The organism is Streptomyces sp. NPDC015131, assembly GCF_043079975.1.
In the GTDB taxonomy this organism is placed as follows: domain Bacteria; phylum Actinomycetota; class Actinomycetes; order Streptomycetales; family Streptomycetaceae; genus Streptomyces.
The window spans coordinates 430,666-488,336 of the sequence record NZ_JBIBVB010000001.1; the positions used below are offsets into that span (position 1 = coordinate 430,666).

The 57,671-nt window shown below is 70.5% G+C and carries 35 protein-coding genes and 2 pseudogenes (2 of these 37 only partly in view); 23 read left to right on the plus strand and 14 right to left on the minus strand.

What is annotated here, in order from left to right:
• Nucleotides 1-2,959, plus strand: the 3' portion of a protein-coding gene (locus ACF08D_RS01625) for an Eco57I restriction-modification methylase domain-containing protein (RefSeq protein WP_392220450.1). The gene continues 1,205 nt to the left of window position 1, outside the view; the window shows 2,959 of its 4,164 coding nt (coding positions 1,206-4,164); the start codon falls outside the window, past its left edge; its stop codon occupies nt 2,957-2,959.
• Nucleotides 2,960-2,983: 24 nt separating this feature from the next.
• Here ACF08D_RS01625 and ACF08D_RS01630 read toward each other — a convergent pair whose 3' ends face one another.
• Both ACF08D_RS01630 and ACF08D_RS01635 read right to left on the minus strand, forming a co-directional pair.
• The gene (locus ACF08D_RS01630) at nt 2,984-3,184 is read right to left on the minus strand and encodes a DUF397 domain-containing protein (RefSeq protein WP_392220452.1); all 201 of its coding nucleotides are present in this window, start codon (nt 3,182-3,184) and stop codon (nt 2,984-2,986) included.
• A pseudogene (locus tag ACF08D_RS01635) lies at nt 3,181-4,064 on the minus strand (Scr1 family TA system antitoxin-like transcriptional regulator). Before ACF08D_RS01635 ends, ACF08D_RS01630 begins: the two are co-directional and overlap by 4 nt.
• Nucleotides 4,065-4,325: 261 nt before the next feature.
• Here ACF08D_RS01635 and ACF08D_RS01640 point away from each other — a divergent pair.
• The 5 genes and pseudogenes from ACF08D_RS01640 to ACF08D_RS01660 all read left to right on the plus strand — a co-directional run.
• A pseudogene (locus tag ACF08D_RS01640) lies at nt 4,326-4,718 on the plus strand (ATP-binding protein); the annotation flags it as partial.
• 102 nt (nt 4,719-4,820) lie between these two features.
• On the plus strand, nt 4,821-5,891 hold the full coding sequence (locus ACF08D_RS01645) for a ParA family protein (RefSeq protein ID WP_392220454.1): 1,071 nt from the start codon (nt 4,821-4,823) through the stop codon (nt 5,889-5,891).
• Entirely contained in the window at nt 5,888-6,436 is a 549-nt protein-coding gene (locus ACF08D_RS01650) for a hypothetical protein (protein ID WP_392220456.1), read from the plus strand. The genes ACF08D_RS01645 and ACF08D_RS01650 overlap by 4 nt, the downstream gene beginning before the upstream one ends.
• A 488-nt stretch (nt 6,437-6,924) precedes the next feature.
• Nucleotides 6,925-7,887 carry a DNA-processing protein DprA gene (locus ACF08D_RS01655; RefSeq protein WP_392220457.1) on the plus strand — a complete coding sequence of 321 codons (963 nt, stop codon included), beginning with the start codon at nt 6,925-6,927 and terminating at the stop codon, nt 7,885-7,887.
• A 233-nt stretch (nt 7,888-8,120) separates the two neighbouring features.
• Nucleotides 8,121-8,645: a ComF family protein gene (locus ACF08D_RS01660; RefSeq protein ID WP_392220459.1), complete on the plus strand. Its 525-nt coding sequence runs from the start codon at nt 8,121-8,123 to the stop codon at nt 8,643-8,645.
• Nucleotides 8,646-8,674: 29 nt separating this feature from the next.
• Here ACF08D_RS01660 and ACF08D_RS01665 read toward each other — a convergent pair whose 3' ends face one another.
• Together ACF08D_RS01665 and ACF08D_RS01670 are read right to left on the minus strand one after the other, a co-directional pair.
• Nucleotides 8,675-11,290 (minus strand): DUF262 domain-containing protein, encoded by a 2,616-nt coding sequence (locus ACF08D_RS01665; RefSeq protein ID WP_392220461.1) that lies wholly within the window; start codon nt 11,288-11,290, stop codon nt 8,675-8,677.
• Between the two features lie 77 nt (nt 11,291-11,367).
• Nucleotides 11,368-12,066, minus strand: coding sequence for a hypothetical protein (locus tag ACF08D_RS01670; RefSeq protein WP_392220463.1), 699 nt, complete (start codon nt 12,064-12,066; stop codon nt 11,368-11,370).
• A gap of 129 nt (nt 12,067-12,195) precedes the next feature.
• Here ACF08D_RS01670 and ACF08D_RS01675 point away from each other — a divergent pair, with 129 nt between their 5' ends.
• Nucleotides 12,196-14,352 (plus strand): UvrD-helicase domain-containing protein, encoded by a 2,157-nt coding sequence (locus ACF08D_RS01675; RefSeq protein WP_392220464.1) that lies wholly within the window; start codon nt 12,196-12,198, stop codon nt 14,350-14,352.
• A 26-nt stretch (nt 14,353-14,378) separates the two neighbouring features.
• Here the strand turns inward: ACF08D_RS01675 and ACF08D_RS01680 are convergent, their stop codons facing one another.
• The gene (locus tag ACF08D_RS01680) at nt 14,379-16,118 is read right to left on the minus strand and encodes an RNA polymerase sigma factor RpoD/SigA (protein ID WP_392220465.1); all 1,740 of its coding nucleotides are present in this window, start codon (nt 16,116-16,118) and stop codon (nt 14,379-14,381) included.
• Between the two features lie 204 nt (nt 16,119-16,322).
• On the opposite strand from ACF08D_RS01680, the gene ACF08D_RS01685 reads away from it, so the two are divergent.
• From ACF08D_RS01685 to ACF08D_RS01695, 3 genes are all read left to right on the plus strand, one after another.
• Nucleotides 16,323-19,319, plus strand: a complete 2,997-nt coding sequence (locus ACF08D_RS01685; protein ID WP_392220467.1) for a hypothetical protein — start codon at nt 16,323-16,325, stop codon at nt 19,317-19,319.
• Nucleotides 19,320-19,400: 81 nt separating this feature from the next.
• A complete protein-coding gene (locus ACF08D_RS01690; RefSeq protein ID WP_392220469.1) occupies nt 19,401-24,095 on the plus strand; it encodes a DEAD/DEAH box helicase in 4,695 nt (1,564 codons plus the stop codon).
• Nucleotides 24,096-24,266: 171 nt separating this feature from the next.
• A complete protein-coding gene (locus tag ACF08D_RS01695) occupies nt 24,267-25,049 on the plus strand; it encodes a transposase (RefSeq protein WP_392221179.1) in 783 nt (260 codons plus the stop codon).
• A 133-nt stretch (nt 25,050-25,182) separates the two neighbouring features.
• Here ACF08D_RS01695 and ACF08D_RS01700 read toward each other — a convergent pair whose 3' ends face one another.
• The gene (locus ACF08D_RS01700) at nt 25,183-26,712 is read right to left on the minus strand and encodes a helix-turn-helix domain-containing protein (protein WP_392220471.1); all 1,530 of its coding nucleotides are present in this window, start codon (nt 26,710-26,712) and stop codon (nt 25,183-25,185) included.
• A 50-nt stretch (nt 26,713-26,762) separates the two neighbouring features.
• The gene (locus ACF08D_RS01705) at nt 26,763-27,119 is read right to left on the minus strand and encodes a VOC family protein (RefSeq protein ID WP_392220472.1); all 357 of its coding nucleotides are present in this window, start codon (nt 27,117-27,119) and stop codon (nt 26,763-26,765) included.
• A gap of 214 nt (nt 27,120-27,333) precedes the next feature.
• Between ACF08D_RS01705 and ACF08D_RS01710 the strand changes: the two genes are divergently transcribed.
• Nucleotides 27,334-27,783 (plus strand): protein phosphatase, encoded by a 450-nt coding sequence (locus ACF08D_RS01710; protein WP_392220474.1) that lies wholly within the window; start codon nt 27,334-27,336, stop codon nt 27,781-27,783.
• Here the strand turns inward: ACF08D_RS01710 and ACF08D_RS01715 are convergent.
• On the minus strand, nt 27,741-29,042 hold the full coding sequence (locus ACF08D_RS01715; RefSeq protein WP_392220475.1) for an erythromycin esterase family protein: 1,302 nt from the start codon (nt 29,040-29,042) through the stop codon (nt 27,741-27,743). The two genes, ACF08D_RS01710 and ACF08D_RS01715, sit on opposite strands and share 43 nt — an antisense overlap.
• A 327-nt stretch (nt 29,043-29,369) precedes the next feature.
• Between ACF08D_RS01715 and acnA the strand changes: the two genes are divergently transcribed.
• Nucleotides 29,370-32,084, plus strand: coding sequence for an aconitate hydratase AcnA (gene acnA / locus ACF08D_RS01720; protein ID WP_392220476.1), 2,715 nt, complete (start codon nt 29,370-29,372; stop codon nt 32,082-32,084).
• Between the two features lie 66 nt (nt 32,085-32,150).
• Here the strand turns inward: acnA and ACF08D_RS01725 are convergent, their stop codons facing one another.
• Nucleotides 32,151-35,993: a GH92 family glycosyl hydrolase gene (locus ACF08D_RS01725; RefSeq protein ID WP_392220477.1), complete on the minus strand. Its 3,843-nt coding sequence runs from the start codon at nt 35,991-35,993 to the stop codon at nt 32,151-32,153.
• A 483-nt stretch (nt 35,994-36,476) separates the two neighbouring features.
• Between ACF08D_RS01725 and ngcE the strand changes: the two genes are divergently transcribed.
• The 10 genes from ngcE to recQ all read left to right on the plus strand — a co-directional run bounded on the left by ngcE (nt 36,477) and on the right by recQ (nt 50,871).
• A complete protein-coding gene (gene ngcE / locus ACF08D_RS01730) occupies nt 36,477-37,958 on the plus strand; it encodes an N-acetylglucosamine/diacetylchitobiose ABC transporter substrate-binding protein (protein ID WP_392220478.1) in 1,482 nt (493 codons plus the stop codon).
• An 85-nt stretch (nt 37,959-38,043) separates the two neighbouring features.
• Complete coding sequence (locus ACF08D_RS01735) at nt 38,044-38,967, plus strand: carbohydrate ABC transporter permease (protein ID WP_392220480.1); 924 nt, start codon at nt 38,044-38,046, stop codon at nt 38,965-38,967.
• Nucleotides 38,968-38,978: 11 nt separating this feature from the next.
• Complete coding sequence (locus tag ACF08D_RS01740) at nt 38,979-39,908, plus strand: carbohydrate ABC transporter permease (protein WP_392220482.1); 930 nt, start codon at nt 38,979-38,981, stop codon at nt 39,906-39,908.
• Nucleotides 39,909-40,123: 215 nt separating this feature from the next.
• Nucleotides 40,124-41,323 (plus strand): ROK family protein, encoded by a 1,200-nt coding sequence (locus tag ACF08D_RS01745; RefSeq protein ID WP_392220484.1) that lies wholly within the window; start codon nt 40,124-40,126, stop codon nt 41,321-41,323.
• 121 nt (nt 41,324-41,444) lie between these two features.
• The gene (locus ACF08D_RS01750) at nt 41,445-42,545 is read left to right on the plus strand and encodes a substrate-binding domain-containing protein (RefSeq protein ID WP_392220487.1); all 1,101 of its coding nucleotides are present in this window, start codon (nt 41,445-41,447) and stop codon (nt 42,543-42,545) included.
• Between the two features lie 317 nt (nt 42,546-42,862).
• Nucleotides 42,863-43,657 carry an ATP-binding cassette domain-containing protein gene (locus ACF08D_RS01755; protein WP_392220489.1) on the plus strand — a complete coding sequence of 265 codons (795 nt, stop codon included), beginning with the start codon at nt 42,863-42,865 and terminating at the stop codon, nt 43,655-43,657.
• Entirely contained in the window at nt 43,654-45,171 is a 1,518-nt protein-coding gene (locus ACF08D_RS01760; RefSeq protein WP_392220491.1) for a sugar ABC transporter permease, read from the plus strand. The genes ACF08D_RS01755 and ACF08D_RS01760 overlap by 4 nt, the downstream gene beginning before the upstream one ends.
• 191 nt (nt 45,172-45,362) lie before the next feature.
• Nucleotides 45,363-47,279 carry a 1-deoxy-D-xylulose-5-phosphate synthase gene (dxs, locus tag ACF08D_RS01765; RefSeq protein ID WP_392220493.1) on the plus strand — a complete coding sequence of 639 codons (1,917 nt, stop codon included), beginning with the start codon at nt 45,363-45,365 and terminating at the stop codon, nt 47,277-47,279.
• Nucleotides 47,280-47,463: 184 nt separating this feature from the next.
• The gene (locus ACF08D_RS01770; protein ID WP_392221180.1) at nt 47,464-48,948 is read left to right on the plus strand and encodes an amino acid permease; all 1,485 of its coding nucleotides are present in this window, start codon (nt 47,464-47,466) and stop codon (nt 48,946-48,948) included.
• Between the two features lie 69 nt (nt 48,949-49,017).
• Nucleotides 49,018-50,871 (plus strand): DNA helicase RecQ, encoded by a 1,854-nt coding sequence (recQ, locus tag ACF08D_RS01775; RefSeq protein ID WP_392220494.1) that lies wholly within the window; start codon nt 49,018-49,020, stop codon nt 50,869-50,871.
• Nucleotides 50,872-50,949: 78 nt separating this feature from the next.
• Here the strand turns inward: recQ and ACF08D_RS01780 are convergent, their stop codons facing one another.
• The 5 genes from ACF08D_RS01780 to ACF08D_RS01800 all read right to left on the minus strand — a co-directional run bounded on the left by ACF08D_RS01780 (nt 50,950) and on the right by ACF08D_RS01800 (nt 57,480).
• A complete protein-coding gene (locus tag ACF08D_RS01780; protein WP_392220496.1) occupies nt 50,950-53,079 on the minus strand; it encodes a 3-hydroxyacyl-CoA dehydrogenase NAD-binding domain-containing protein in 2,130 nt (709 codons plus the stop codon).
• Nucleotides 53,076-54,296: a thiolase family protein gene (locus ACF08D_RS01785; RefSeq protein WP_392220498.1), complete on the minus strand. Its 1,221-nt coding sequence runs from the start codon at nt 54,294-54,296 to the stop codon at nt 53,076-53,078. Before ACF08D_RS01785 ends, ACF08D_RS01780 begins: the two co-directional genes overlap by 4 nt.
• A gap of 190 nt (nt 54,297-54,486) precedes the next feature.
• A complete protein-coding gene (locus ACF08D_RS01790) occupies nt 54,487-55,782 on the minus strand; it encodes an HRDC domain-containing protein (protein ID WP_392220499.1) in 1,296 nt (431 codons plus the stop codon).
• A gap of 78 nt (nt 55,783-55,860) precedes the next feature.
• A complete protein-coding gene (locus ACF08D_RS01795; protein WP_064068756.1) occupies nt 55,861-56,526 on the minus strand; it encodes a response regulator transcription factor in 666 nt (221 codons plus the stop codon).
• Between the two features lie 279 nt (nt 56,527-56,805).
• The gene (locus ACF08D_RS01800) at nt 56,806-57,480 is read right to left on the minus strand and encodes a DUF3000 domain-containing protein (protein WP_392220501.1); all 675 of its coding nucleotides are present in this window, start codon (nt 57,478-57,480) and stop codon (nt 56,806-56,808) included.
• Nucleotides 57,481-57,571: 91 nt separating this feature from the next.
• Here ACF08D_RS01800 and hemE point away from each other — a divergent pair, with 91 nt between their 5' ends.
• On the plus strand, nt 57,572-57,671 hold the beginning of the coding sequence (gene hemE, locus ACF08D_RS01805) for a uroporphyrinogen decarboxylase (protein ID WP_392220503.1). It continues 965 nt past the right edge of the window; only the first 100 of its 1,065 coding nucleotides appear in the window; it begins with the start codon at nt 57,572-57,574; the stop codon falls past the right edge of the window.

Consider the following 57,671-nt stretch of genomic DNA (forward strand, 5'->3'; position numbering starts at 1 on the left):
GTACGAGGCCGTACGCGCCCTGTCCGAGGTGTACGACGTCAAACTGGGCCGACCCCGAAAGGTTGACTACCGGCACCTCGGCGCCGACGAGCTGGGCTCGGTTTACGAGTCACTACTCGAACTGGAGCCGCGTCTCGGCGAGGGCAACGAGTACGTCCTGGCCAAGCTGGACGGCAACGACCGCAAGACCTCCGGCTCCTACTACACCCCGTCCCCGCTGATCGACTGCCTCCTCGACTCTACGCTCGACCCGGTCATCGACCAGGCCGTCAAGTCCGGTACGACGAAGAAGGAGCGCGAGGAGGCATTGCTCGCCCTGACGGTGTGCGATCCCGCCTGCGGCTCCGGCCACTTCCTGGTCGCCGCCGCCCGCCGTATCGCCCGCCGCCTCGCCGAGATCCGCACCGACGACCCCGAGCCGAGCGCCGAGGACGTACGGCACGCGCTCCGCGACGTCATCGCTCGGTGTGTGTACGGCGTCGACCTCAACAAGATGGCCGTGGAGCTGGCCAAGGTGTCCCTGTGGATCGAGGCGATGGAACCGGGCCGGCCGCTCACCTTCCTCGACGCCCACATCAAGCACGGCAACGGCTTGCTGGGCACGACGCCGAAGCTGCTGGCCGGGGGCCTGCCCGACGACGCGTTCAAGCCGCTGGAGGGCGACGAGCCGAAGCATGTCACCGACCTGAGGAAGCGCAACGCCGCGGAGCGGACGGCGTGGAAGGTCGCGCTGCGCCACGGGGCGAAGCAGGACGCGCTGTTCGCGGAGGAGGAGGTGCTGGCCGAGTCCAACGCGGAGTTCGGTGAGAAGGTCTCGGCGATCACGGGGACGGACTCGCAGGAACTGGAGGACGTCCAGAACCAGGCCAAGGCGTACCGGGAGCTGACCACCTCCCCGGACTACATTCGGGCACTGGAGCTGGCCGACGCATGGTGCGCGGCGTTCGTCTGGAAGAAGACGAAGACGGCGACGCCGCCCGCGCTGACCACGCAGTCGCTGCTGACCCTCCACTCAGAGGACGGCGGCGCGAGCTTGCCCGACGGTACGTTGAAGCACATCGAGGATCTGCGGGAGGAGTACCGGTTCTTCCACTGGCACCTGGAGTTCCCGGAGGTGTTCCGGGTACCGGCGGATGCGAAGGCGCCGGGGGTGGACGAGCGGACCGGGTGGAAGGGCGGGTTCAGCTGTGTGCTGGGGAATCCGCCGTGGGAGCGGGTCAAGCTCCAGGAGCAGGAGTTCTTCGCCACTCGTGACGAGAAGATCGCGAACGCCGCGAACAAGGCGGCCCGCGAGCGCATGATCGACGCGCTAGCCGAGAGCGAGGAGGAGACGGACCGCACGCTGCACAGCGAGTTCATCGACGCGCGCCGCCTCTCCGAGGGCGTCAGTCATCTGCTCCGCGACTCGGGCCGCTTCCCGCTGGCCGGACGCGGCGACGTCAACACGTACGCCGTCTTTGCCGAGGCCGCCTCGCTGGGCATCGCGCCGACCGGGCGGCTGGGCCTGGTCCTGCCGACCGGCATTGCCACCGACGCCACGACGGCGCCGTTCTTCTCGGACCTGGTGCGCAAGGCTCGACTCGCGTCGTTCCTGGACTTCGAGAACGAGGCGTTCATCCTCAGCAGGGACGTGCACCACTCGGTGCGTTTCTCCCTGTTCACCGTCACCGGCGTCGGCGCGCGCGTCGACGAGGCGTCTTTCGCCTTCAGCACCCGATACATGGAGGACCTGGACGGCCGGCGGTTCGCCATGCCCCCGGAGGAGATCCTGCTGGTCAACCCCAACACGGGCACGCTTCCGGTGTTCCGCACCCGGCGCGATGCGGAGATCACCCTCGGGATCTACCGCCGGGTCCCGGTGCTGATGAAGGAGCCGGACGAGAACGGCTGGGGCGGGACCAACCCGTGGGGCCTGACGTTCATGCGTATGCTCGACATGGCCAACGACTCCCACCTGTTCAAGGACAAACAGGAACTCGCGGACGAGGGCTGGCAGTTGATTGGCAACGTCTTCACGCGCGTCGATGAAGAGGGGAAGACGCGCCACTATCTCCCGCTGTACGAGGCGAAGATGCTCCACCACTTCGACCACCGCCTCGGCACGTACGAGGGCCAGACCCAGGCCCAGGCCAACGTCGGCACCCTCCCGCGCGTGACGCCGGAACAACACGACGATCCGGACTTCGCTCCGATGCCCCGGTACTGGGTGCCGGAGCAGGACGTGGACTCCGGCAAGCGGGACAAGAAGGGGAACCGGATCATGTGGGCGGGGGTGGAGACGCGGTTGGCGGACAAGGAGTGGTACGAGGACTGGCTGTTGGGGTGGCGTGATATCTGCCGAATCTCGGATCGCCGAACCATGATCAACACTGCTCTGCGTCGCACTGCCGTTCCTGACGGCACGTTGCTGATGTTGCCCTCCTTCGGCAATCCTGCACTGCTCCAGGCGGCGCTGTCCTCTTACGTGCTCGACTTCGTGGCGCGTCAGAAGTTCAGCGGTACACACCTGAAGTTCTTCACGGCCTACCAGCTTCCAGTGCCCAGCCCTGAGACGGGTGACCAGCCGTGTCCATGGAGCAGCGGCGAAACGGTGGCGGAGTGGGTTGCTGCAAGAGTGGCTGAACTTGCCTATACCGCTTGTGACATGGCGGCCTTCGCCAGGGCGATCGGCGTGACAGGACGTCCGTTCCGGTGGGATGAGGAGCGGCGCGGATTGCTGCGTGCAGAGCTGGACGCGGCCTTCTTCCACCTCTATGGACTGGCTCGCGATGACGCGGAGTACGTCATGGACGCGTTCTCCCGCCTCAAGAGCGACGAGGAGGCCACCTACGGCAGTTACCGCACCAAGGGCCTCATCCTCGACATCTACGACCGCATGGAGGAGGCCCGCGCAGCCGGCGACGAGTACCGAACCGTACTCGACCCGCCGCCGGGGAAGGGCCCGCGTCACGTGGCCTGAGTGCCGCAGCCTCGGGCGGGTGGGTCAGAACCCGTCCCGCCCGAGGTCCGCGACGAACCCGGTCCACGCGCCCCGCGTGAACGCGAGTTGCGGACCGCCCCGCTCCTTGGAGTCCCTTATGTGGACGGCCATAGCGTCGGCGGCGACCTCGACGCACTCGCCGCCTTCGCCGCTGCTGTATGTCCTCTTGAACCAGCTGAGTGGTGCGGGCTGTTCGGTACTCATCGGTCTCCCAGCAACTTTTCGATCAGGGCCAGGGACTCTCGTGGAGTGAGGGCCTGGGCGCGGATGCTGCCGTAGCGCGCGGCAAGCATACGTACCTCTTCGGGGTCGGTCACCAGCCTGCTGACGTTCTGTACTTCCAAATAGCCGACTTGAGGCTTCCCCTTCGGAGTGAGCAGTGTGAAGGGGCCGCCCAGACTCCGATGGTCCGACCGATCGGTGGGCATTACCTGAAGCTCCACATTGCGCAGTGGGGCCACCTCCAGCAGTCGCTTCAACTGCTCCCGATGCACGTCCCGCTCGCCGATGGGCCGTTGGAGCACAGACTCCTCGATCGTGAACGTCACGAGCGGCGGTGGCCAGCGAGTCAGGATCTCCTGGCGGGCCAGCCGGGCAGCCAGGCGCTGCTCGATGGTCTCCTCGTCGAGCAACGGCCTGCGGGCGGCGAAGACAGCGTGCGCGTGCCCCTCGGTCTGAAGCAGCCCCGGCAACGACAGTGCGCCGTAGTAATGGAGCTCAACCGCCTCCAGCTCCAACCGCGCATAATCCCGAAACCACTCCGGATGCCGCACCCTCCTCCGCGCCCGCGCCCGCGCCCGCTCCACATCCTCAGCCGCAGACGCCAGCAGCCCCCCCCGCACTCCAGCAGCTCATCCACCGCGACCAGCAGTTCAGGTTGGGGCGTCCGCCGCCTCCGCTCTACGGACGAGATCGTCTCCTCCCCGTACCCGAGCCGGTCGCCCAGCTCCTTCTGGCTCATCCCGGCCCGGGCCCGCGCAACCTTGATCTGCCGCCCGAGCGCCCGGAACAGGTCGGCCACCTCGTCCGTACCGTCTGCCTCACCGCCGGTGGGAACCCCCGACCCGCCCGCCTGTGCCGCCATCCCGTACCACTCCCACTTCCGTCGCACCAAGGGCGAACCGCCGATCGTCCGGCCAGGTCACGGCCGTACGCCCGGACATCCAGTCCTCCGCCCCGGGACCGTCACCCTCCGTACCGCCCCGCACCCTCTACACAGTAGAAGCACTCCGTCACTCTCGGTGAGGTGATCCAGTAAACCGTCACCGTCACCGGTGAACCGACCGCCACCACCCACCACTTCCGCTTCACGTTCCCCACCAGCAGACACGGCGCCCACGCCGCCCGCCACGCCGCCGAACGCTGGCTCGTCGACCAGCGAGACTGCCCGGAGGCCCCGGCCGACGACGAGGACGTGGCCACGGCTTCACTCCTCATCGCGGAACTCACCGCCAACGCCGCCCTGCACGGCCGCGTACGGGGCCGCCGCGCCTGCCTCGCCCTGACCCTCACGGCCGGCACCCTGCGCATCGAGGTCACGGACGCCCGGGGTGACCACCTGCCCGAACCGGCACCAGGCGGAGATGGCGACGGAGATGGGGACGGCGAGTCGGGGCGCGGCCTGCTCCTCGTCGCCTCGCTTGCCGATGCCTGGGGATGCGAGCCCCACCATCCCATCGGCAAGACAGTCTGGGCCGAGTGCGGCCGGCGTGAACCCGCGCTCAAGGGGGGCGCGTGAACTCAACTATGCATCTAATCGGCGTAGTTGCGGATTGACGGTGATCGTGAACAACCTTCACGCTTAACAGGTAATCGTGAAGGCCGTTCACGGGGAGATGTCATGGAAGGCATACCCGAGGTGGATGACCAACTCGTCGGACTGTTCGAAGTGGCGGAGATGGCGGGGGTGGGTCGGACGGTCGTAGCGAATTGGCGCGCCCGTGACAAACACTTCCCCGCTCCCGTCGCGGACCTGCGGAGCGGGCCGGTTTTCCGGGCGAGTCAGATTCAGCGCTACCTCAAACGGAGGAAGAAGCACATGGCCCCCAAAGCCCATGTCATCTCGACCATCAACCTGAAGGGCGGCGTCGGGAAGACCACCACCACGGCCGGACTCGCGGAGTTCCTGTCCGCGGAGTTCCGCAAGCGGGTCCTGGTGGTCGATCTCGACCCGCAGACCAATCTGACCACGGTCCTGATCGGGGAGGAGAAGTGGGAGGAGCTCAACGACGAGGGATACACCCTGGCGACCCTGTTCAAGGATGCCCTCCGGCCCGAGGACGAGCCTCTGGAGTTCGACCTGGAGAAGACGCTCCAGCGCAATGTCTCTTCGGTGGACGCGGTGACGAAGGTGGACCTCCTGCCTTCTTCGCTGGACCTCATCGATGTGCAGGATCGCCTGGCGTCCATGCCCAGGGGGCGCTTCCACGCCAACAACCCCACCGATCTCCTGCGCAAGGCGATCCGGAAGATCATCGATGACTATGACTACGTGCTCGTCGACTGCCCTCCCAACCTCGGCATCGTCACTTTGAACGGTCTGCGTATCTCCGAGGGATACATCATCCCGACCATTCCCGACGTCCTGTCCACCTACGGAATCCCTCAGATCCAGCGGCGGGTGCGGGCCTTCGCGGAAGACCTGGGGGAGACCATCAAAGAGATCGGCATCGTCATCACGAAATACAAGGCAAATTCGACGGTCCACTGGAACACCGTCAGGCGACTTCAGGGAGACAAGAAGCTCCCCGCCGTGCTGCCGACCTTCATCCCCGAGAAGAACGACATCGCCGGTTCGGCGGAGTTCGTCGGTCGCGGTACCCTGCGGCAGAAGTACGGCTACCAGGGCGGGTTCGACGCTTTCCGCGGCATGACGCAGGAGTTCATCGAACTGGTCGAGGAGAAGGCGTGACCGAGCAGAGTGACAGTTGGCCCGACGACAATGGTCTCCTGAACGCCCAGGTGCGGGAGGCCGAAGAAGCCTTGAACAGGCTCGGCGCGTCCGACCCGGAGCTCGCGGCGACGCTCGCGCGTGTCCTCGGTGTGGTGGCGTCCGAAGCAGCACGCACGACACGCTTCGCCCGAGCGCTGGCCAAGGCGCTGACGCTCCCCAATGGGCAGACCGCACCTCGGCTGGCGGAACGCCCGAGGCGTAGCCGGCGAGCTCCGGGAGTGATCGACCCGTTCGCGGTGTTCGCCGAGACCGGCGAGACGGGACTCCGTTCGAGCCTGAGCGAGCTCGGCCTCGAACAATTGCGGGACATCGTCTCCGAACACGGGATGGATCACGACCGGCTGGCACTGAAGTGGAAGGACCCTCAACGGGTCATCGACCGCATCGTGGAACGCGTCGAATCGCGGACAGCTAAGGGAGCCGCCTTCCGGGGGCGGCCGGAGCAGCCCGCTCTGCAGCACGATGAGGCCGCCGGCCCGGCGGCCGAGGACTCGTCGACGTGAGGTGAGCCGGGCGCGACGAGCGGCTTCGCCCACAACGGAGCCGAGGGGGCGGGTGATGCGGTCAGAACCGGAAGCCGAACAGCCCGCCCGCCTCATACCGCGAGCGCCGCCCTGCACGGCCGGGTCGGGGACCGCGACGCCCGACTCGCTCTGACCCTCACGGCCGGCACCCTGCGGATCGAGGTCACGGAAGCCCGGGGTGGCCGCCTGCCCGAGCCGGGGTCCCGGCGCGGTCTGCTCCTTGTCGCCTTGCTCGCCGGTGCCTGGGGATGCGAGCCCCATCACCCTGGTGGCAAGACGGCTGGGTCGGAGTGCGTCTGGCGGCCGACCGTGACCCGGCAGTAACATGCCTGAGAAGAAATAGAACGCGCGAGCTATTTCCTGTTCGGGCCCCGAGGGTCGCGCTGCCGGGTCATACTGAGGCAACGCGCCACGAGGCCGGAACCAGACCCCCTGCGTCCTTCGAACATGTACGACGGAGTAGAAGGATGAAGACGATGATCACGGACGAGCAGCACCGCCTGCTGCTGCTCTGCGCTCTCAGGCACGAGGGCGCGACACTCGACTGGAAGCTGCTGGCCAGAGTCGCGCAGCGGCCGGGCGGGCTTAACGAGCTGTACCGGGGACGGGTGCCCGAGAAGTCCAAGGCGGCCGCGAAGGCCGAGGAACTACTTGGCGCGACGCTCGGCTCACTCCAGGACGAGGAGGCGAGGGTGGCCGTCGAGGCAGAGGCCGCCGAGCGGGCCGGTGCCCGCCTGGTCACCGTCCTGGACGACGACTATCCGGCGAACCTCCGCCTGATCCCGGACCTGCCGCCCTTCCTGTGGGTCTGCGGGAAGCTGGAGGACCGGGACGCCCGGTCCGTGGCCGTCGTCGGGACCCGGGACGTGAGCGAGGACGGAAGCAGGCGGGCGGCACGGATGGCCCGCGCGCTGGCCGAGCACTCAGTCGTGGTGACCTCTGGTCTGGCCCGCGGCGTCGACACCGCAGCCCACACGGCGACCCTCGACGCGGGCGGTCGCACGGTCGCCGTGATCGGCACAGGGATCGCCGCGCCCATGTACCCGACGGAGAACCGGGGCCTCGCCAAACGGATCGTCGCCGAGGGCGGCGCCGTCGTCTCCCAGTTCTGGCCGACGTCCGGTCCGGCCCGCTGGACCTTCCCCCGCCGCAACGTCACCATGAGCGGCTTCACCCAGGGCACGGTCGTCATCGAGGCCTCCCGCACCTCGGGCGCGAAGATGCAGGCGCGCATCGCCTCGGAGCACGGCAAGCGGGCGTTCCTGCTGCGCTCCCTGGTCGCCGCCCAGCCATGGGCGGCGAAGATGCTGGAGGAGGGGCGCGCGACCGTGGTCGACGAGCTGGCCGACGTACTGGACGGGCTGGCCGGAGCGGAACAGATGCGCAAGGCGAGTGAGCAGCGCCAGCAGCTCGCGCTGGCCATCCTGTGAGACACGTCGAGGGACTCGAACCCCTTGGCTTCCCGCACTGCGCCCGCTGCCCGTACTACCTGGGAGGCAGCGCCTCCATATGTGCCACGTGCGTGGCTCGCTCCTTGGAGCCTCTTCCCGACGCCCACTGTCCGGTGTGCAGCCAGGCGCTCGGAGTGGCACGCCGGTGCCCCAACGCGTTATGCGGACTGCTTCCGGACGAACGTGGGTTCAGCCGGGTCGACGCCGTCGCGATGTTCTCGGGTGACCTGGAGAACGCGGTGCGGCGCCTGAAGTACGACGGGGCCTGGGGTTGGGCCACCATCTTCGGGCGCCTGGTCGTCGGATGGATGGAGCGCAACCCGGACCGGATGGACGGTATCGATTTAATCGTCGGCAACCCCACCTGGACGGGCCGCACTCCGATCCGGCACATCGAGGAAATCCTGAAGGCCGCTGCCGTCGAGGACGCAGCCGGCCGCTGGCCTTTTCCGGCCTCCCCAATCCTGGTCAAGCTCGTGGACACCGACCGCTCGGCTGGGAAGAACCGTGAGGCCAAACGCCTCGCGGCCGCCGCCCACGCCAAGGCCATCCGCATCGAGCGGCGCGTACAGGACCGCACCCTCCTGCTCTTCGACGACCTGTTCACCACCGGCCAGCAAATGCAGGCCGTCGCCCGCCTGCTGCGCGAGGCGGGCGCGGCTGAGGTGAGAGGCCTCGTCCTCGCTCGCGCCCCGTGGCGAGGGGCGGACCGCCAGGGGGCACTCTTCGACTCGTGACCATCGACCGGAGCTCCCTGAGCCCTGTCTCAGCCCGCGTCCCGGCTCTCCCAACGGTCCCGAAGCCACATCAAAGCCTCGACGAGCAGCTCTCGGTTGCGGTCGTTCCCCAGCACGGACAGCAGGAAGCTGGGGTCCGGCCCCGGCTTTCTCTCCTGGAGGTCGACACCTTCAAGTTCGTTCAGGAGCCTGAGGAATTCGGCACGCAGGGCGTGGTCGGTGAAAGGCTCATGTACGGCCAGCGTCTGGAAGGGGACGTACCCAGTGCCGCCCCCGGGACTCGGGAGCAGGCCCATTGGTGAGATCCCACTGCCCGGGGTGCCCGCCTCGCCCAGCGTGAGGTTCGCGCCGATGACGTGGTCGTTTCCCAGGTGGAGGATTGAGCCGCCGATTTCTTCCCAGCGGTCGAAGAGGGCGCGCACCGCCTCCACCGTCCCGAAGGAATTTTTTCTCGCGAGCTGACGGAAGAACCGCCTCTCGGGGGAGTTCTCCGCCACGAGCTGAAGGTAGAACGGGTCGGTGTGCGTCTGCTCAACCTGGCTTTCCCGGGTGGGCTGCGCTGCGTTCTCCTTGCCATCGGCCTGGTCGTCTTCAGCTCCGCCGACCAGCAGAGCGAGGTCGTCTGCGGAGAGGCGCTGCGCAGGATCGGCGGCCCCGCCGGCCGTGAAGCGCACGCCGTCGGCGCTCAGCCGGGCCCGGACGTCTCCTCCCGCGTCCTGAGGCGTCCAGCGGAAGCCGTCGGAGACCTTGCCCTCGGCAGTGAGCACCCGGTAGGCGTTGGCCACCCCCGGCGTATTGGCCAGATGGTTGCCCACGGCCTGGGCGCCGGAGCCGATGAACGCCGCGAGATCGCCGTACGACGTCCAGGTGCCGTGGGGGAGCGCGGCGAGCACCTGGTGGGCCAGGTTCCAGTCCCGGCTCCGCTCTGCTCGGCCGACTCCGCGCAGCGGGGCCGGCCACAGCGCGATCGCGCGGTCAGCGAGTTCGTCGGCACGGGCGCGGATCTCGTCCGCGCCCCACCGCTCTGTGGCCGCGATGCGGCGGTTCATCTCCAGGTGGCTGCCCCGGAGCAGGCCCTGCTTGCGCTCGAAGGGATGATTGGACAACTCCGCGTTGACCGCGGTGAGCGTCAGGTTCCCGAGCACGTGCTGGAGTCGGGCGTGCAGGTCCTCCGCGCTCTCGCCGTCGACCACGTCCTCGCTCAGCATCCGGAGCCACTCGTCGCCCGGCGACTGCGGCATGACGTGCTCGATGGTGAGCTGCGCGGTGGCGAAGTCGACTGGTTCGGGATGCTCGTAGCTCTCCTCCAGGCGCTGGAGCACCATCTTCCGCTGGTGTCCGCGTCCGAATTTGTAGAAGGGCGCCGTCCGGACCTTCTCGCGCAGTTCGTCGTCGTCGGGCCAGAAGCGGTTCTCGGCGGAGAGGAGCTGGTGCAGTCCGTCGGCGACGGCCACGTCCAGCGGGAGCTGTCCGGGCACCGCCTGGAAGATCCTGTTGAGGTTGTTCGTCGGCACCCGGCACATCATCCGGCGCACCAGGAAGCTCTCGATGTACGACATCGCGCGCGCCGTGTCCGCGGAATCCAGCTCCCCTCGCTGGCGCCGGTCGAGCAGGAGCATCAGCGCGGGATAGGTGACCTGGGCTTGCCAGGTGTCAAGCCGGTGCAGATGGGCGCGGACCGCTTTGTTCGCCTCCTCCTCGGGGTGGAGCAGTCGACGGAAGAGGGCGCCGCGCCGGTACAACTCCTTGATGTACGCCTCGATCTCCGCCTCGCTGACCTCACCCCGCTCGAAGCGCTGTTGCTGAGCCGCGTACAGGTCCTGGCGGCGGACCCGGTCGTCCCCGTCGAGCACCAACTGAAGCCACATGAGCTGTTCCAGCTCGTCGTTGCTCAGACTGTCCTGCAGCGGAAGCCAGTAGGTCTCGTAGATGTGCTCACCGCGGGTGGGCAGCCGCATGAACAGGTAGTTGCGCAGCAGGTCGGCCTGGCTCAGCTTGAGTCCGGTGTTGTTGAGGGACTCGAAGATCCGGTGCACGTTGTCCGCGCGCTCGGCTGTCACCGCCACCAGCGTGAGCCGGGAGGTGATGGCCTCCTCGATGCGGAGCACGTCCTGCGGGGCGGCCGGATCGGCGGCCTCGACGAGCTTGCGGCGGAAGAAGCCGTAGGCGGCGGCGACGGCTCCGCCGGCGGCCTGCTCCGAGAGCGGCCCGCGAACGTATGCCGCGAACTGCGCCCGGTCAGCCTGGGTCGGCAGCAGCCGGAGGCGATCGCTGCCGTTCTTGCGCTTGTTGATGAGGTATTCCTCGTCGATGCGCTCGGCCTCGTCCGGCTCGCCGTCCGCTATGTGGTCGCGGATTGCGGCCAGGGCGAGCGACAGCGTGGTCAGCCGCTGCTGACCGTCGACGACGAGCCAGCGGGGGAACGTCGCTTCATTCTGCGGCGACGGCGCGAGCACCACAGACCCCAGGAAGTGTGTGCTCGCCTTCTCCCCGGACTCCAGCAGCTCGGCCTGCTCCAGGATGTCGGTCCACAGCTGTCCGAGCTGCTTCTCCGTCCAGGAGTATGTCCGCTGGTAGAGCGGCACCTGGAACTGCTGGGCCCTGCCCTGGACGAGATCGGCGAACAGTGTCTCCTTCGCCTGCACGGCGTCCCCCTCGGTGATAGGTCCAGTCGTAGCGCGTGGGAAGAACCTAGGGCTTCCCGCTGACAGACAGGGGCGCTTCAGTCCTCGTCCAGGCACGCACACCACAGCGCGTGTGCCCGGTCCATCTCGTCCAGTGACGCCCGGGTGAACCCGGCGTCCATGAAAGCTCGGTCGACGATCCGTTCCGCGAGTGCGACCAGGTGCGCCGCGACGTGCTCTACCCGCTCCCTGCGCACGCTGTCCTGAACCCGCGCCAGGCGTTCCTGACGCTCCCACAGGTCGGCGAGGCTCGCGCCCGGCTCTTCCTCGTCGTCGTACACGGACGGCACGCGGGGCAGCAGGTGGGCGGTGAGAGCGGGGACGGAGTCCAGGGCGGCCGGCTCGCCCGGTTCACCGTTGCCGAGGATGCGGTTGGCGATCGTACGGACGGCCTCAGAGCGTTCGACGCGTGCCGCCTGGGCCCGCAGGGCGCCGAGCAGTGCCGGGACCTCGGCCCGGGCACGGCGCCGCAGGGTCTCCGCGAGTGCGGTCGTCAAGTCCTCGCCCAGGTCCGAGGCGTCGTCCAGTACGTCGTTCGCCGCGCCGACCTCCTCGAAGGCTCGCTGCGCGGTGCGGGCCGCCTCGGCGAGCAGGGCGATGTCCTCGGCGGTCGGCTTCACGCCCGCCTTCAGCCGGGCCACGGCCGCGTCCAGAGGGTCACCGGCCAGATCGAAGAGGTCCGCGCAGTCGTCCTCCAGGGTGAGTTGGCCGTCCGTATCCGGTTCCAGCAGTGTCATCTCTCCAGTAACCCCCGCGCTCGCGATGCCCATGTGTGGTGCGGCAACCCCTGCGACGCATCATGGAGGTTTTCGTGAACTGAGTCAACAGATACTCTGTCGGTCGGTGTTGTCGAAGGGGTGGGGAACATGCCGCAGATCGCGATCACCAATACGTTCTGGGAGGGCGTCGACCGGCTCGACAAGCCGGCCCGCGCCCGCGTCCACAAGGCGATGGCCAAGTTCCAGCAGCTGACGGTCCCGCAACTCCACGCGGACAAGGGGCTGCACCTCGAATCGGTGGTCAGCTCACGCGACCCGCGGATGCGGACCATCCGCGTCGACGACGGCCTGCGCATAGTGCTGCTCGCGCCCGACGACGGCAGCGACCTCTTCGTCTTCGTCCACGTCGTCCCCCACGACAAGGCCTACTCCTGGGCCCGCCGACGGCTCTACACGGTCAACTCCGTGACCCGCTGCCTCGAAGTACGCGACCTGACCGCCATGGAGCAGATCACCCCGCTCTTCGCTCAGGAAGCCGCCGCGGCCCCCCAACTCCTGTTCGCCCCATGGTCGGACACCGTCCTGCGGCACCTCGGCGTCGACGACGTCACCCTGCGGGCGGCCCGCACCGTCACCGGCAAGGCGCAGCTTGAGGCCTTCGGGTCGCTGATGCCGGAGGACCAGTACGAGGCGCTGTGGCTGCTCGCCGAGGGCCTCGACCCCGACGACATCTATCGGGACCTCGTCGCCGTACGCCAGAAGACGACCGTCGCCGAGAGCGCGGCGGGGGAGGACACCGCCGGGGACGACCTGGCCGCCGCCGTCACCCGCACCCGCAGCCGCGTCGTGCTCGTCACCGGCCCCGACGAACTCGCCGACATCCTGACCAAGCCCTTCGCCGCGTGGCGGATCTTCCTCCACCCTACCCAGCGGCGCATCGCCTACCGGCCCGGCTATGCCGGACCCGCCCAGATCACCGGCGGCCCCGGCACCGGAAAGACGGTCGTCGCCCTGCACCGGGTCAAGCACCTCCTGGACCGGGCACCCGACACGCGCGTCCTCCTCACCACCTACACCGGAGCCCTGGCCCGCTCCCTGCAGAGCAGCCTCACCCTGCTGCTCGACCACGACCCGGCGCTGCTCGCCCGTGTCGACGTCACCACCGTCGACGCCGTCGCCCACCGCGTCGTACGGCAGATGCGCGGCAACCCGGGGACCGCGCTCGGCGACCGGGACGAGCGCACCCGCTGGCAGCGCGTGACCCGCCGCCTCGAACTGCCCTGGAACGAGGCGTTCCTGTCCCAGGAGTACAGGCACGTGGTCCTCGCCCAGGACCTGCGGAGCGAGGAGGAGTACCTGGCCTGCGAACGGCGTGGACGCGGCAGCGCGCTCGGGCAGACCCAGCGGCGGCGCGTCTGGCAGGCCGTGACCCTGTTCGCGGACGGCCTGGCCCGTGACCGGGCGCACACCTGGCTCCAGGTCTGCGCCGAGGCCACCCGGCTGCTGCGCGACAAGCCGGGTGCGGGACCGTCGTACGACCATGTCGTCGTGGACGAGGCGCAGGACCTGCACCCGGCGCAGTGGCGCCTGCTGCGGGTCCTGGCCCCCGACGGACCCGACGACCTGTTCGTCACCGGCGACCCGCACCAGCGAATCTACGACGCCCGGGTCTCGCTGCGCTCCCTCGGCATCTCCGTCGCGGGACGCAGCGCACGACTGCGCGTCAACTACCGCTCCACTGAGGAGATCCTGCGCTGGGCCCGTGGCCTGCTCGACAGCGAGCCCGTCGCCGACCTGACCGGCGACGCCCACGACACCCTCACCGGATACCGCTCGCTGCTGCACGGCGCACAGCCCGTGTGCGAGGGGCACGGGAGTGAGAACGAGGAGGCCGACGCCGTCATGCGCCGAGTGCGCGACTGGATGGACGCCGGAGTCGCGCCCTCGGACATCGCCGTCTGCGCCCGCTTCAACACCCTGGCGGGCAAGCTCGGCGACCGCCTCGCCGCGGCCGGCATCTCCGTGGTGCGGGTGCGTGACGCGGAACCGGAGAGCGCGGTCGGGGTACGGGTGTCAACGCTGCACAGCATGAAGGGCCTGGAATACCGGTGCGTCGCCGTCGCCGGGGTCACCCGGTCCGCCTTCCCGTTCGCGCCGGCCGTGACCCCGGCCGAGGTGGACCGCATCCAGCACGCCACCGACCTGGCCGCCGAGCGATGCCTGCTGTTCGTCGCCTGCACCCGGGCGCGGGAGGCGCTGTATGTGTCGTACAGCGGGCGGGCCAGTGAGTTCCTCGCGGCGTGATGCCGAAAGTGGGCTCCGGCACCGCCTCAGTCCGGAGCCCCATGGATCTTGTCGACTCCCGTGCGTTGGCGGCGGACAGTCGTGATCTCGCGCCCGTCGTACACCACTCGGAACCACTCGTCCGCCACCAGGACGGTGACGGTTCTCGCGTGCCACTGCATGCCCATGTGGATCCTCTGATGGCCGACCACGATGAATCCTCCGGGCCCGTAGACCCTTCGATGCACACAGGGGGCGTCGGAGGCGAACTCGGTGGGAGACCCGGGCGCGTCGCACGGTACGGCGCGCGACGGCTCGCGGACCGTTCGGGCGGCGCGGATCCGGTACACGTCGATCTGCTCCCGCAGCTTCGTCAGGGCCTTGGACTCGATCTGGCGGATCCGTTCCCGGGTGAGGTTCAGCTCCGCTCCGATCGCTTCGAGGGTGAGCTCGGGACCGTCGTCGAGCCCGAGCCGAAGCGTCATCACCTGGCGCTCTCGAGCGGAGAGGCAGTTGAACAGATCACGGACTTCTTCCGGGGACAGGTCACCGTAGTAGAAGTCCGATTCAGTCCAGTGCGGTCCCTGAATGCTCCGGTCCGCTTCCTCGTGCAAAGCATCGTCACCGACGGACTCGGTCAGGTCTTCCAGGGGGAGTGTTCGGCGGACCCGGGCCAGTAGGACGTGCACCTCGTCAACGGTGACACCCGCGCGGGCGGCCACCGTGGGGAGAGCGTCGGTGGGTGACTCGTGCCCCAGCTCCCGTGCCGCCTTCCGTAGCGCGGCCAGGGTTCCGTACGCGTGGACGGGAATCCGAATCGTGCGGCCTTTGTCCGCCAGGGCCCTTGTGATCGCCTGTCGGATCCACGGAACGGCATACGTCGAGAACTTGTGCCCCTTGAGGTGGTCGAACTTCTCGATCGCGTGCAGCAGACCGAGGTTGCCCTCCTGGATCAGATCCATGAGGTCCAGCCCGCGGCCTGTGTACCAGGTGGCCATGCTGACCACCAGCCGGAGGTTCGCCTGGGCGAAGTCCGTGAACGCCAGTTCCCCGAGCCGGACCAGCTGTTCTAGCTCACGCCGCAGCTCAGGAGCGATCTTCCGGCCAGCCTCGTCCAACTTCTCGCGAGCCAGCAGCCCCGCCTCGATGGCTTGGGCCAGTCCCGTCTCCTGTTGCCGGGAGAGCAGCGGGAACCTGCTGATCTCCTTGCGGTAGTGCGTGAGAGAGTCGCCCACGGCCTGACGTGGGGAAGCGGCCTCCTCCGGGGACTCGGCGACGGGCTCGGGGCGGGGGCGTGGCAAAGGCGGCACGGTGAGTGCGGTGGTAGGACCGGCGGGCGTCTCGTACGGCTTCTCGGCCCGCAGGGGCGGCCGGGACGCGGAGGGAACGCCGGGACCGAGCGCTTGCACGGTCAACGCGGAAAGGTCCAGCCTACTGTCCTGCTGCAGCTCAAGGGTGAAGCACGGTGGTCGGTGTGGTTCCGGCTCCGGCCCCGCCGGAACGCTGCGTTCATCCTGGGTGTCGCGCAACGGCTCGGCCGTCGTGGGAAGCTCTGGCGCGGCCGGGGCCGCCGAACCGCCTCCCAGACCGAACGCGGCCACCGCGGCCGGAGGCAGTGCGACCCCCTCCGCCATCACCCGGCCCAGCACCTCGGCCACCACCGCGGTATCCACGCCGACCAGCAGTCCCCGCAAGGCCACCGGGGTCAGGGCTCGCTGTGGCCCCGCGGCAGTCACCAGCGCCTCATGCAGCACGGCCGGCGTCCCGGCCTCGGTTTCCGTCGTCATCAGCGTGCCCCCCCATGTGCCGTACTGCGGTGCGACGAGCCTCTCGCATTGCACCACCCACCACTGACAATCAGTCACCCCCCGGGGCGAACGCACCGTTCACCTGCGGATTCCCCATGCTCCGTATGTGAAGGAATGGTAGAACGTACAACGATGGTCAGTCCCGGGCGAGATCGGTACGTCCGAGACGGGGAGGGGCGGGGCATGCTGGTCGATCCCACGCAGTTGCTGGACGACTGTGAGCGGGCCTGGCGCGAGGCGGGGGAGCCGTCTGCCGGCGCGGTTGAGCCGGTTGCTGCCGTACGGACCGCGCTCGTCCTGGAAGCGCTGGTGTCGTACCGGCTTCTCGCGGACCACTCCGACCTCCCGCGCGACACGGTCTTCGCACGCTGGCCCGCCTGCGCGGTCCACACCGTGGCGCTGGCCGACGGTCCGGAACTCCCGCGCCTGGTGGCTGAAGCCCGCGCGCGCGTGCTCGCGGCGCGCCCCGACCTGGGGTCACACGGAGCCGCCCCGGATAGCGCCGACGAATGGAGTCGCGCCGCGCAGGAGGCCGCCCGCTCGCTGGGCTGGACATGGCGCGTGCCGACCGCGGCGGAGGACGGTTCGGGCACCCCGCCCCGCGGCGCTACCTCCGCTCCCGAGGTCCGTCTCGGGCCCGGCGCGGGCAGCGTGCTCCTGACCCTGCCAGGCGAGCCGGACGCGGGGGACTGGCAACTGTCCGCCGACGGTGAGGTGTTTGCAGCCCTGCCGCCCTACTGGGTATTGCCGGGCCCCGTGCGCCGTGTCGAGGCGACAGACCCGAAGGGAACCACTCATGTCTCGGCGATCGTGGACCCGGACGATGCCCTGCTGGCCTTCGGCGTCGACGGCCACCGCATCCCCCCGGACGAGCCCCTGCCCGCCGCCGAGATCTGCCTTCTCCACGCCGGCACCCTGCAGACCGAGGGCGCCGACCCCGGCATCGTGGAACTGCCCACCCCGTACGGCTGGAACGGCTGGACGCTGAGCAGGGTGTCACTGACCGGGGTGACGCGGGTGCGGGCCGCCGCCGCGGTTCCGGGAAACTGGCTGGACGTAGCCGCCGGACGGCCGCTCGGGTGGGAGGGCGGTGCGACGCTGGCCTGGATCGAGGGCGACGACGGGGCACCCGTGTGGCACCGTCCGCCCGCTCTCCGGCTTCCGCGGCGCGCCGGTGAGCCGGACGCGCGACTCTGGCAGGCCGAAGTGCGCCGCCGCGGCCACGAGGAGCCTCTCGCCCGTCAGACCGGTGCTCCCGGGGAGCTCCTCGATCCCTGGAAGGACGTACCCCGCCCGCTTCTGGGACCGTATGAGATTCTCGTCCACCGCGTCGGCTCCCGGCGCAGGCGCCGACTGGCGGCCTTCCTCGCCGAGGGCATCACGGCCGAACCGACCGCTGAGTGGCGTCTGCTTGCCCCGCACGGAGGCCTGGCCCCCGCTCGGCTGACTCTCGGCACCGGCGGACCGGTCACCGCCTCCGAGCGCGTCGTCGCGTTCTCCCCGTACGAGATCACCAAGGGGCTGGTGCTGGGCGACGGGATCCGTCAGTTCACCGTCGAGATGTGCATTCCGCACTCCGAGGTCCGCCTCGAACTCGGCGGTCACCCCCTGACCTGGTCCATCCGGCCGCTCGACATCGATGCAGCTGACCTGGCCGGCGAGAGCGCCCTGACCGTCCGCCTGCCGGAACAGGCGGTGGCGGTGACACCTCTGCTGGCGCTGGTCGTCGAAGGGACGAACCTGCTCACGCTGCGTCCAGAACGCCGCACTCGCACGCGCAGAGGAGACCTCCGGTACTCACTGGCGGCCCTGGCGGACACCGTGCGCGACTGCGTGAAAGCCGAGATACGGCTGCTGGTTGCGGGGGAGAGCGTCCATGTCGCGACCGTGCGCACCCAGCCCATCGCGGAAAACGTCGTACCCGACGGCGGCGGACTGCTGCTGCGGGGGCTGAGCCACCCGGGCGAACTGACCGCCCGCCTGTACGCCGTCTTCGCCCCGTGGGAGCAGCCGTTGACGGCCACCGTCGACCAGAGCGGCCGTATCCCGCTGCCAGCGGCCTGGCGGTCGCTCGGCCCCCTGATCGTGCACCTGAAGGCGGGCGCCCCCACACCCACAGCTCCCGGATGGCCCCACCTGCGCGATCGCGACACCCTCGTGCTGCGCCGCTCCCCGTGGACCTCCGCCGCCGGCCGCGGATCCGGCGCAAGGATCTCGGAGTACCTGGCTGGGCACGGCGCGCTGCCGCGCGACACCGACGCGATCCCCTACCAGTGGATCGTGGCCGCCCGCGGACGCGACCTGCAGGCGTGCGGAGCCAGAGAGACGGCACCGGCGGAATGCCGCAGCGCCCTCGTGGACGCCGGGCCCACCGCCCTCACGGGAGCGGCCGACAGCGCACTGCGCTCCGGCGAACTCGCCTCCGTGCTCGCGGGCAGCGGTCTCGCCGCCCTGCGGATACGGGAAGTGGCGGACCCTGCCACCGTACGTCGCGTCTGGCGGCAGGCTCCTTTGTGTGCGCTGCTGCTCACGGCCCCGTTGCTGCCGTATCTCTCCGGTCACCCCGCTTATGACGTCGGCGAGCTCTACCCGGAGGAGGCGGAACTCCTCGGCGAGGTCGGCCAGTTTCTGGGCGACGCCAGCGCGGCGTTGCTGGCCGGGCAGGCGGATCCGAGCGGCGCGGTCGGCCGGTTCGACGCCCAGACCCGTGCCCTCGACCAGCTCCCTGAACTCCAGCAGCAGGCCGTGTGGCGCAGCGCCCGTGTCGTCCCTCGGGGCCTTCTGGACCCCGACACTCGTGCCGACGCCGCCTGGCAGGCGTTCCGTGCCCGCAAGGACCTCCAGTACCACGCCACGCGTGAGGAGTTTGCCGAAGCACTCGACGCCGTATCGATCTTCCTGGACGACGGACACCCCGACCTGGCCCAGGCCTTCCGCAGACGGGACCCAGGCCGGTTGCACGGGCCGGGCGAAGCCTGGATGCGGGTCCCTCACCTGTCTCTGGGATGCGCGCTGATCGCGAGGCTCGCCGCCGCCGGTGACGCCCGTGCCGCCGGTCTGGAACGGGGACTTCGCCACCTGTGGACGCCCATCGCGTCCCACGCACCGGATCTCACCGCCGTCGACATCGCCCTCGCGGAATGCCTGGTCACCGCGGAGGCCGTGCACAGCACCGGCTGACCACCGGTTCCCGTCCATCCCGTACCGCACCGGTACCGCCCCACCGCTCGTCCGAAGCCGACCGTCACATCGGAGCCTCCCGTGCACAGCCTCGACTCGCTCGCCACCTCCCGCATGATCAGCGACACCTACCGCCGCTACCTGCGTTCCCTGCTGCCCCTGCGCGAGCCCCGCCTGGCCGAGGCCCTCGCCCACGCCATCGACACCAGCCCGCTGCTCACCAAGGGGCCCCTGCTGGAGGCCACCCCCGCCTACGCGCCGGGCGCCACCCTGAACGAGCTCGTCGCAGAGGGCGTACTCGACCCCGCGTTCCAGCAGCTGACCGGCCCCGCACTGCCCGCCGACCGTCCCCTGTACCGGCATCAGGAACAGGCGCTGCGCAAGGCCGTCGCCGGACACAACCTCGTCGTGGCCACCGGCACCGGCTCCGGCAAGACCGAGAGCTTCCTCCTGCCCGTCCTCAACGCCCTTGCCGCCGAACACGCCCGCGGCACCCTCGGACCCGGTGTTCGCGCCCTGCTGCTCTACCCGATGAACGCCCTGGCCAACGACCAGATGAAGCGACTGCGCCGACTTCTCGCCGACGCCCCCCACATCACCTTCGGCCGCTACACCGGCGACACCAAGGACGATCCGCAGCGCGCCGCCGACACCTTCGAACAGCTCAACCCCGGCGAACCGCGCCTGCCCAACGAACTGCTTAGCCGACGCGAGATGCGCGCCACACCGCCCCACCTCCTGCTCACCAACTACGCCATGCTGGAGTACCTGCTGCTCCGCCCCCAGGACATGGACCTCTTCGAGGGAGAACAGGCGGGTTCCTGGCGGTTCGTCGTCGTCGACGAGGCCCACGTCTACGACGGAGCGCGCGGCGCGGAACTCGGCATGCTGCTGCGCCGTTTGAAGGACCGTGTGGGGCAGGGGCGGGAGATCCAGGCCATCGCCACCAGTGCCACCGTCGGCGCGGAGGAGAACCCGGCCGCCGTCACCGCCTTCGCCCAGGCCCTCTTCGACGTCCCCTTCCGGTGGGACGCGAGCGAACCCGCCGCCCAGGACCTGGTCACCGCCACCCGGGTCGCCACCCCCGGTGGCCCGCACTGGGGACCGCTGCCGACCACCGAGTACCTGCGCCTGGCCACGACCGCCGACCCCGGACCGGAGATCGTGTCGGCCGCCCGCATGCACGGCCTGCCCGCCGACACGACCGCGGCCACCGCCCTCGCCGCCGAGGCCGGCACCGTGGCTCTGCGCCGGGCCCTCGCCGACGGACCCCGGCCCGTGAACGAGATCGCCCGCGACGTCTTTCCCGGTGACCCCGTCGGACCCGCGGCGGTCACCGCGCTCATCCAACTCGCCAGCCAGGTGACCGACACCGACGGCGCTCCCGTGCTTTCCGCCCGCTACCACCTTTTCGCACGCGCCACGGAAGGCGCCTTCACCTGCCTCGACCCGGCAGGCCCCCACCTCGACCTGGCCCGCCACGAGACCTGCGCGCGGTGTGCCCGCCCCTCCTTCGAGGTGGGCGCCTGCCGCCGCTGCGGTGCCGTACACCTGCACGGCACCCTCACCGGCAAGGGGGCACAGGCCCGCCTCGCACACCGCAAGTCTCCCGACAGCCCCCACACTTGGCTGCTCCTCGACGGGGACGGCTCGGACACCTGTGCCGACGAGGACGACGAGACACTCGGCGACAACGCCAAGGGCGGCCTCAAGGAACGCCGACTGTGCACTCGCTGTGCGGCCGTGCACCCCGCGGCCACGGCATCCTGCACCGCTCCTGGATGCGGTGGCACCGAACTGCGCCGAGTCGAGCAACTCGACACCCACGAGGGCACCCCGGCCGCATGCCTCGCCTGCGGAGCGCGTGGTCACGGCATGATCCGCCTGTTCGAGGCGGGCAACGAGGCTTCGGCCGCCGTCCTCAGCACCGCCCTTTACCAGGCGCTGCCTCCGGCGACCGACGGCCCGGCCGCCGCACTGCCCGGACAGGGCCGCAAGCTGCTGTTCTTCAGCGACAGCCGACAGGCCGCCGCGTACTTCGCGCCCTACCTGGAGGACTCCTACACCCGCATCCAGCACCGACGTCTGATCACCCAGGCCGTCCGGCAGGGCTGCCCCGATCCCGACGAGCCCCTGCACATCGACGACCTCGTCGCCCACACCATCCGCGCCGCCGACCACGCCGGAGTATTCCGCCGCAACGACTCCCGCCAGGCCAAGCAGCGCGAAGTGGCCCTGTGGGTGATGCAGGAAGTGCTCAGCCTCGACGACCGCCAGTCACTCGAAGGCCTCGGCCTGCTCCGGGTCGACATCGACCGCGAGCCCTTCTGGCAGCCGCCCGCCGCCCTCACCTCACTCGGCGTGACGGACGACGAGGCATGGCTGCTGCTGCAGGAACTTCTGCGCAGTCTGCGCAACCAGGGCGCGCTCACCATGCCCGAGGACGTCGACGCGGGCGACGAGGCGTTCGCCCCGCGCAAGGGGCCCATCTGGGTCCGCTCCCAGGGCTCTGAGGCCAAGCGCAGGGTGATCAGCTGGCTGCCCAGCGCCGCGAGCGCCTCGAACCGACGGGTCGACTACCTCGTACGCGTACTCGACGTCCTCGGCCACCAGGGTGAACGACGGGCCGCCGCTCTCGATGTCCTGAACCGTCTGTGGACCGACCTCACGACAGGTCACCTCGCCGACTGGCTGCCGTCCGAAAGCCAACCGGGGATCGGCGTCGTCCGTCGGCTCGACCACGCCTGGCTGCGGTTGCGGCCGGTGACGGCGGACAGCGATCCGCTGTACGCCTGCGACCGCTGCCGCCGCATCACCGCGGTGTCCGTGCGCGGTGTGTGCCCGACGCTGCGCTGCACAGGACGCCTGGAGGACTTCAAGCCGTCGCCCGAGACGGACGAGCATCTCCGGCGCCTCTACCTGACCTTCGACCCTGTTCCCCTGCGCGCTCAGGAGCACACCGCGCAGTGGACCGGGGAGAAGGCCGCCGAGATCCAGGGGGAGTTCGTTCGAGGGCAGGTCAACGCCCTGTCCTGCTCCACCACCTTCGAACTCGGCGTCGATGTCGGTGAACTCCAGGCCGTCGTCCTGCGCAACATGCCGCCCTCCACCGCCAACTACGTCCAGCGCGCCGGCCGGGCCGGCCGCCGCGCCGACTCGGCCGCGCTGGTCCTCACCTACGCACAGCGGCGCCCCCACGACCTTTCCCGATTCGCGGAGCCCGAGCGGATGATCGCCGGGGAGGTGAGGGCCCCGATCGTCCCTGTCGACAACGTCCGGATCGACCGCCGCCACGCCCATTCCATCGCGCTCGCCGCCTTCTTCCGTGCCATGAAGGACGAGCGGGGCCGGATCTGGCGCAAGGCGGGAGAGTTCTTCCTTCCCGACGACACCACCGGTGAGATCGCCGCCCACACCGTGCGCGACTGGCTGACGCCTGTCCCGGAGGTCGTCATGGCCTCCCTGCGCCGGGTTCTCCCCGACACGGTCCAAGCCGAGATCGGCATCGACTCCGGCGACTGGGTCGCCGAACTGGACCGACTTCTGCGGGCCGCACAGCAGATCCTCGACCAGGACGTCACCTCGTACAGTGAACGCCGCGATCAGGCTGCGGCCGCCCGCAAGTACCGGCAGGCGGAGATGTACGAGAAGGTCATCCGCAACCTCACCCAGCGCGAACTGCTCGGGGTCCTCGCCAACCGCAACGTGCTGCCCAAGTACGGCTTTCCCGTGGACACCGTCGAACTGCGCATCCCCCAGGAAGGTGGCGCCGTCTCGGGGCAACTGGAACTCACCCGCGATCTGAGTGCCGCTGTCCATGAGTACGCCCCGGGGGCCGAGATCGTGGCGGGCGGCCACCTGTGGGCGTCCGCCGGTGTCTACCGGCTGCCGGACCGCGAACTTGTCAGCCGCCACTACGCCGTGTGCGCGACCTGCGGCCGCTACCGAGAGGCCACCGAACCCGTGGGCCCCGTCTGCTCCGCCTGCGGCACGCAGTCCGCGGGCGCGCAACGCCGGTACGTCGAACCAATCTACGGCTTCGTCGCCGCGCGCGGACCGCAGCGCCGCCCGGGGCAGACCCCGCCACGACGGTCCTGGTACGGCGACGTCCACATGTCCACCGAGACCGCCGACCTCCAGGAAGGCGCGACCACCTTCGTCTCCGGCCACACCACGCACTGGTCGGCGGGCACCCGGGGAGAGATGGTGGTCGTCTCCGAGGGACCGGCCGGCGCCGGCTACCAGGTCTGTGACTGGTGCGGCTGGGGTCGTCCGAACGCCCAGGCCGGGCCTCTGCGCGGCGGCCACCCGCACCTGCTGAAAGACACCCAGTGTACGGGCTCCCTCCGGGTCGTTTCCCTTGCTCACCGATACCAGACCGACTTCCTCCAGATCCATCTGGACCCGCTCACAGCCCTGACCGCCACCGCGGCCCGTCTGCGCTCCGGCCTGTACGCACTGCTCGAAGGCGCCGCCACACACCTGGAAATCAGCCGCGACGACATCGACGGCACGGTTCACACCGGCACCGACGGCATGCCGTCCCTGCTGCTCTTCGACACCACTCCGGGGGGCGCAGGCAACGCCGTGTCCATGGGCAAGCGGCTCGAACCGGTTGTCTCTGCCGCGCTTGCTCGGGTGACAGCCTGCGAGTGCGGCCCGGAAAGCAGCTGCTATGCGTGCCTGCGGAACTTCCGCAACGAGCGTTTCCACGAGCTGCTGAGCCGCCGTGAGGCCATCGCACTCCTCGATGCCCTGACTGGCAATTTGAGCTGAAGGGATGAGAGGCGACGTACAGACACGGTAAAATGGGACGTCAACCGGAGTCATTCGCCGCAGGGCAGCGGGTCGGGCAATAGAGATCCTGCTGGCCAAATATCGTGTCCTGGAGTTTGGGGATGCTGTTGGCACCGTGGTGGCCCGTCTTGTCATTCCAGGTTGCTGAGGGTGGGAGTCATGTCGTTGCGGCCGGAGGAGTGGCCCGAGATCCCCGAGGCGACGGCGAGGGTCGCACGAGCCGCGGCGGGGCGTAGGGAGGCACCGCTGGGGATGCAGGTGCGGGACCAGCTGGGCGCGCTCTTCGCGGATGCGGAGTTCGCCGAGGCATTCGGCCGCAGGGGCCGACGTGGATGGTCGCCGGGACGGCTGGCGAAGGTGACCGTGCTGCAGATGGCGGAGAACCTGACCGACCGCGCCGCCGCCTGGCGGGTCCGGTTCGATCTGTCGTGGAAATACTGCCTGGGCCTGGAGCTGGAGGACGTCGGCTTCGACGCCTCGGTGCTGTCGGAGTTCCGCACCCGGGTGGTCGACCACGGTCTGGAGGAGCGGGTGCTGGATCTGCTGGTGGCGGCGCTGAAGGAGAAGGAGAAGGGCCTGGTCAAGACCGGAGGCAAGCAGCGTACAGACTCCACCCATGTGCTGGCGGCGGTGCGGGAGTTGAATCGGTTGGAGCTGGCCGGGGAAGCGATGCGGGCCGCGTTGGAGGCCCTGCCCGCCGCGGCCCCGCACGGGGTGGATAGGCGCTGGAGGTCGGTGAGTGGACCCGGCGCTGCGGGCGGCGGATCGATGCGTCCTGGCGCTCGCCCGATTCCCAGGCCCAGCGGGACGAGCTCGCCCTGGACTACGGCCGCGACGCGGTGGCCCTCCTGCGGACGGCCTACCATCCGGCCGCGCCACTCTGGCTACGGGAGCTGCCCGCAATACAGATACTGCGACAGATCACCGTCCTGAACTACCTGATCACCACCGTGGGCGGTCGGGAGGTGGTCAAGCGGCGGGAGGCGGACAAGGACGGTCCCCCGCCCGGCAGAGTCCGCCTGACCTCGCCCGCCCCTTGTCCCCAAGTGGCACGACACCCCGCCCGTCAGATGTCCCGGAAAATCTCGATCTGCGCGCCCACCGAGTTCAGGCGCTCCGCCAGGTCCTCGTAGCCGCGGTTGATGACGTAGACGTTGCGCAGCACCGAGGTGCCCTCGGCGGCCATCATGGCCAGGAGGACGACCACCGCGGGGCGCAGGGCCGGGGGGCACATCATCTCGGCGGCGCGCCAGCGGGTGGGGCCCTCGACCAGCACGCGGTGCGGGTCCAGCAGCTGGAGCCGGCCGCCCAGGCGGTTGAGGTCGGTGAGGTAGATGGCCCGGTTGTCGTAGACCCAGTCGTGGATGAGGGTCTGGCCCTGCGCGGCCGCCGCGATCGCCGCGAAGAACGGCACGTTGTCGATGTTCAGGCCCGGGAAGGGCATCGGGTGGATCTTGTCGATCGGCGCCTCCAGCTTGGAGGGCCGCACCGTGAGGTCCACCAGCCGCGTACGGCCGTTGTCGGCGGCGTACTCGGCGCTCCGGTCGTGGTCGAGGCCCATCTCCTCCAGGACCGCCAGCTCGATCTCCAGGAACTCGATCGGCACCCGGCGGATCGTCAGCTCTGACTCGGTGACCACCGCCGCGGCCAGCAGGCTCATCGCCTCGACCGGGTCCTCGGAGGGGGAGTAGTCGACGTCCACGTCGATCGCCGGCACACCGTGCACCGTCAGGGTGGTGGTGCCGATGCCCTCGACCTTCACCCCGAGGGCCTCCAGGAAGAAGCAGAGGTCCTGGACCATGTAGTTGGACGAGGCGTTGCGGATGACGGTGACGCCGTCGTGGCGGGCGGCGGCCAGCAGCGCGTTCTCGGTCACCGTGTCGCCGCGCTCGGTCAGCACGATCGGGCGGTCCGGGGTGACCTGGCGGTCCACCTCCGCGTGGTACAGGCCCTCGGTGGCGGTGATGTCCAGGCCGAAGCGGCGCAGCGCGATCATGTGCGGCTCGATGGTCCGGGTGCCGAGGTCGCAGCCGCCCGCGTACGGGAGCTTGAACGCGCGCAGCCGGTGCAGCAGCGGGCCGAGGAACATGATGATGGACCGGGTGCGGCGGGCCGCGTCGGCGTCGATGGCCGCCATGTCGAGGTGCGCGGGCGGGGCGATCTCCAGGTCCATGCCGTCGTTGATCCAACGGGTGCGCACCCCGATGGAGTTCAGGACCTCCAGCAGCCGGTAGACCTCCTCGATCCGGGCGACCCGCCGCAGCGTGGTCCGGCCCTTGTTGAGGAGCGAGGCGCACAGCAGCGCCACACAGGCGTTCTTGCTCGTCTTGACGTCGATGGAGCCGGACAGCCGCCGGCCGCCCACTACGCGCAGGTGCATGGGACCCGCGTACCCGAGGGACACGATTTCACTGTCGAGCGCCTCGCCGATCCGGGCGATCATCTCAAGGCTGATGTTCTGGTTACCGCGCTCAATGCGGTTGACGGCGCTCTGACTTGTGGCCAGCGCCTCGGCGAGCTGCGTCTGCGTCCAGCCGCGGTGCTGCCGGGCGTCACGGATGAGCTTGCCGATGCGTACGAGGTAGTCGTCTGCCATGCCGGAAGGTTATCTCAGATATGAGATGCCATTCGCGTTGGGGTAGGCCATCAGAGTGACAGGCCGAGCGCCGTGGGGTGCCGGGGCTCGTACAGCGGGAGTTCGCCCCCGCTCGGCAGCCGGACCGCCGCCAGCAGCCCCCACCCCTGGTCGCTGACCGGCCGGGAGACCTCCGCCCCGCGCTGCGCCAGCGTGTCGAGCGTGCGGCCGATGTCGTCGCACATGAGGTAGAACTCGTGCCGGGGCTCACCGTGCGTCGGATGCACCGCCACCTCGGCGGGCGGCAGCCTGAAGATGAGCCAGCCGTCCCCGGCGTCGACCCCGTCGAACCCCAGCACGTCCCGCAGGAACGCCCGGTCGGCGTCGGCGTCCTTGGTGTAGAGGATGACGTGGGCGCCACTGAACATGCTCCGATGCTCCGCCGCCCCCTGCCGCCCCGCCAGCCGGGCACCGCCGTCCGTGGGCCCGGTCGTCCAGGGCGCCGCCGCCCGGGGCCCCGCCATTCCCGGGACCACGGACGGCAGGCGGTTCCGCGCCGGTCCCGGGACCGCCCGGCCCGGTCACCGCCCGTGTTCCGCCGTCTCCACCGCACGCCGCGCCCGGCCCCGTTACGGTGATCCGATGACCGAGACCTGGAACGCCACCGCGGCCGGCGTCCTGCGGCTGCCCTCCGGGCGCACGGTCCGCGGCCGGGCCCTGCGCCGGCCGCTGCCGGACGGCCCGCCGCCCGAGTACGCCGTGTACCTGCTGGGCAAGCCGCCGCCCGAGGTGCCCTGGGAGGCGACCTGGCTGCGCTGGCCCGACTTCCGGCTGCCCGCCGACCCGGTGCGCGCCCGGCATGTCCTCGGCGCCGCCTGGGAGCGCGCCGCCACCGAGCGCGTCGAGCTGGCGTGCGGCGGCGGTCGCGGCCGGACCGGCACCGCCCTGGCCTGCCTGGCCGTGCTCGACGGGGTGCCGCCGGACGAGGCGGTCGGCTTCGTACGGCGGCACTACGACCGCCACGCGGTCGAGACGCCCTGGCAGAGGCGTTACGTGCGCCGCTTCGCCGCGTCCCCGTCCGGCACGGCCTGATCCCGCGTCACGTCCCGGACGAACACCACGGCGTCCATGCTCGCCAGGTGGGCCGGGTCGAGCGGGGCGTACCCGAACCACGGCGAGACCCGCGGCCCCGGCAAACCCCCGCCCGCCGCCTCTCCCGGCATCCCGCCCAGCGCCCCACCCGGCACCTCGCCCGCCGTCCCGCCCAGCGCCGCGGCCAGCCGGGCGGGGTCCACCACGCCCCGGTCCGCCGCCGTCGCGTACAGCAGGCCCTCCAGGGTCCCCGGCGGCGGCTCGTCCACGCCCTGGTGCCGGATCGTGCCGAGCGCCGTGGCGGCGAACGCGTACCGCTCACCGAGCCGGAGGCTCACCAGCGCGCCGGCGCTCCACCACTCCAGCGGCGCGCCGCCCATCCGCATGGAGCTTTTCTCCCGCTGGAGGTGGGAGTTGTGGGCGTGGACGAGCACCGGCCCCCGTTCGGCGAGGGCGAGGAGATTCGCGGCCATGATCCGGTCCCGTTCGCCGACGAGCCCGGTCAGCCGGGCCGGCGAAGTGTCGGCCATCCAGTGGTGGTAGCGCAGCAGGCCGGTGGCGGCCCGGCCGTGCAGGCGCGCCCGCTCCCACGCGTCCCGGGAGGTCGCCGCGATCAGGTGCGGCGCCTGCGTCTCGGCCAGCGCGGTCAGTTCGGCGGCGAGCAGCCGCAGCTCCCGGGCGGGCGCCGACCGCCCGGCGGAGCGAGCCGGGTCGGTCATCGCGGCGGGCTCGGTCCACCGTTCGTCGGCGCCGAGCAGCCGGTCCAGCGCCTGGGCGGTGCAGGGCAGCAGGCCGGTGTCCCCGTGCGCCGCGAGGTAGCCGTGCAGCGCGGTCAGGGACTCCCGGGGGCTCGCCGCCCCGGTGATCTCCAGCGGGCCGTCGATGCCGGCGAAGCGCACCCGCCGCCCGGCCGGGAGGCCCTCGTTGCGGGCCCGCATCCAGCGGACCAGCGCGCGGTTGGCGGCCGAGGAACCCCAGCCGTGGCTGAACCCGTGCTCCATGACCGCGTCCAGGGTGCCGGGGCCGCCGGTGACGTAGTCGTCCACGATCAGGCCGCGTACGCAGTCGGTCTCCAGCGCGACGGTCCGGTACCCCTCCTCCTCGACGAGCCGCCGGAAGAGGGTGTCGCGCATGTGGAGCAGCGCGTCCTCGCCGTGGGTGGGCTCGCCCAGGCCCAGCACCCGGGGGCGGCCGGGGAGCAGCCCGAGCAGGGCGGCGGAGTCGACGGGGCGGACGGCTTCCATGAGGTCAGTGGCCATGCCCTGAACGCTATCGTTGAAGGAACCGTGGAGACTTTTCCCAGCCAGGGGCCACGAGAGCGCAGAGCTACCCCGGCAAAGTCTCAAAGCGGGGAAAGCCGCGCCGGTGCGCCGTGCGGGCATGCCGGAGGGCGTGGCGGGGCACGCCTCGTCGCCGGGCGTGCTCATGTACTAGAGTTATCTCGACATCGAGATATCTGCCGAAAGACGCACCGCAGCCGCGCCAGCCGGTAAGGGTTACCTAACTAAGTCTTACCTTAGCGGATCGGCGAGGAGCCATCACGGCAGGATGCGGTAAGAACGCGCACATTGATGAAGGAGACTGTCGTGTCGGCGAACAGCTTCGACGCCCGCAGCACGCTGCGCGTGGGCGACGAGTCGTACGAGATCTTCAAGCTGGACAAGGTCGAGGGCTCCGCGCGCCTCCCGTACAGCCTGAAGGTCCTCCTGGAGAACCTGCTCCGCACCGAGGACGGCGCGAACATCACCGCCGACCACATCCGGGCCCTCGGCAACTGGGACTCGCAGGCCCAGCCGAGCCAGGAGATCCAGTTCACCCCGGCCCGCGTGATCATGCAGGACTTCACCGGTGTGCCGTGCGTCGTGGACCTCGCCACCATGCGCGAGGCCGTGAAGGAGCTCGGCGGCGACCCGGCGAAGATCAACCCGCTGGCCCCGGCCGAGCTGGTCATCGACCACTCCGTCATCGCCGACAAGTTCGGCACCAAGGACGCCTTCGGCCAGAACGTCGAGCTGGAGTACGGCCGCAACAAGGAGCGCTACCAGTTCCTGCGCTGGGGCCAGACCGCCTTCGACGAGTTCAAGGTCGTCCCGCCCGGCACCGGCATCGTCCACCAGGTGAACATCGAGCACCTGGCCCGTACCGTCATGGTCCGGGGCGGCCAGGCGTACCCCGACACCCTCGTCGGCACCGACTCCCACACCACCATGGTCAACGGCCTCGGTGTGCTCGGCTGGGGCGTCGGCGGCATCGAGGCCGAGGCCGCCATGCTGGGCCAGCCGGTCTCCATGCTGATCCCGCGCGTGGTCGGCTTCAAGCTCACCGGCGAGCTGCCCACCGGCACCACCGCCACCGACCTGGTGCTCACCATCACCGAGATGCTGCGCAAGCACGGCGTCGTCGGCAAGTTCGTCGAGTTCTACGGTGAGGGCGTCGCCGCCACCTCCCTCGCCAACCGCGCCACCATCGGCAACATGTCGCCCGAGTTCGGCTCCACCGCCGCGATCTTCCCGATCGACGACGAGACCCTGAACTACCTCAAGCTCACCGGCCGTTCCGCGCAGCAGGTCGCGCTGGTCGAGGCGTACGCCAAGGAGCAGGGCCTCTGGCTGGACCCGGCCGCCGAGCCGGACTTCTCCGAGAAGCTGGAGCTGGACCTCTCCACGGTCGTCCCCTCCATCGCCGGCCCGAAGCGCCCGCAGGACCGCATCGTCCTGGCGAACGCCGCCGAGCAGTTCAAGCAGGACGTCCGCAACTACGTCGACCTCGTCGACGAGGCGGGCCAGGAGTCCTTCCCGGCCTCCGACGCCCCCGCGATGAGCAACGGCGTGCCGTCCAACCCGGTCACCGTCACCGCCCCCGACGGCACCACCTACGAGCTGGACCACGGCGCCGTCACCGTCGCCGCGATCACCTCCTGCACCAACACCTCGAACCCGTACGTCATGGTCGCCGCCGCGCTGGTGGCCAAGAAGGCGGTCGAGAAGGGCCTGACCCGCAAGCCCTGGGTCAAGACCACCCTCGCCCCCGGCTCCAAGGTCGTCACCGACTACTTCGACAAGGCGGGTCTCACCCCCTACCTCGACAAGGTCGGCTTCAACCTCGTCGGCTACGGCTGCACCACCTGCATCGGCAACTCCGGCCCGCTGCCGGAGGAGGTCTCCAAGGCCGTCAACGACCACGACCTCGCCGTCACCTCGGTCCTCTCCGGCAACCGCAACTTCGAGGGCCGGATCAACCCCGACGTCAAGATGAACTACCTGGCCTCGCCGCCGCTGGTCGTCGCGTACGCCCTCGCCGGCTCCATGAAGGTGGACATCACCAAGGACGCCCTGGGCGCCGACCAGGACGGCAACCCGGTCTTCCTCAAGGACATCTGGCCCTCCGAGGCCGAGGTGAACGACGTCGTCGCCAACGCCATCGGCGAGGACATGTTCAACAAGTCCTACCAGGACGTCTTCGCGGGCGACGCCCAGTGGCAGGCGCTGTCCATCCCCACCGGCAACACCTTCGAGTGGGACACCGAGTCCACCTACGTCCGCAAGCCCCCCTACTTCGAGGGCATGCAGATGGAGCCGAGCCCGGTCGCCGACATCACCGGCGCCCGCGTCCTCGCCAAGCTGGGCGACTCGGTCACCACCGACCACATCTCCCCGGCCGGTGCCATCAAGGCCGACACCCCGGCCGGCCAGTACCTCACGGAGCACGGCGTCGAGCGCCGCGACTTCAACAGCTACGGCTCGCGCCGCGGCAACCACGAGGTCATGATCCGGGGCACGTTCGCCAACATCCGCCTGCGCAACCAGATCGCGCCGGGCACCGAGGGCGGCTACACCCGCGACTTCACCCAGGCCGACGGCCCGGTGTCGTTCATCTACGACGCCTCCCGCAACTACATCGACCAGGGCATCCCGCTCGTCGTCCTGGCCGGCAAGGAGTACGGCTCCGGCTCGTCCCGCGACTGGGCCGCCAAGGGCACCGCGCTCCTCGGCGTCAAGGCCGTCATCGCCGAGTCGTACGAGCGCATCCACCGCTCGAACCTGATCGGCATGGGCGTCCTGCCGCTGCAGTTCCCCGAGGGCCAGTCCGCCCAGTCGCTCGGCCTGACCGGCGAGGAGACCTTCTCCTTCACCGGTGTCACCGAGCTCAACGAGGGCCGCACGCCCCGCACGGTGAAGGTCACCACCGACACCGGCGTCGAGTTCGACGCGGTCGTCCGCATCGACACCCCCGGCGAGGCGGACTACTACCGCAACGGCGGCATCATGCAGTACGTGCTGCGCAACCTGATCCGCAACTGAGGGTCCGTACGCGGCGAAGGGCCGCACTCCCGGTGACGGGGGTGCGGCCCTTGCCGTACGTGCGGCTCAGCGCAGCAGCTCCACCTCCGCCAGCACCGACACCGCGTCCGGCACCAGCCGGTACTTCGCGTACGTTCCCGGCCGGGCGACCGTGAACGCCCGGGTCTGCCGGTCCCAGGCGAACGACTCGCCCGACCGCCGGTCCAGGTCCGTCCACCGGGTTCCGTCCCGCGACCCCTGGAGCACCCAGCCTGTCGGGGCCGTACCCCGCGCCGCCGACGTCAGCGTGTAGCGCACCGCGCGCGTGCCGCCCGCCGGGACGGGCAGCTCCACCGCTTCCACCGAGGCGGACGTCGCCGAGGTGTCGTCGAACAGCTCGCCCGCGCCCGCCAGCACATCACGCGGCGGCGAGGGCACCGCGTCGTCCCGGGTGAGCGAGACGGGCGCCGCGTCCGGCCCCGTGCCCCACCGCGATGGCTTTGGCCCCATGGCGAACTCCAGGGTTCCGCCCCGGGCGAGCAGCGCGTGCGGCAGCGCCGTGGACGTCCACCGCTTGCCGTTGACCTTCAGCCCCTGCACGTACACGTTCCGCGCGCTGTTCTCCGGGGCCTTCACCATCAGGGTGCGGCCGTTGTCCATCCGCACGGTCGCCCTGGTGAACAGCGGCGAGCCGACCGCGTACTCCCCGGAGCCCATCACCAGCGGGTAGAAGCCGAGCGCCGAGAACAGCCACCACGCCGACTGCTCGCCGTTGTCCTCGTCGCCGTGGTAGCCCTGCCCGATCTCGCTGCCGGTGTAGAGGCGGGACAGCACCTCGCGCACCTTCTCCTGCGTCTTCCACGGCTGCGAGGCCGCGTTGTACATGTACGTGACGTGGTGCGCGACCTGGTTGGAGTGCCCGTACATGCCCATCCGCACGTCCCGCGCCTCCGTCATCTCGTGGATGACGCTGCCGTACGAGCCGGTGAACTCCGGCGACGCGGTCTCGGGCGTGGCGAAGTAGGTGTCGAGCTTCTTCGCCAGCCCGGCCCGGCCGCCGTAGAGGTTGGCCAGGCCCCGGCTGTCCTGCGGGGCGGTGAAGGCGTAACCCCAGCCGTTGGTCTCCGTGTAGTCGTGGCCCCAGATCCTCGGGTCGTACGAGGCGGACGGCACCCGCCAGCCGCCCTTGAGGTCACGGCCCTGGAAGAAGCCGGCCTCCTTGTCGAAGAGCGTGACGTACTGGCGCGCGCGGTCGCGGAAGTAGGCGGCCTCCTCCCGGTAGCGGGCCTTTCCGGTCTTGCGGTGCAGTACCTCCGCCATCCTCGCCAGGCCGTAGTCGTTGAGGTAGCCCTCCAGCGACCAGGACAGGCCCTCGTGCGTCGCCGTCGAGGCGTACCCGAGGAACGGCGAGGTCTCCATGCCCTTGCGACCGACGCCCGGCGAGGGCGGCACCACCGTCGCGTTCTTCAGCGCCGCCTCGTACGCCGCCTCCGCGTCGAAGTCCACGCCCTTGACGTACGCGTCGGCGAACGCCACGTCCGACGACGTGCCCGTCATCAGGTCGGCGTAGCCGGGGGAGGACCAGCGGGAGATCCAGCCGCCGTCCTTGTACTGCTGGACGAAGCCGTCCACCAGCTCGCCCGCCCTGCGCGGGGTGAGGAAGGAGTAGGCGGGCCAGGTGGTGCGGTAGGTGTCCCAGAAGCCGTTGTTGACGTACACCTTCCCGTCCACGATCTTCGCACCCGTCCGGGTGGGCGTGTCGGGCCCGGTCCGCGGCGAGAAGGGGCTCGCGTACCGGTTCTTCCCGCCGACCCTCTCGAAGCCGGAGTTGGGGTACAGGTAGAGCCGGTAGAGGTTGGAGTACAGGGTGACCAGCTGGTCGCGGGTGGCGCCCTCCACGGTCACCCGGCCCAGCAGCGCGTCCCAGGCGCCCTGCGCCCGCTCCCGCACCCGCTCGAACCGGGTGCCCGCCGGGATCTCCGCCGCCAGGTTCCGCTTCGCCTGCTCCACCCCGATCAGGGACGTCGCCATCCGCAGCGTCACCGTCCGGTCGGCGCCCGCGTCGAAGCGCAGGTGCCCCGTGACGCCCGCCGACGCCGAGCCGGTGACCGGCGCGTCGAAGACGCCGTACACGAACATCCGCGTCGCACCGGTCGACAGGCCGCTCCTGACGTCCGAGAAGCCGGTGAACGACCGGGTCGCCGGGTCGAGCGTCAGCCCGCCCGCGCTCGTGACGTTGTCGAAGACGACCGACGCGTCCGCGCCCGGGTAGGTGAAGCGCATCATCGCAGCGTGGTCGGTCGGGGTGATCTCCGCCTTGATCCCGTTCTCGAAGGTCACGCCGTAGTAGTGCGGCCTCGCTGTCTCCTTCTCGTGGCGGAACGGCAGCGCCCGCCGCACCCGGTCCGTCTCCGGGGTCCCCGCCGCCGCCGAGGGCAGCAGCTGGAAGGTCTGCCGGTCGCCCATCCAGGGGCTCGGCTCATGGCTGGCGGCGAACGCCTGCACCGTGGGCAGGTTGGCCGCGTTGTTGCCGCGCGCGTACTCGTACAGCCAGCTCGTGGACGCCGCGTTGGTCACCGGCGTCCAGAAGTTGAAGCCGTGCGGGACCGCCGTCGCGGGGAAGGTGTTGCCGCGCGAGAACGAGCCGCTGGAGTGGGTGCCGCGCACGGTCGAGACATGGTCCGAGGGGCGGACGTGCCGCTCGGGCGGGGCCGCGCGCCCGATCCTGACGTCGTCGATCCAGCCCTGGAACGCCGCGGGACCGGTGGGGGAGTCGTACGCCACCAGGATCCGGTCCACCGTCCGGCCGGCCGCCACCGACCCGATCCCGGCCGTCACCTGGTTCCACTGGTTGACGTACAGCCGCTTGGCCGTGCCCTGCCCGCGCGGGGTGAGCGCCCCGCCGTGGCTGTCGGTGGCCCGCAGGTCGCTGAGGTAACTGCCGTCGGTGAACGCCAGGTCCACCGCCACATGGGTGGCCGGATACCGCAGGTCCGTCTCCGGCAGGGACGGGAAGATCCGGTACGACAGCTCGGTGTCGCGCCGCACGGCCGTGTGCACGTCGAAGACCTTGTTGTACGAGTAGGCGCGCCCGCCCGGCCGGTGCGTGCCCGCGTACCGCAGCGCCCGCACCCCGGTGAACCCGGCGTTCGCCTTAGCGGTGGGGGAGCCGCCGGGGCCCCGGTCGACATGGCTGCGCATGTCGGGCGGGACGGGGGTGGTGGCGTCCCCGTTCGAGAACTGGACGTCGGCCAGCTGGGTGATGCCCGCGGCGCCGTTGTTGGCGCTGATCTCCAGGCGGTAGTGCGCGTACGCCGCCGGGTTCTCGACGTCGTACGTCCGCGTCTCGAAGCGCCGGGCGAAGGTCTGGCCCTCACGGGTGTCCAGCACCGTCCAGTCCCGGCCGTCGGCCGACCCCTTGAGCGTCCAGTTCCGGGGGTCGCGCGGGGCGTGGTCGTTGGCGGAGGTCAGGGCGTACCTGGCCACCCGCACCGGCTCGTCCAGGTCGAACTCGACCCAGGCGGTGGGGGAGAACACCAGCCACTTGGTGCCCGGCTGGAGGTCGGTCAGGTTCTCCTTGGTCTCCCCGGCGCCGGCGTTCTCGCCGCTGGCGCGCAGGGCGGTGACCTTGTCGGTGACATTGCCCGGGATCCCCGCCGCGAAGGCGCCGTCGACGCCGGAGGACCGCTTCTCCCCGCCGGGGCCGGTCTCCACGGTGTCGCGCCAGTCCGGCGGGTGCTCGTCCGCCTCGAAGGACGACCGGAACTCCGTACCGGCGGGCGCCGGCGGCCGTCCGGGTGGGGCGGCGAGGGCGGCGGTCGCGGGCGGCGCGCCCGCCACGAGCAGCGAGACGGCCGCCACGAGGGCGGCCGTGCGGGGGAATCGGTGACGGGTCCTGGGCCTGGCCGTGCTGGGCTGTCTGGGGTGCATCCCGCGTTCCTGCCTCCTGCCGCAAGCGTGGGAACCGTGTCGTCCAACGCGCCGGACCACCGCCGGACACGCGCCGGAGGGCGGTGACGCCGGATGTGGACAACGTTGTCAACGGCGCTGTGTGCGCACCAGTAGGGAGCCAAGTGCCCGGCGGTGTCAAGGGTGTTGGCGGGGAAGGAAGGCTCGATCCGGCCGTTTCGGCGGCCCGCGGGCCGGGGAGCGTCCGGCCGGGAGTCCTGTCCTCCACCCGAGGTCTCAACTCGGGAAAGACTGCCGGAGAACCTTGCTCTCGATCTTGCTCATCCGGCGAGAAGTGGACTATACCTGTCGGCGTCCCAGTGGCATCGCTCCACCCGTACGGCGTGAACACCCAGCACCTGCACGACCCAGCAAATGACCGCGGTGGCGGGGCCCTTCGTCTCAGGCGAGCAGGACGGGCGACCGGTACACCGCCTGAGTCCTGGAGAAGGCGAGGACTTGAGCATGGGATCCACCTCCGCCCGCGACCATGAGGGCCGCCTCACCCCCGGCGAGCACGGCACCACGGGCCTCGGCCGCCGCGACCTGATCCGGCGGTCCGCCGCACTCGGCCTGATCACCCTCCCGGCCGTGGGCGCGCTGTCCGCCTGCGCCACCGGCGGCGGGGGTGGCGGCGACGCGCCGACCAAGGCCCCCGGCGGCCCCAAGTCCGAGAAGAACCCGCTCGGCGTCCCCAAGGGCGCCCCGCTGGAGGCGTTCATCTTCAAGGGCGGCCTCGGCGACCAGTACGCCAAGGACGCGGAGGCGGACTACCGGGCCACCTACGGCGCCACCGTCAAGCACACCGGCACCCAGCAGGTGGGCCCCAAGCTCACCCCGCGCTTCGCGGGCGGCAACCCGCCGGACGTCATCGACAACTCCGGCGCCGACCACCTCGACATGAACAAGCTGTCCACCCAGGGCCAGCTCCAGGACCTCACCGCGCTGCTCGACGCGCCCTCGATGGACGACCCGGCCAAGAAAGTCCGCGACACGATCCACCCGAGCACCGTCGAGAAGGGCAAGCACGGCGACACCTTCGACGTGCTCTACTACGCCTTCACCATCTACGGCACCTGGTACTCCCAGAAGCTCCTCGCCGACAAGGGCTGGGCGTACCCCAAGACCCTCGCCGAGATGGTCACCCTCTGCGGCGAGATCAAGAAGGCCGGGATCGCCCCCTGGACGTACGCCGGGAAGTTCCCCTACTACGTCCACTTCAACCTCTTCGCCCAGATCGCCAAGATCGGCGGCATGGAGAAGTGGATCGCGATTGACAACCTGGAGCCGAAGGCCTGGACCTCCAACGACGCGGTCAAGGAGGTCATCGAGCACTACGAGGAGCTGGCCGCCAAGAAGTACTTCCTCGAAGGCAGCCAGGGCCTCACCCACATCCAGTCCCAGACCGCCTGGAACAAGGGCAAGGCCGTCTTCATCCCCAACGGCTCCTGGGTGGAGAACGAGGCCGCCCCCACCACCCCCGCCGGCTTCGGCATGGCCGTCGGCGCCCTCTTCGACGGCACCGGCGACGCGATGCCCCACGGCACGCTGCGCGCCGAGCCGAGCGAGCCGTACATCGTCGCCAGCAAGGGCAAGAACCCGGCCGGCGGCATGGAACTGCTCCGCATCATGCTGTCGAAGAAGCACGCGCAGAACTTCGCCACCAAGGTGAAGTCGCTGACCTGTGTCATGGACGCCACCGAGGGCATGACCCTGTCACCCGGCCTCGCCTCCGCCAGCAAGGTGTTCAAGGAGGCCGGCGACAACCTGATCAGCCTTCAGCTCCAGGAGTGGTACCCGGCGCTGACGGACGAGAAGATCGGCGGCCTCACCGGCCAGCTCCTCGCCGGCGAGCTGAAGGCCGCCGACTGGATCAAGAGGACCCAGGCGGAGTGCGACCGGGTGGCCAAGGACGACTCCGTCACCAAGTTCACGCGCACCGCCTGACCGCCGGAGCAGGATGAGCCGCGACGGCTGACCCGGCAGGGGTGAGCCGGCGGGCCGACACACGAGGGAAGGGCCGGGGAGCACCGTGCAACACGGCAAGTACCGATTCATCGTGGGCTTCCTGGCCCTGCCTCTGATCGTCTACGGCGTCTTCGTCGTCTCACCGTTCGTCCAGGCGTTCCAGATCTCCCTGACCGACTGGTCCGGCCTGGTGGGCACGGCGGAGTTCGTCGGCCTGGACAACTTCGCCAAGCTCTGGGACAGCGACGACTTCTGGAACGCCCTGCGCCACAACGTCTACATGCTGGCGCTCGTCCCGGTCGTCACCCTGGCGCTCGGCCTGTTCTTCGCCTTCATGCTCAACGTGGGCGGCCGGCGCAGGAAGAACGAGGTGGTCACCGGGGTCGCCGGCTCCCGCTTCTACAAATTCGTCTTCTTCTTCCCGCAGGTCATCTCCATCACGATCATCGCCGTCATCTGGTTCAACATCTACAACCCCGACCCCGACGACGGCATGCTGAACTCCCTGCTCGGCGCGATCGGGCTGGACGCCCTCCAGAACTCCTGGCTGGGCGAGAAGAGCCTCGCCCTCTGGTGCATCAGCGCCGTGATGGTCTGGGGACACGTCGGCTTCTACGTGGTGCTGTTCTCCGCCGCGATGGCCTCCATCCCGCGCGACATCTACGAGGCGGCCCTGCTGGACGGCGCCAGCCGCTACCACACCTTCTTCAGGATCACCCTCCCGCTGCTGTGGGACACGGTCCAGACCGGCTGGGTGTACATGGGGATCATCGCCCTGGACGCCTTCGCGCTGGTGCAGATCATGTCGGTGAACATGGGCGGCCCGGACGGCGCCACGGACGTCATGCCGCTGCGGCTGTACCTGACGGCCTTCCGCGACAGCCAGTTCGGCTACGCCGCCGCCATGGGCGTCGCGATGCTCATCGTCACCATGACCTTCGCCGTGCTCACGATGCGCTTCGCGCGCCGTGAGCGGATCGAGTACTAGGGGTACGCCGGATGACGACCGAAGAGATCGAGACGGTGGCCAAGGCCGGCCCCGCCGCGCCCGCCAAGGTCACCCGCCGGCTCGGCCCGGCCACCGGCCGCTCCTCCGAGGGCGGCGCCCTCAACGTCTTCTCCCACGGCATCCTGGTGCTCTGGGCGCTGATGGTGGGCGTACCGCTGCTGTGGGTGCTGTGGAGCGCCTTCAAGGACAGCAACGGCATCCTCACCGACCCGTGGGGCCTGCCGGCCTCGCTGCACTGGGAGAACTGGTCCAACGCGTGGAACGACGCGAACATGGGCCAGTACTTCGTGAACACGGCGATCGTGGTCGGCGGGTCCGTCACCGGCACGATGGTGCTGGGGTCGATGGCCGCGTACGTCCTGGCCCGCTTCACCTTCCCCGGCAACCGGTTCATTTACTACTTGTTCGTCGCGGGCATGTCCTTCCCGGTGTTCATGCTGGTCATCCCGCTCTTCTTCGTCCTGCGGGACTTCCCCGGCAGCTCGCTGCTGGCGACGTACCACGGGCTGATCCTGGTCTACATCGCGTACTCGCTGCCCTTCACCGTCTTCTTCATGACGGCCTTCTTCCGTACGCTGCCGACCTCGGTGGCCGAGGCGGCGATGATCGACGGCGCCTCGCACACCCGGACGTTCTTCCAGGTGATGCTGCCGATGGCCAAGCCCGGCCTGATCAGCATCGGCATCTTCAACTTCCTGGGGCAGTGGAACCAGTACCTGCTGCCGATGGTGCTCAACCAGCAGGAGGACAAGTACGTCCTCACCCAGGGCCTGGCGATGATCGCCCTCCAGCAGGGCTACGAGAACGACTGGGGCGCGCTGATGGCGGGCATGGTGATCGCCATGCTGCCGGTGCTGATCGTCTACACCGTCTTCCAGCGCCAGGTACAGTCCGGGCTCACCGCGGGAGCCCTGAAGTAGTCCGGCCCATTCACATCACGAACCGAAACGGCCCGCCGGTGGAGCATCCGCTCCCGGCGGGCCGTTTCCCTGCGTCCTGGTGGTGAATGCCCGTTTTCGCCGGACTTTCTTCGCTCATCGGAGGCGTACCACGCTCAAGGTCTTGACGGGGAGCAACGCTAAAGGCTGAGCTTAGAGTTCATATGTTGGAGAAAACGGCAGGAGTGAGAGAGTCGATGGAGACTCCGGGGTCGCAGACGTCTCTGCATCGGGCCAATCTTGAGCGGGTCGTGCGCGCGGTGCGCATGGCCGGATCGCTCACCCAGGCGGAGATCGCCAGGACCACCGGCCTGTCCGCCGCCACGGTCTCCAACATCGTCCGGGAGCTGAAGGACGGCGGCACGGTCGAGGTGACCCCCACCTCGGCGGGCGGCCGCCGGGCCCGCAGCGTCTCGCTCAGCGGGGACGCGGGCATCGTGATCGGCGTCGACTTCGGCCACACCCACCTGCGCGTCGCCGTGGGCAACCTGGCCCACCAGGTGCTCGCCGAGGACGCCGAGCCGCTCGATGTGGACGCCTCGTCCGCGGAGGGCTTCGACCGGGCGGAGGCCCTGGTCAAACGGCTGATCGCGGCCACCGGCATCAGCCAGGAGAAGGTGGTGGGCGTGGGCCTCGGCGTGCCCGGCCCCATCGACGTCTCCTCCGGCACCCTCGGCTCCACCTCGATCCTCCCGGGCTGGAGCGGCATCAACCCCAGCGACGAGCTGGCCGGCCGGCTCGGCGTCCCGGTGTACGTCGACAACGACGCCAACCTGGGCGCGCTGGGCGAGCTGGTCTGGGGCGGCGGGCGCGGGGTGCGGGACCTGGCGTACATCAAGGTGGCCAGCGGTGTCGGCGCCGGTCTGGTGATCGACGGGCAGATCTACCGGGGCCCCGGCGGCACCGCGGGCGAGATCGGCCACATCACGCTCGACGAGTCCGGCCCGGTCTGCCGCTGCGGCAACCGGGGCTGCCTGGAGACCTTCGCCGCCGCCCGCTACGTCCTGCCCCTGCTCCAGCCCGGCCACGGGCCGGACCTGACCATGGAGCGGGTCGTGCAGCTGGCGCGGGAGGGCGACCCCGGCTGCCGCCGCGTCATCGGCGACGTGGGGCGGCACATCGGCAGCGGTGTGGCCAACCTGTGCAACCTGCTCAACCCCAGCCGGGTCGTCCTGGGCGGCGACCTCGCCGAGGCCGGGGAGCTGGTCCTCGGGCCCATCCGCGAGTCGGTGTCCCGGTACGCCATCCCCAGCGCCGCCCGGCAGCTCTCGGTCGCGCCCGGCGCCCTGGGCGGCCGGGCCGAGGTGCTGGGTGCCCTCGCCCTGGTCCTGAGCGAGATGGGCGATTCGACCCTTCTGGAGAGCGCGCTGACCCCGGTCACTCCTGCGTTCACTTAGATAACGGATGGCACCGTTGTCATCTCGTTGTCAATTTACTCCTTGACGGCCACCTGGCGGCCGAGTTGACTTCCAGCCACCTCGGCCGCAACGTCGCGGCCTCGTCAGGGAGGCAACCCACATGAACGCAATGACGCGACGCATCGTCGTGGGCACGGCAGCCGTGTCCATGGCCGTGTCCCTCGCCGCCTGTGGCAAGGCGGGCGACGGCGACGACGCGGGCGGCGGTGGTGGCGACAGCAAGACCATCGGTCTGCTGCTGCCGGAGAACAAGACGACCCGCTACGAAACCTTCGACCGCCCGATCATCGAGGCGAAGATCAAGGCGCTGTGCGGCGAGTGCGACGTCAAGTACAACAACGCCGCACAGGACACCGAGACCCAGAAGAAGCAGTTCGACGCCCTCGTCACCCAGGGCGTCAAGGTGATCATCCTCGACTCCGTCGACTACAAGGCCACCAAGTCCTGGGTCCAGCGGGCCGAGAAGCAGGGCGTCAAGGTCGTCGCGTACGACCGCCTGGCCGAGGGCCCGATCTCCGCGTACGTGTCGTACGACAACGAGAAGATCGGCCGCCTCCAGGGCGAGGCCCTGGTGAAGGCGCTGGGTGCCAAGGCCGCGCAGAGCAACGTCGTCATGATCAACGGCTCGCCCACCGACCCCAACGCCCCGTTCTTCAAGAAGGGCGCGCACAGCGTCCTCGACAAGGGCGTCAAGAAGGTCGTCTACGAGCAGGACATCCCGGACTGGTCCCCGGACGAGGCCAACCGGAAGATGGGCGCCGCCATCGACTCGCTGGGCAAGACCGGCTTCCAGGGCGTCTACGCCGCCAACGACGGCATGGCCGGCGGTGTCATCACGGCCCTGAAGAAGCAGGGCATCAAGGTCCCGGTGGGCGGCCAGGACGCCGAGCTGGCCGGTCTGCAGCGGGTGCTGACGGGCGACCAGGCGTTCACGATCTACAAGCAGATCAAGCCGGAGGCCGAGACCACCGCCGAGATCGCGGTCAAGCTCCTCAAGGGCGAGAAGATCGACGACCTGGCGCCGGTGAAGGTCGACAGCCTCAGCGGCGAGTTCACCGGCATTCCGGCCAAGCTGTACGACGCGCAGGTCGTGACCAAGGAGAACATCGCCTCCACGATCATCGCCGACAAGGTCTACAAGGCAAGCGACCTCTGCACGGCCGAGTACAAGGCCGCCTGCGCCGCCGCCGGCATCAAGTGACCCGGCGGTAGTCCGGGCCGCACGCCCACCTGCGGAAACGTTTCCCCCGGCTCCCGCAGGGACGTGCGGAAACGTTCCGCCAGGCGCCAGGCGCGGGGCCCGCACGGGCCGCCCGGCGCGCCGCCCGCCGTGCCCCCGCACGGCGCGGGCGGGCGCGCCGGGCCCCGGCCCGCGGAACGGCACCCGCCCGGGCGCCGCCCGCCCCGGCACGGCCGTACGCCGCCGGCGTCCCCGGCCGCCCGGGGGCGCGCGGGCCGCCCGCCACCACCCCTCTCGCTCCACGCACCACCATCCCCGCCGGACAGGCGGCGAAGGAGATGATTCACGTGTTCGCTACGCCAGTGCTGGCGTTGCGCGGAGTCTCCAAGCGGTTCGGCGCCGTCCAGGCGCTCACCGATGTACACCTGGAGATCCACGCCGGTGAGGTCGTCGCCCTGGTCGGCGACAACGGCGCCGGCAAGTCGACGCTCGTCAAGACCATCTCGGGGGTCCACCCCATCGACGAGGGCGTCATCGAATGGGAGGGCGCCCCGGTCCGCATCAGCCGGCCGAACGACGCCCAGGACCTCGGCGTCGCGACCGTCTACCAGGACCTCGCGCTCTGCGACAACCTCGACGTCGTCGCCAACCTCTTCCTCGGCAGCGAGCTGAAGAGCCTCTCCGTCCTCGACGAGATCGCCATGGAGAAGCGCGCCAAGGAGCTGCTGGACACGCTGTCCATCCGCATCCCCAGCGTCCGCATCCCCGTCGCCGCCCTCTCCGGCGGCCAGCGGCAGGTCGTCGCGATCGCCCGCGCGCTGATCGGCGACCCCAAGGTCGTGATCCTGGACGAGCCCACCGCCGCGCTGGGCGTCGAACAGACCGCCCAGGTGCTCGACCTGGTCGAGCGGCTGCGCGAGCGCGGCCACGGCGTCATCCTCATCAGCCACAACATGGCCGACGTCCGCGCCGTCGCGGACAAGGTCGCCGTCCTGCGCCTGGGCCGCAACAACGGCGTCTTCGACGTCCAGGACACCACGCACGAAGAGATCATCGCCGCGATCACCGGCGCCACGGACAACGCGGTGACCCGCCGCCAGGCACGCACGGCCTCGAAGGAGGACGCGAAGTGAGCGACCTCACCAAGACCCCCGGGACCCCCGACCCCCGGCCGGACGACGCCACGGCCGCCACCCCGGCCCCCGAAGCCACGGACGCCCCCAACGCCACGGCCGCCACCCCGGCCCCCGAAGCCACGGCCGCCACCCCGGCCCCCGAAGCCACGGACGCCCCCGACGCCACGGACGCCACCCCGGCCCCCGAGGCCACGGACGCCCCCAAGACCCCCGCGCCCCCCGCCACCCCCGCGGACCCCAAGGCCCCGCTCCCGGCCGACGCCGGGGGCTCCGCCGCGCCCGTCCCGGCGGTCGACCCGCGGCTCCTCGTCCGCGAGGAGGGCCTCAAGGGCTACTGGACCGAGTTCACCCGCAAGGTGCGCGGCGGCGAGCTGGGCTCGCTGCCCGTCTTCATCGGCCTGATCGTCATCGCGATCGTCTTCCAGGCGCAGAACAGCAACTTCCTCTCCGCCAGCTCCGTCGCCAACATCGCCGTCTACACCTCCGGGCTCGGCATCATGGCGGTCGGCATCGTCTTCGTCCTGATCCTGGGCGAGATCGACCTGTCGGTCGGCTCCGTCGCGGGCGTCGGCGCCGCCGTCTGGGCCGTGCTCAATGTGAGCAACGGCATGAACGACTGGCTCGCCGTCGCCCTCGCCGTCCTCTCCGGCCTGGCGCTCGGCCTGCTGCACGGCTTCTTCTTCGCCAAGATCGGCGTCCCGGCGTTCGTCGTCACCCTGGCCGGCTTCCTCGGCTGGAGCGGCCTGCAGATCTGGCTGATGGGCCAGGAGGGCTCCATCAACGCGCCCACCGGCAGCGTCGTGGAGCACCTCACCGGCTACTACTTCGAGGACAAGGCCGCCGCGTACGGCCTCGCCCTGGTCGCCGTCCTCGCCTACGCCGGGTCCCTGCTGCTGGACAGCAGGCGCCGCAGGGCCGCCGCCCTCCCGTCCCGCCCGGTCAGCGAGATCGTGCTGCGCGCCGGCTTCGTCGCCGTGCTCTGCTTCGTCGTCGCGTACGTCCTGAACGAGCCCGCCGGCGCCCGCGGCCTGCCGCTCGCCCTGGTGCTCTTCCTGGCCGTCCTGGTCGTCGCCGACTTCGTCGCGCGCCGCACCACCTTCGGCCGGCAGGTCTTCGCGGTCGGCGGCAACGCCGAGGCGGCCCGCCGCGCCGGTATCGACGTCGACCGGGTCCGGATCGTCGTCTTCGGTCTCTCGGGCATGCTCGCCGCGTTCGGCGGCCTCTTCGTGGCCAGCCTCTCCGGCGGCGCCACCAAGAGCCTGGGCGGCGGCAACACGCTGATGCTGGTCATCGCGGCGGCCGTCATCGGCGGCACCAGCCTCTTCGGCGGCCGCGGCAAGGTCTGGTCCGCGCTGCTCGGCATGATCGTGATCCAGTCGATCCAGCAGGGCCTCAACATGCTCGGCATGGCGTCCGAGATCCAGTACATGATCACCGGCGCCGTGCTCCTGGCCGCCGTGGTGATCGACTCGGTCTCCCGCCGTACGCAGAAGACCGCGGGCCGCGCGTAAGGCGCAGGTCACCGGGGTGCCCCCGCCCTGTGACCGACACGATGCCCGGCGCCCTCAACCGGCGCCGGGCATTGCTGCGTCCGAACCAATGGGGCGACGCGTTCCGGCCCGCCCGATGCCGATCGTCCGGGGCGGAACATTAGACTCGGCGAATCGGCAGCTCGACCAGCTCAACACGCAAGGAGGCACGGGTGGCTCTGCTGACCCGTATCACGGGCCCGCGCGATCTCGACCGGCTCTCCCCGGAGGAGCTCGACCGGCTGGCCGCGGAGATCCGGTCCTTCCTGGTGGACGCCGTCTCCAAGACCGGCGGCCACCTCGGTCCGAACCTCGGCGTGGTCGAGCTGACCATCGCCCTGCACCGGGTCTTCGAATCCCCCAAGGACAAGATCCTCTGGGACACCGGCCACCAGTCGTACGTCCACAAGCTGCTCACCGGCCGCCAGGACTTCTCCAAGCTCAAGATGAAGGGCGGTCTGTCCGGCTACCCGGCGCGCGCGGAGTCCGAGCACGACATCATCGAGAACAGCCACGCCTCGACCGTCCTGGGCTGGGCCGACGGCCTCGCCAAGGCCAACGAGGTGCTGGAGCGCGACGACCACGTCGTCGCCGTCATCGGCGACGGGGCCCTCACCGGCGGCATGGCCTGGGAGGCGCTCAACAACATCGCCGAGGCCAAGGACCGCCCGCTGGTCATCGTCGTCAACGACAACGAGCGCTCCTACGCCCCCACGATCGGCGGCCTCGCCAACCACCTGGCCACTCTGCGCACCACCGACGGCTACGAGCGCTTCCTGGCCCGTACGAAGGAGATCCTCGACCGCACGCCGGTCGTGGGCCGCCCGCTGTACGAGACGCTGCACGGCGCCAAGAAGGGCCTGAAGGACTTCATCGCCCCGCAGGGCATGTTCGAGGACCTCGGCCTGAAGTACGTCGGCCCCATCGACGGCCACGACATCGAGGCCCTGGAGTCGGCCCTGCTCCGCGCCAAGCGGTTCGGCGGCCCGGTCATCGTCCACTGCCTCACCGAGAAGGGCCGCGGCTACCAGCCCGCGCTCGCCGACGAGGCCGACCGCTTCCACGCGGTCGGAAAGATCCACCCGGACACCGGCCTGCCGATCTCCACCTCCGGCGCCGACTGGACCGGCGTCTTCGCCGACGAGATGGTCAAGCTCGGCCACGAGCGCGACGACATCGTCGCCATCACCGCCGCGATGCTCCAGCCGGTCGGCCTCGACAAGTTCGCCAAGGCGTTCCCCGAGCGGGTGTACGACGTCGGCATCGCCGAGCAGCACGGCGCCGTCTCGGCGGCCGGCCTGGCCACCGGCGGCCTCCACCCGGTCTTCGCCGTCTACGCCACCTTCCTCAACCGCGCCTTCGACCAAGTCCTGATGGACGTCGCCCTGCACAAGTGCGGAGTGACCTTCGTCCTGGACCGGGCCGGTGTCACCGGCACCGACGGCGCCTCGCACAACGGCATGTGGGACATGTCGATCCTCCAGGTCGTCCCCGGCCTGCGGATCGCCGCCCCGCGCGACGCCGACCAGGTGCGCGCCCAGCTCCGCGAGGCCGTCGAGGTGGACGACGCGCCGACCGTGGTGCGCTACTCCAAGGGCGCGGTCGGCCCGGCGGTCGAGGCCGTGGGCCGGATCGGCGGCATGGACGTGCTCCGCGAGGCGGGCACCGACGAGCCGGACGTGCTGCTGGTGTCCGTCGGCGCGCTGGCGCCGATGTGCCTGGAGATCGCCGGCCTGCTCGACAAGCAGGGCATCTCGACGACCGTCGTCGACCCGCGCTGGGTCAAGCCGGTCGACGAGGCCATGGCACCGCTCGCCGAGCGGCACCGCGTCGTCGTCACCGTCGAGGACAACGGCCGCGCCGGCGGCGTGGGCTGCGCCGTCGCCCAGGCCCTGCGCGACGCGGGCGTCGACGTACCGCTGCGCGACTTCGGCATCCCGCAGCGCTTCCTGGACCACGCCTCCCGCAAGGAGGTCATGGCCGAGATCGGGCTCACCGCCCCCGACATCGCCCGCCAGGTCACCGGCCTGGTCGCCAAGCTGGACGGCCTGCCGCGGCGCCACGCCGAGGTCGAGGCCGCCCGCGACTGACCCGGCGCGCCCGCGGCGCGATTGGACCGGTCGGAGTACCCCAGGGGTTTCCGGCCGGTCCTTTCGTGTGAAAGGGCTTCTGTGGGCGGGCGCCGTCGCGCACCCCTCTCGATCATGGGCGGTAGAGGCCGATGGCTACGGAGGTACGCCGGTGAGTATGGGCCAGCAGTCACGTGACACCGGGATGTTCCGGACGAAAAGTATCGAACAATCGATCCGGGACACCGAGGAGCCGGAGCACGCGCTCAAGAAGTCCCTCTCCGCGTGGGACCTGACCGTCTTCGGCGTCGGCGTCATCATCGGCACCGGCATCTTCGTCCTCACCGGCAAGGTCGCCAAGGAGAACGCGGGCCCGGCCACCGCGCTGGCGTTCGTCGCCGCCGGCATCGTCTGCGCCCTGGCGGCCCTCTGCTACGCGGAGTTCGCCTCGACCGTCCCGGTGGCCGGGTCGGCGTACACCTTCGCGTACGCCTCCCTCGGCGAGCTGCCCGCCTGGATCATCGGCTGGGACCTGGTGCTGGAGTTCGCCCTGGGCACCGCGGTGGTCGCCGTCGGCTGGTCCGGCTATGTGCGCTCACTGATGGACAACGTCGACTGGCATCTACCCACCTGGATGCAGGGGCCCGACGCGGCCGGCGGCACCTTCGACATCCTGGCCTTCATCCTGGTCCTGGTCCTCACGGCCGTCCTGGTCGTCGGCATGAAGCTGTCGGCCCGCATCACCGCGCTCGTCGTGGCCATCAAGGTCACCGTGGTCATGATCGTGATCATCGCCGGTCTGTTCTTCGTCGTGGGCGACAACTACTCGCCCTTCATCCCGAAGGCCGTGACCCCCGAGTCCTCGTCCGGCTGGGACGCCGCGCTCGTGCAGACGATCTTCGGCTACGACCCGACGAACTTCGGCGTCATGGGCATCTTCACCGCCGCGTCCATCGTCTTCTTCGCCTTCATCGGCTTCGACGTCGTCGCCACCGCCGCGGAGGAGACCAAGCTGCCGCAGCGGGACATGCCGCGGGGCATCCTCGGCTCGCTCCTCATCTGCACCATCCTCTACGTGGCGGTCGCGCTCGTGGTGACCGGTATGCAGCCCTACACCGAGCTGTCCACCAGCGCCCCGCTCGCCGACGCGTTCAAGGCCGTCGGGCACCCCTTCTTCTCGGGTGTGATCGGCTTCGGCGCCGCGGTCGGTCTCACCACCGTGTGCCTGATCCTGCTGCTCGGCCAGACCCGGGTCTTCTTCGCCATGAGCCGGGACGGGCTCCTGCCGCGGTTCTTCTCCAAGACCCACCCGAAGTTCCGCACCCCCTACCGGCCGACCATCCTGCTGGGCGTGATCATCGCCTTCGTGGCCGGTTTCACCAGCATCGACGAGCTGGCGACGCTGGTGAACATCGGCACCCTCTTCGCCTTCGTGGTCGTCGCCATCGGCGTGATCATCCTGCGCCGCACCCGCCCCGACCTGCCCCGCGCCTTCCGCACCCCCTGGGTGCCGGTCATCCCCATCCTGTCGGTGGCGGCCTCGGTGTGGCTGATGCTCAACCTGCCCAATGAGACCTGGTTCCGCTTCGCCGTGTGGATGGCGATCGGCGTCGTCGTCTACTTCCTGTACGGGCGCTCCCACAGCCGCCTCGGCGGCCGCGGCCGCCCGGCGCGCACCGACGCCCCGTAGCCCCGCCGCACCCGGTGCCGCCCCGTCCGCCATTGGGCCGGACGGGGCGGCCGCTCGTAGAATCGCCGGATGACATCCCCCGGCGACCAGCACGCGACCGACCCCGATGCCGCCCTGCGGGTGCTGGGCAAGGTCTTCGGCTACGACTCCTTCCGCGGCGAGCAGCGGGAGATCATCGAGCACGTGGTGGGCGGCGGTGACGCCCTGGTCCTGATGCCGACCGGCGGCGGCAAGTCCCTGTGCTACCAGATTCCCGCCCTGGTCCGCCCCGGCGTCGGGGTCGTCGTCTCCCCGCTGATCGCCCTGATGCAGGACCAGGTCGACGCGTTGCGGGCGCTCGGCGTCCGGGCCGGCTTCCTCAACTCCACCCAGGACCTCGACGAGCGGCGGCTGGTCGAGGCCGAGTTCGCGGCCGGGGAGCTGGACCTGCTGTACCTGGCCCCGGAGCGGCTGCGGGTCGAGTCGACGCTCCAGCTCCTCCGGCGCGGCACCATCTCGCTGTTCGCCATCGACGAGGCGCACTGCGTCGCCCAGTGGGGCCACGACTTCCGCCCCGACTACCTCCAGCTCTCCACGCTCCACGAGCTCTGGCCCGACGTGCCCCGGATCGCCCTCACGGCGACCGCCACCCGCGCCACCCACGCCGAGATCGCGACCCGGCTGAACCTCACCGGCGCCCGGCACTTCGTCGCCAGCTTCGACCGCCCCAACATCCAGTACCGCATCGCCCCCAAGAACGAGCCCAAGCGGCAGCTCCTCGAACTGATCCGCGCCGAGCACGCCGGCGACGCCGGCATCGTGTACTGCCTCTCCCGCGCCTCCGTCGAGAAGACGGCGGCCTTCCTGGTCGACAACGGCATCGACGCCGTCCCGTACCACGCGGGCCTCGACGCGGCGACGCGCGCCGCCCACCAGTCCCGGTTCCTGCGCGAGGACGGCCTCGTCGTCGTCGCCACCATCGCCTTCGGCATGGGCATCGACAAGCCCGACGTCCGCTTCGTCGCCCACCTCGACCTGCCCAAGTCGGTGGAGGGCTACTACCAGGAGACCGGCCGCGCGGGGCGCGACGGACTGCCGTCCACGGCCTGGCTGGCGTACGGCCTCCAGGACGTCGTCCAGCAGCGCAAGATGATCGACGGCTCCGAGGGCGACGCAGAGCACCGCCGCCGCCTCGCCGCCCACCTCGACGCCATGCTGGCGCTCTGCGAGACCGTGGAGTGCCGCCGGGTGCGGCTGCTGGCCTACTTCGGCCAGGAGTCGACCGCCTGCGGCAACTGCGACACCTGCCTGTCCCCGCCCAAGTCCTGGGACGGCACCATCGCCGCGCAGAAGCTGCTGTCGGCGATCGTGCGGCTCAAGCGGGAGCGGAACCAGAAGTTCGGCGCGGGCCAGATCATCGACATCCTGCTCGGCCGCAAGACCGCCAAGGTGATCCAGTTCGACCATGACGCCCTGAGCGTCTTCGGCATCGGCACCGAGCTGAACGAGTCCCAGTGGCGGGGCGTCGTGCGCCAGCTCCTCGCCCAGGGCCTGCTGGCCGTGGAGGGCGACTACGGCACGCTGGTGCTGACCGACACCTCCGCCGACGTCCTCGGCGGGCGCCGCGAGGTGATGCTGCGCAGCGAGCCGGAGCGCCCGGCCCGCGCGGCGAAGGCGGCCAAGCGGACCCCGGTCGCCGACCTGCCCGAGGAGGCCCAGCCGGTCTTCGAGCGGCTCCGCGCCTGGCGCGCGGCCACCGCCAAGGAGCAGGGCGTCCCGGCGTACGTCATCTTCCACGACGCCACGCTCCGCCAGATCGCGGCCGAACCGCCGGCCACGCTGGCCGAGCTGGGCGGCGTCAGCGGCGTCGGCGAGAACAAGCTCGCCAAGTACGGCGAGGCCCTCCTCGCCGCCCTCGCCGCCCTCGCCGACCAGGACGCCTGAGCGGCCCCGGACCGCTCCGGAAACGCCGGCGGGCCGCGGGGGAAGCCCCCGCGGCCCGCCGTCCGTGTGCGCCCGGTGTTACGCCGGGACGCTCGCCACGCCCTGCTCCAGGAAGCGCTTGCCGTTCACGCGCTCCGAGACGCCCTCGCGGTCCAGGTACGGCGTGATGCCGCCCAGGTGGAAGGGCCAGCCGGCGCCGGTGATCAGGCACAGGTCGATGTCCTGGGCCTCTGCGACGACGCCCTCGTCCAGCATCAGGCCGATCTCCTGCGCCACCGCGTCCAGGACGCGGTCCCGCACCTGCTGCTCGGTCAGGACGGTGTCGCCCTGCTTCAGCAGCGCGGCGACCTCGGGGTCCAGCTCGGGCTTGCCCGAGTCGTAGACGTAGAAGCCGCGCTTGCCCGCCTTCACGACGGCCGCGAGGTTGGGGGAGACGGTGAAGCGGTCCGGGAAGGCGCGGTTCAGCGTCTCCGAGACGTGCAGACCGATCGCCGGGCCGACCAGCTCCAGCAGCACCAGCGGGGACATCGGCAGACCGAGCGGCTCGATGGCCTTCTCCGCGGTCTCGACCGGGGTGCCCTCGTCGATGACGTTCTGGATCTCGCCCATGAAGCGGGTGAGGATGCGGTTCACGACGAACGCCGGGGCGTCCTTCGTCAGCACGGCCGTCTTCTTCAGCTTCTTCGCCACGCCGAAGGCGGTGGCAAGGGAGGCGTCGTCGGTCTGCTCGCCGCGGACGATCTCCAGCAGCGGGAGGATCGCGACCGGGTTGAAGAAGTGGAAGCCGACCACGCGCTCCGGGTGCTGGAGCTTGGAGGCCATCTCCGACACCGACAGCGAGGAGGTGTTGGTGGCGAGGATCGCGTGCGCCGGGGCGACCGCCTCGACCTCCGCGAACACCTTCTGCTTGACCGACATCTCCTCGAACACGGCCTCGATGATGAAGTCCGCGTCCGCGAAGCCCTCGGCCTTGTCCAGGACGCCGGAGACCAGGCCCTTGAGGCGGTTGGCCTTGTCCTGGTTGATCCGGCCCTTGCCGAGCAGCTTCTCGATCTCGCCGTGGACGTAGCCCACGCCCTTGTCGACGCGCTCCTGGTCGATGTCGGTCAGCACGACCGGCACCTCCAGGCGGCGCAGGAACAGCAGCGCCAGCTGCGAGGCCATCAGGCCGGCGCCCACGACACCGACCTTGGTGACCGGACGGGCCAGGTTCTTGTCCGGGGCGCCGGCGGGGCGCTTGGCGCGCTTCTGGACCAGGTTGAAGGCGTAGATGCCGGAGCGCAGCTCGCCACCCATGATGAGGTCGGCCAGCGCGGTGTCCTCGGCGTCGAAGCCCTTCTGGAGGTCCCCGTCCTTGGCCGCCTCGATGATGTCCAGGGCGCGGTACGCCGCCGGGGCCGCGCCGTGCACCTTGGAGTCGGCGATGAAGCGGCCCTTGGCCACGGCCGCGTCCCATGCCTCGCCGCGGTCGATCTCGGGGCGCTCGACGACGATCTCGCCCTTGAGCACGGAGGCGGTCCACAGCAGCGACTGCTCCAGGAAGTCCGCGCCCTCGAAGATCGCGTCGGCGATCCCGAGCTCGAAGACCTGCGCGCCCTTGAGCTGCTTGTTCTGGTTGAGCGAGTTCTCGATGATCACCGAGACCGCGCGGTCCGCGCCGATGAGGTTCGGCAGGATCGTGCAGCCGCCCCAGCCCGGGACCAGGCCGAGGAAGACCTCGGGCAGCGAGAACGCCGGCAGGGCGGCGGACACGGTGCGGTAGGTGCAGTGCAGACCGACCTCGACACCGCCGCCCATCGCCGCGCCGTTGTAGTACGCGAAGGTCGGCACGCCCAGCGACGACAGCCGCTTGAAGACGTCGTGGCCGCCCTTGCCGATGGCCAGCGCGTCCTCGTGGCGCTTCAGCAGCTCGACGCCCTTGAGATCGGCGCCGACGGCGAAGATGAACGGCTTGCCGGTGATGCCGGCGCCGGTGATGGTGCCCTCGCCGGCCTCCTTCTCGACCTGGTCGATGGCGGCGTTGAGGTTCGCCAGCGACTGCGGGCCGAAGGTGGTCGGCTTGGTGTGGTCGAAGCCGTTGTCCAGCGTGATCAGCGCGAACCGGCCCGCCCCGAACGGCAGGTCGAAGTGGCGTACGTGCGCGGTGGTGACGACCTCGTCCGGGAACAGCTCGGCCGCACCCTTCAGAAGCTCGGCGGTGGTGGTCACTTGCTGCCTCCGTCGAAGTGGGGGTTCTCCCAGATGACCGTCGCGCCCATGCCGAAGCCGACGCACATGGTGGTGAGGCCGTAGCGGACCTCCGGCTGCTCCTCGAACTGCCGTGCCAGCTGCGTCATCAGACGCACGCCGGAGGAGGCCAGCGGGTGGCCGTAGGCGATGGCGCCGCCGTACTGGTTGACGCGGGCGTCGTCGTCGGCGATGCCGTAGTGGTCGAGGAAGGCCAGGACCTGGACGGCGAAGGCCTCGTTGATCTCGAAGAGGTTGATGTCCTCGATCGACAGGCCGGCCTTGGCGAGGGCCTTCTCGGTGGCCGGGATCGGGCCGTAGCCCATGACCTCCGGCTCGACGCCGGCGAAGGCGTACGAGACCAGGCGCATCTTGACCGGCAGGTCGTGCTCGCGGGCGAACTCCTCGGACGCGATGATCGACGCGGTGGCGCCGTCGTTCAGGCCCGCGGCGTTGCCGGCGGTGACGTTGCCGTGGACGCGGAACGGCGTCTTCAGGCCCTGGAGGTTCTCCAGCGTGGTGCCCGGGCGCATCGGCTCGTCGGCGGTGACCAGGCCCCAGCCCGTCTCGCCCGCCTCGGCGTTGGTGCGGCGGACCGAGACCGGCACCAGGTCGGCCTGGATCTTGCCGTCGGCGTACGCCTTGGCGGCCTTCTCCTGGGAGCGCACGGCGTACTCGTCGGCGCGCAGCTTGGTGATGTGCGGGTAGCGGTCGTGCAGGTTCTCCGCCGTCATGCCCATGAACAGGGCGGACTCGTCGACCAGCTTCTCGCTGACGAACCGCGGGTTCGGGTCGACGCCCTCGCCCATCGGGTGGCGGCCCATGTGCTCGACACCACCGGCGATGACGGCGTCGTACGCGCCGAAGGCGATCGAACCGGCGACCGAGGTCACGGCGGTCATCGCGCCGGCGCACATGCGGTCGATCGAGTAGCCGGGCACGGACTGCGGCAGGCCCGCCAGGATTCCGGCGGTGCGGCCGATGGTCAGGCCCTGATCGCCGATCTGCGTGGTCGCGGCGATGGCGACCTCGTCGATCTTCGCGGGGTCCAGTCCGGGGTTGCGGCGCAGCAGCTCCCGGATGGCCTTCACGACGAGATCGTCGGCGCGGGTCTCGTGGTAGATGCCCTTCGGGCCCGCCTTGCCGAACGGGGTGCGGACGCCGTCGACGAAGACGACGTCCCTGACGGTACGAGGCACGATGGCTCTCCTCCAGGGTGCGGGGTGGCACTGCTGCGGGCACGCGGCTAAGCGCGCGCTTGCACGCCCCATGCTACTTACGGGTAACCAGACTGCACAGTCCCCCCGCCCGGAGCGGCGAACGTCACACCGCGTGGCCACGACAGAAGGGTGCCCCCTCCGCCGGAGGGGGCACCCTTCTCGTCCGCATTCACGCCTTCGCGCCGTCCAGCGCCGCGACCAGCCGCGGCGTGACCTGCTCGATCTGCCAGGACCGCGCGCCGTACCCGGCGAGCGCGCCCGCCACCGCCTCCGCGGTGACCTCGGCCGGCGGCTCCCAGCACACCCGGCGCACCGTGTCCGGGGTGATCAGGTTCTCGGGCGGCAGGTTCAGCGACTCGGCGAGCGCCGAGACGGCCGCGCGGGCGGCGGACAGCCGCGCCGCCGCCACCGGGTCCTTGTCCGCCCAGGCGCGCGGCGGGGGCGGGCCCTGCACCTGCTGGCCCGGCTGCGGCAGCTCGGCGTCCGGCAGGGCCTTCGCCCGGTCCACCGCCGCCTGCCACTGCTCCAGCTGGCGGCGGCCCATGCGGTGCCCGAACCCGGGCAGCGCGGTCAGCGCGTGGACGTTGGGCGGCAGCGCCAGGGCGGCCTCCACGATCGCGGCGTCGCTGAGGACCTTGCCGGGCGACACGTCCCGCCGCTGGGCGATCCGGTCGCGGGCGGTCCACAGCTCCCGGACGACCGCCATCTGCCGGCGGCGGCGCACCTTGTGCATGCCGGACGTCCGGCGCCAGGGGTCCTTGCGGGGCGGGGGCGGCGGGGCGGAGGCGATGGCGTCGAACTCCTGGCGGGCCCAGTCCAGCTTGCCCTGCCGGTCCAGCTCCTTCTCCAGCGCGTCACGCAGGTCGACGAGCAGCTCGACGTCCAGCGCGGCGTACCGGAGCCAGGGCTCGGGCAGCGGGCGGGTGGACCAGTCCACAGCGGAGTGGCCCTTCTCCAAGGCGTAGCCGAGCACCGACTCGACCATCGCCCCGAGGCCGACCCGGGGGAAGCCCGCGAGGCGCCCGGCCAGCTCGGTGTCGAACAGCCGGGTCGGCACCATGCCTATGTCCCGCAGGCACGGCAGGTCCTGGGTCGCGGCGTGCAGGATCCACTCCGTACCGGCCAGGGCCTCGCCCAGTCCGGACAGGTCGGGGCATCCGACGGGGTCGATCAGCGCGCTGCCCGCGCCCTCGCGGCGCAGCTGCACCAGGTAGGCCCGCTGGCCGTAGCGGTAGCCCGAGGCGCGCTCGGCGTCCACGGCGACGGGTCCGGTGCCCGCCGCGAAGGCGGCGATCACCTCGGCGAGGGCGTGCTCGTCGGCCACCACGGGCGGGATGCCCTCGCGGGGTTCGAGCAACGGGATCGGCGCCCCGTCGGCCACGCCGTCTGCGACGCCGTCGTCCGGAGGGCCGCCCCCGGCGGTTCGCAGTGCTGTCTCTGCTGCGGTGTCTTGGGCGTCGGTCACCTGTCAAGGGTATCCGTCAACGGCACGCGCCCGTCGCCGGAACGTTCCGTCGACGGGCACGGGGGTGGTGGGAACGGGTCAGTGGATGATTCCCGTACGGAGTGCCACGGCGACCATCCCGGCCCGGTCGCCGGTGCCGAGCTTGCGGGCGATGCGCGCCAGGTGGCTCTTGACGGTCAGCGCGGACAGGCCCATCGACACGCCGATGGCCTTGTTCGACTGGCCCTCGGCGACCAGCCGGAGCACCTCGACCTCCCGGCCGGACAGCTCCCGGTAGCCGCCCGGGTGGCTCGGGGCACCCGGGGGGCGGCGGTGGCCGAGGCGGGCCGCCGCGGCGCCGATGGGGGCGGCGCCGGGACGGGTGGGGTGGCCGATGTTCGTCCGCGTACCGGTGACGACATAGCCCTTGACGCCGCCGGCGAGCGCGTTGCGCACCGCGCCGATGTCGTCCGCGGCGGAGAGGGCGAGCCCGTTGGGCCAGCCGGCGGCACGGGTCTCGGACAGCAGGGTGAGCCCGGAGCCATCGGGCAGGTGGACGTCGGCAACGCAGATGTCGCGCGGGCTGCCGACGCGGGGACGAGCCTCCGCGATGGACGACGCCTCGATGACGTCACGCACACCGAGCGCCCACAGGTGGCGGGTGACGGTGGAGCGGACGCGTGGGTCGGCCACGACGACCATGGCCGTCGGCTTGTTCGGGCGGTAGGCGACCAGGCTTGCGGGCTGCTCGAGGAGAACGGACACCAGGCCTCCTGGGAAGGTGCGGGACACAGCCGGCTCGGGGAAGAAGCCGGGCGAACCGTGTTTGAAGGGTCACAGACCTCTTCGGCAGGGTGGGCGCCCGCCTTTAGGGGAAGATCACGATTTAGTGAGTAACATTTGGGGCAATTCGGACGAGCGATCGAGGTGCGCCGCCGGGGCGGCGGGCGCCCGCCGCCCCGGCGGGCCCGGCCGCCGAGCCCGGAGGAGCCCACACGAACGAGCCCGGGGGAGCCCACCCGGGCGGGGCCGGAGAGCGGCGTCCTACGGGTGCTGGGGGCCGCGGCGCTGGGGGAGGGAGACCACCGCCGCCGCGCCCGGCTCCACCGGTCCCGGGACGGAGGGCGGGAGGCCCGCGATCTGGCACAGCAGGTCGCACCAGGCCGCCAGGTGCGCCGCCGTGTCCGGCACCCCGCCGCGCCCCTCGCGCGGGGTCCACGACGCCCGGATCTCGATCTGCGTCGCCGGGCGCCGCTCGGAGAGTCCACCGAAGTAGTGAGACCCCGCACGGGTGACGGTGCCCGACGCCTCCTCGAACGACAGGCCCCGCGCCTCCAGCGCACCGGTCAGCCAGGACCAGGAGACCTCCGGCAGCAGCGGGTCGGACGCCATCTCGGGCTCCAGCTCCGCCCGTACCAGCGTCACCAGCCGGAAGGTGCCGCGCCACGCGTCGTGGCCGGCCGGGTCGTGCAGCAGCACCAGGCGCCCGTCGGCCAGGTCCTCGTCGTCCTCGACGACCGCCGCCTCCAGGGCGTACGCGTACGGCGCCAGCCGCTGCGGAGGGCGGGAGGGGTCCACCTCGATCTCCGGCCGCAGGCGCGCCCCGCGCAGCCCGTCGACCGCCAGCCGGAAAGCGGGCGGGACGGACCCGCCCTCCCTGTCGTTCGTACCCTCGGCGTCGTCGGAGTGATCGGAGAACTGTCCCTGAGCCGCAGCCATGCGGGGAAGAGTAGGCGGAAGGAGGGCCCGGCGCAGGGAGAGACACCCTCGCCGCGCCAGCCGCTTGGCCGCGCGTGCGAAGATTCGGGGCGTGAGTGCCATTGACCGCCCCTCGGGCCAGCCGACGAAGACCTACGACTCCGCGTTCCTGAAGGCGTGCAGGCGCGAGCCGGTCCCGCACACGCCCGTGT

What these genes read in the sequence shown, in the direction of transcription:
- ACF08D_RS01630 (WP_392220452.1), bottom strand. Translation starts at nt 3,184, where the DNA reads ATGAGTACCGAACAGCCCGCACCACTCAGCTGGTTCAAGAGGACATAC.
- ACF08D_RS01645 (WP_392220454.1), top strand. Translation starts at nt 4,821, where the DNA reads ATGGAAGGCATACCCGAGGTGGATGACCAACTCGTCGGACTGTTCGAA.
- ACF08D_RS01655 (WP_392220457.1), top strand. Translation starts at nt 6,925, where the DNA reads ATGAAGACGATGATCACGGACGAGCAGCACCGCCTGCTGCTGCTCTGC.
- ACF08D_RS01660 (WP_392220459.1), top strand. Translation starts at nt 8,121, where the DNA reads ATGTTCTCGGGTGACCTGGAGAACGCGGTGCGGCGCCTGAAGTACGAC.
- ACF08D_RS01670 (WP_392220463.1), bottom strand. Translation starts at nt 12,066, where the DNA reads ATGACACTGCTGGAACCGGATACGGACGGCCAACTCACCCTGGAGGAC.
- ACF08D_RS01675 (WP_392220464.1), top strand. Translation starts at nt 12,196, where the DNA reads ATGCCGCAGATCGCGATCACCAATACGTTCTGGGAGGGCGTCGACCGG.
- ACF08D_RS01680 (WP_392220465.1), bottom strand. Translation starts at nt 16,118, where the DNA reads ATGACGACGGAAACCGAGGCCGGGACGCCGGCCGTGCTGCATGAGGCG.
- ACF08D_RS01685 (WP_392220467.1), top strand. Translation starts at nt 16,323, where the DNA reads ATGCTGGTCGATCCCACGCAGTTGCTGGACGACTGTGAGCGGGCCTGG.
- ACF08D_RS01700 (WP_392220471.1), bottom strand. Translation starts at nt 26,712, where the DNA reads ATGGCAGACGACTACCTCGTACGCATCGGCAAGCTCATCCGTGACGCC.
- ACF08D_RS01705 (WP_392220472.1), bottom strand. Translation starts at nt 27,119, where the DNA reads ATGTTCAGTGGCGCCCACGTCATCCTCTACACCAAGGACGCCGACGCC.
- ACF08D_RS01710 (WP_392220474.1), top strand. Translation starts at nt 27,334, where the DNA reads ATGACCGAGACCTGGAACGCCACCGCGGCCGGCGTCCTGCGGCTGCCC.
- ACF08D_RS01715 (WP_392220475.1), bottom strand. Translation starts at nt 29,042, where the DNA reads ATGGCCACTGACCTCATGGAAGCCGTCCGCCCCGTCGACTCCGCCGCC.
- ACF08D_RS01725 (WP_392220477.1), bottom strand. Translation starts at nt 35,993, where the DNA reads ATGCACCCCAGACAGCCCAGCACGGCCAGGCCCAGGACCCGTCACCGA.
- ngcE (WP_392220478.1), top strand. Translation starts at nt 36,477, where the DNA reads ATGGGATCCACCTCCGCCCGCGACCATGAGGGCCGCCTCACCCCCGGC.
- ACF08D_RS01740 (WP_392220482.1), top strand. Translation starts at nt 38,979, where the DNA reads ATGACGACCGAAGAGATCGAGACGGTGGCCAAGGCCGGCCCCGCCGCG.
- ACF08D_RS01745 (WP_392220484.1), top strand. Translation starts at nt 40,124, where the DNA reads ATGGAGACTCCGGGGTCGCAGACGTCTCTGCATCGGGCCAATCTTGAG.
- ACF08D_RS01750 (WP_392220487.1), top strand. Translation starts at nt 41,445, where the DNA reads ATGAACGCAATGACGCGACGCATCGTCGTGGGCACGGCAGCCGTGTCC.
- ACF08D_RS01755 (WP_392220489.1), top strand. Translation starts at nt 42,863, where the DNA reads ATGATTCACGTGTTCGCTACGCCAGTGCTGGCGTTGCGCGGAGTCTCC.
- ACF08D_RS01770 (WP_392221180.1), top strand. Translation starts at nt 47,464, where the DNA reads ATGTTCCGGACGAAAAGTATCGAACAATCGATCCGGGACACCGAGGAG.
- recQ (WP_392220494.1), top strand. Translation starts at nt 49,018, where the DNA reads ATGACATCCCCCGGCGACCAGCACGCGACCGACCCCGATGCCGCCCTG.
- ACF08D_RS01800 (WP_392220501.1), bottom strand. Translation starts at nt 57,480, where the DNA reads ATGGCTGCGGCTCAGGGACAGTTCTCCGATCACTCCGACGACGCCGAG.